Origin of the sequence: Paenibacillus sp. FSL P2-0089, assembly GCF_038595095.1 — a bacterium.
Lineage (GTDB): Bacteria > Bacillota > Bacilli > Paenibacillales > Paenibacillaceae > Paenibacillus_AQ > Paenibacillus_AQ silagei.
In genome coordinates, this window is sequence record NZ_CP152006.1 from 807,403 (window position 1) to 865,073 (window position 57,671).

Here is a 57,671-nt window from a genome sequence, read left to right on the forward strand (position 1 = left end):
TCCTGCGAATGACCTATTTCAATCCAAATTTTGTTGCTGTGCGGCGCAGGATCGCCGGGAGGAGCAGGCGTGTGGCCCGAATGTAATCGAAAAACCGACCACAATGGGACCGGGGGCGGCGCGTAGGCCAAATGTAATCGAAAAACCGACCACAATGGGACCCGGGGGCAGCGCGTAGGCTGAATGTAATCGAAAAACCGACCATATTGAGCCTGACGGAGGCGTGTGGCCCGAATGTATGCGGAAAAACATTCTTTCAAAATCTTTCTATATCACAAAAAAACCTCCCTTTGGGAAATGGAGCTTCTGCACAACCATTTCAAAGGAGAGGTTTCTATTGTACGTTCAAATATAAGAATTTATATGTTACACACAATAAATTATCCTTCTATTTCTCGCTGAAACGGTACCGTCCTTTAAAAGGATGGCAAAGCCGTTTCCACTTGTAGTGTGTTCTTCCGTAGTGTAATCTACCTAACTGCCTCTGCATCCAGCTTGGCGGCAAGTGCGGTATATTCCCCGCGCAGGCGGACCAGCTTCGAGACACTGCGCTCCAGGCCGCCCGGCCGGTTGCGCCGGGTCCAGAGCTGGCGGTACTGGTGGAGCAGCAGATCCAGGTCATGGATCTGCGCCTGTACCTGCGCTGCCTGGGGCTGCGAATCTGCGGCGGCGAGCTGCTGCTTAAGCCGGGTAAGCTGCACGGCATGCTTCACGAAGTGAATGCCGCTGCGCAGTTCTTCTATGACCAATCCGGCGTCGCTGCATTCCAGAACGGGCTGCTCAAGCCTGGCTTCAAGGGCAAGAATGTATTGCTCCAGCTGGTCGAGCTGTTCTACAGACAGCTTCACAGCCAGCTGCACATGCTCCAGATGGCTGCGCAGCAGCATAGACATCTCCGTGTCATTCGGGCGGACCGTGCCCGACTCCAGCTTATAGTAGTTGCCCAGATCCAGCAGCAATTGCCCGATGGTTCCTGAGCGGTCTTGGAAGACCGCCGTGTTCAGATAATGCGCCACATCCGCCTCCAGATTCCCCTCTACATTCCAGGCAAGCGCTGCCCCGTAGGCGAATCCGGCGTAGCTGACCGGCAGATGCTGCCAGTGGCCGAAATCTCCCCAGTCGGTAATCAGGTAGCCGACAGCGCCGTTTCTCTTGCCATGCACCGCAGCGCTGCGCAGATTGGCGAGCATGTTGTCGGTCCTGCCGGTGAGCGAGTTCCAGGAACTGGTTCCCGGACAGACATAGAACGGGATGCCTGCCTCCTTGAATTTGCGGGTATCCGCTTCAAAAGGATGAGCCGCGCTGTATCCCCACTCCATGGCGATGATATCCTTCGGCAGCCGTGGGATCAGCTCGGGATGCTGGATGATGATATCGCCCCAGAATTGCATGGTTTTGCCGCGCTGTTTGACCAGTCCGTGAATCTTCTGCAGGAAGGAGAGATACAGCTCGCCTTTGCCGGAAGACTCCGCCAGCGCCTGGCTTGCGCCAAGTCCCAGTTCATAAGTCTCATCACAGCCGACATTGAACATCTCTGAGCTGAAGTAGGGAAGGAGGTCATCGTACATCGTGCCCAGGAGCTGCAATACCTCAGGGTCCTCTGTATGGAAGGTTCCGGGATGCATAAATAATCCTTCCGGGTATAAATCGCTATCATACATCTGATCCGGGAGCATGAAGCCTGCGGGGATCTCTGCCAGATGGTTGAATTCCGGCCGGGTCAGCCAGCCTTCCATATGGCCGAAGCTGTTTTGATTAGGCACCAGCTCAATGTACCGCTCGCGGCAGTAGGCATCCAGCAGCAGGATTTCATCGCCGGTAACCGGAGTTTCCAGCTCCCATACCTGCGGGAAGGACTCATAAGCAAACGGAGCTCCTTCTATATATAGCTGCATCTGATTCAGCTTGAGGTCCGCCATGAGATCAATGATCCGGTACAGGGTATCCAGCGTGGGGATTTTGTTGCGGCTGATATCAAGCATGAGCCCTCTGGCCGCGAAATCCGGCTGATCGCGGATATGCAGATAAGGCAGTGTCCGGCCGTACTGCTGCAGGAGCTGCTTCAGCGTCGCGGCTGCATAATAAGCGCCTTGCGGGGAACCGTAAGCGGCAATTAGGCCTTCTTCGTTAATGTGCAGCTCATAAGCTCCTTCTGTAAGCTGTGCGTTATAGCGGAAGGTGCAAGCCGGAACTGTGGCAGACCGCTGCCCTATGGACAGAGGCAGACTGAGACGGACCACCTCGGAAGCGGTCTGCTGAAGCCTGCGGGCTGCGGGAAGGGCGGACAACTGGTCCTCACCGGTCAGCACAATGCTGCCCCGGGAAGGAAGGTGGAACTGTCCTGCGGATACCGTGATCTTCTGCGGCCGGGGAAAAAGCTGTAAGTGAACAACATCAGACATAGCGTGGACACCTCTTATTCATGTAGAATATGATCATCTTCATTATCAACATACCACTCCTGAACACATGGAGGAATGCAGTGTATGCCCAAGCTCATGGATTATATGATCAGCCCGTATCCAGTAAGAATTATTGATCCGAAGGTGGAGGCCGCCAGGCTGCGCCTGAAGTCGATTCGTGTCGGGCAAGCCGGCCATCTGCCGGGAAGAACGCTGTTTCGTTCGGGTGTCAGCTTTGAACACTGGGCACTTGTATATATAGTCGCAGGAGGCGGAACTTATACGGAGAACGGAGGACCAGAGCAGCAGGTCCATGAGGGAAGCTTGTTTTTTTTCAGACCTGGTTATAGCTACAGCTTCGGACCGCCCCCAGGCGGGTATTGGGATGAATATTATATTAATTTCAGCGGAAGCCGTGTCACAGAATGGCTGGAAGCCGGAATGATTGCGGGTGGAGAGGTAACCCGGGGGGATAAGGCGGAAGGGCTGCAAGCGTCCTTTGAAAAGGTTCTGGCGTACATGGCCGGAGATGTTCCCGGTGATGCGGACCGGGCTGCGCTGCTGCTGGAGGAGATGCTGCTGGAATGCTCGCTGCAGCTCCAGGGCAGCCGCCGCCCGTGGCAGCAGGAAGCCATGCCGCTGATCCGGGAGGCGCTGAATGCCTGCATCTATGAGCAGCCGGATCTGCCGGGGATGGCCGAGCGCCTGCACCTGTCCATGTCTACACTCCGCCGCACCGTGCGGCGGAGCAGCGGGTACCCGCTGCATGAATATATCCACCGGCTGAAGATGGCCGAGGCCAAGCATTTGCTGCTGAATACCTCCCTGCAGGTGCAGGAGATAGCGGGAATGCTTCATTATAGGGATAGTTTTTATTTTTCAAGGCTATTCAAGAAATATATGGGCCTCTCCCCGCAGACCTGCCGGAATCATCTGTGACATAATAAACGACATAATTCTACTTTTTATCTTAAAAGAGTCTCTGAATAATGTCGTTTTTTGCAGATTTTTGTTGACACGCAGAAAAAAACAGTGCTATGCTCTAGATAATATTAGCAGTTCTAGAATAGTTCTTCTAGACTATGCCGGAGATGAGACTATTGAGAGAGTATTACTGCATCAGTTGCCGCAGTCTCCATAAGGTGGTAGGACCTAATCATACCTTGCGTATTTTGTCCACCGGGTATCATATCGTTGGCGAACAGCGCTATCAAATTTGTATATGTAATAATGCCAAGCTGGAGCAAGCTGTGACGGCGGTGACTGAATAGACTGTGCCGGGTGTACTCACCGGATAACCGAAGACTTCTCTTTTGAAGAGCCTGTCCCTGGAGGGAGAGGCTCTTTGTCATGCCCGGAGCCGGATTGGATAATTTTGCATACGCTATCATTTGAGAAGCTGGATGGAGTTGGTTAATTTTTCATGAAAAAAGAATAATTATACCCATTTTATTTTCAAAGTAAACGCTATCATTAGAAATCGAAACTTGTTATTGTGATTTTTCTCATGTATGATGCTTTTAAACATAGCTTAGAATAAACTCGAATTTTCCACAAACTGGAGAATAGGGTGGTGGGATGAACATTAAATTAACAGTCGAAGACCGTACGATCGCCTTTTTCAGAATCTTTTCTTTGTCCCTCACATCGTTTATGTACCTCATGGTTCCTGCGGGGCCTTCCGTAATATACAAATCCCTACTAATCATTGTGCTATTCTTATTTGCCCAACTATTCCCGTATTATTACCGGAGGTTCCATGCAAAAGCCCGTACTCTAATGCTGATGGTCAGTATGGAGACGGCACTCATTGCGGTGTTGATGTTATTTACTGGAGGATACGATAGTCCTTTTAAGCTATATGTACTGAATCCGGTGCTGTTTGCGGCGGGTGCGCTGTCTTTGTATTGTGCCTGGAGTCTGATCCTGGGTTATATTGCCATGGTGGCGGTATCGGGCTACATGGATGCCGGTTCTCCGGGTCTTACGATTGCTGAAATTATGCTTGCCAATGGTAACCTGTTTCTAGCCCTGGCTCTCGCGGTTATAGTTATGCAGATGGTTAAGGGGATAAAGCGGCAGCGGGAGGAAGCGAACGCGCGGACCAACGATACCATGGAGCATATCAAATCGCTTTATCACATCGTGGAAACATCAAGCCAGCATGACTTCATGAATATTGGCCAAGTCATTACCGACTATGTGGTCAAGCTTACCAAGCTGGAAAAAGCACTGTTCTGGTTCGCCAAAAAAAGCGGTGAGCCTGCTCCGCAGAGCCGCCAGACGGGATGGCAGCATGAGGAGGAGCGCTTTCTATTCATGGAGCTTGAGAAGCATGAGCATGAATGGAGGCTGCAGCGTGAACCGGTATTCAAGAGTATGCCGGGGATCGGCGACTTCCTGCTGATGCCGGTAAGAATGAGCACCCGGTTCGTCGGAATGATTGGCGTGAAGCTGGAAGCCTCGGAAGGGCTGGAGGGCCGCCGGTGGTACATCCAGCAACTGATGTTCCTGTCGGAGCTGAGTGCGATTATTCTTGAGCGCCACGAGCTGGGCGTGATCGAGAACCGGCTGATCATCACGAACGAGCAGAACCGGATAGCCGATGAGATGCACGACAGTGTCTCCCAGAGTCTTTTCGGAATCGTCTATGCGACCCACTCCCTGAAGCAGACCTGGCGCAAAATGTCTGAGCGGGAGCTGGAGGAGCAGATTGAGCTTATCCATGATTCAGCTACCAAGGTAGCCAAGGAGCTGCGGATTACCATCTACAGCCTCAGCTCCAAGAAGAGCGGCGGCCCGAGCTGGCTTGGGATGGTGCGCTCGCATCTGAAAAGCCTCTCCCGGCTTAATGATGTTGAGATTGAACTGAAAATAACGGGGGATGATTTCAGTCTCCCTTATCCTTACCACAAGGCACTCTTCCGGATTATCTCCGAAGCGACCGGCAACGCCATAAGACATGGTGCTGCCAGCCGGGTGGATGTAGAACTGTCGCTTAAGCCGAAATGGATTAGACTATCGATTATCGACGATGGTGTCGGTTTCGATGCAGATCTAAGCTGGAACGAACCTGATGAGCACTCAGGCGGACTGGGAATGAAGAATATGCAATATCTGGCACAGTCCCTTGGAGGCGATTTCCAGTTAACCAGCAGTGAGAACGCTGGAACCAGAATTTTAATCTCTATACCTGTCGGTGTGGCTGAACTGAAAAATGCATAAACTTTAGGCAGGAGGTCGTTCAAGTGAAAATCGTCATTGTTGATGATCACCCTTTGGTGAGAAGAGGATTGGCATCTGTGATATCGATGCAGTCCAATCTGCAGTTTGCCGGCGAAGCAACGAATGGCCAAGAAGCTCTTCTCGTGATTGAGGAGATACAGCCTGATCTTGTGCTGATTGATCTGAAGCTTGCCGATGAATCGGGCCTGGATATTATCAAGGAAGCCCGCGTGCGCGGATTCTCATGCAAGTTCATCCTGCTAACATCCTCAGCCAGCCGGGAAGATTTCCTGAAGGCGGAGGAAGTGCTGGTAGACGGTTATGTACTGAAGGAAGCTCTGCCGGAGGAATTGCTGTTTGCCATTCAACTGGTCCACAAGGGCAGGAAGTATTACGATCCCGGGCTGATGGAAGATAAGATGCGCATGAGCGGCAGCAGTCCGACCGATGAGCTTACACCCAAAGAGAAGGAAGTTCTGATCGAGCTGGGACAGGGGGCCTGCAACCGTGAGATTGCTTCACGCCTGTTCATCAGCGAATTCACCGTCAAGAAGCATGTCAGCCAGATTCTGGCGAAGCTGCAGGTGGCGGACCGGACGCAGGCGGCCTTATACGCCAATGCTGTCGGGCTTACCAAATATGAGATGTCATACGATTAATAATCATCCCTGTGAATGATCGGGGACGGAGCACGGACCACGTTGTCCGTGTTTTTTTGCGTTCAGGGAAATCAAACCGAACACAATGGGCGGCTGTGAGGTCCATGGGCCGAATGTATGTGAAAAACAGCATACATTATGCTCGCAAGCAGGCACACGGCCCGAATGTATGCGAAAAACAGCATACATTATGCTCGCAAGCATGCCCACGGCCCGAATGTATGCGAAAAACAGCATACATTCGGTGCGACCCCCTTATCCCGGAGTCCTCCGTATAAAATCAGCACTTGTCGTAGATATGCTCTTTATTTCGCTTTTTCTCTCGGCCAGAAGAAGCGGGAGCGGTCTTCTAGGGTCAAGACCCATTCCGCAAAGGTAGCTGGCGGCATGTTCCGAAGGCTTGTATGCATTCTGCGATTGTTGTAGAAGTCCATGTACCGGTCCACGGCTTCATAGGCCTCTTCGAACGTCTCGAAGGCCTCTTTGCGGAACAAATCCCGATCGATATTACTGTGGAACGATTCAATAAAAGCATTTAAATCCGGCGTTCGAGGCGGAATGCGTTCATGGGTCATTTCCCAGCTTTCACACATGTCGCCAAACAGATGGCTGACGAACTGTGGACCATTGTCGGTGCGGATCACCGGGCGTGCGCTGTCAGGGGCGCAGTGTTGCTCCATGGCGCGTCCCAGCGTCTGGCAGGCGTGCTTGGCTTCACACGACGATCCGCGGTGGTAGCCGACGATGACACGGGTAAAGACATCGATAATACTCAGGACAAAGAAATGCCTGCCCTGGCCCGCCACGTAACCGTACTTAATGTCCATCTGCCAGAGCTGACCCGCCCCTGTAATGACCCGGTTCTCCGGCAGCTTCCGAGGATGCTTAAAACGCTTGTGACGCTGCGGCTGTAGGATATCCAGCGCCTGACACAGCCGGTAGCTTTTCTTGTGATTGAGCCTCAGCCCGTGCTGGTTCCACAAGCACTTGGCCAGCAGTTTGTACCCGTACACGTGCTCCTCTCCAGCGATTAATTCCAGCAGCCATTCCTGGATTTCCTCGTCGCTAATCTTCTCTCCAGACTCGGTCAGGGAATAGCCGGGTACGGGTCTTCCGCGCCCCTGGGGTACGGCCTGTACATCCTGCTTCTTGCGTTTCTTACGGTCGTAATACGTAGACTCTGCTAGCCCCACGAGACGTAGTACCAACGCTGCGGTATTCCCCTGCTTAATGAACATGTCGGCTACCTCGATTTTTTCGGATAAGCAGGGGTTGGCTTTTTTAGCAGTTCACGCAGAATCTCGATCTCTAACTCCTTTTCGCCGAGGATCTTGACGGCCTTCTCGTATTTCTGCTCCACGTCCAGGAGGCGCTTCAGTTCCTCCACCTGCTCCTGGGGATACGGATGATCTTGTTCCCCATGGGCCTCTCGGTAGTCCCTCACCCACTGATTCACCGTCGATGGGGTCACCCCATACTTGCGGGCAACCACCGCTGCCTTAATGCCAGACAACACCTCTTGCGCTGCCTTCTCTCTTGTTCCTGTTAAGTGTCCCATACCGTTCATCCTCCTCCTATATCTAGTCTACATTTTTGTGGGGGAGGACTCCAACTTCTTTAGGGGGCTGTGGAGCATTATGCTCGCAAACAGGCACACGGCCTGAATGTATGCGGAAAACAGCATACATTATGCTCGCAAGCAGGCCCACGGGCCGAATGTATGTGAAAAACAGCATACATTATGCTCGCAAGCATGCCTACGGGCCGAATGTATGCGAAAAACAGCATACATTATGCTGGCGCGGAGTGTTGACACGAAGGTGCGCCGGCATCCTTCACCCGGCTGGGTGATCTTGGCTCACTGCTGGTGTTAGCATTTTCCAGGGATATGGTACTAAAGTATACCATCCACCCCCTCTGGCGGACCAAACACAGTCACTCGAAAGTGAAGTGTAAAGTGATGCTAGGGGGCATGTGATAAATCCTGCGCGTTGTTAGAATAAAAGCAAGACATCTGAAACTTTCATGATTGCTTTCAAAACGAACATAAGCGGAAGGAGGGTTACTGTGGAAAAAACGATTCTGGATTACATTAACCTGATAAAGAAAAAATTATGGTTAATCATGGTATTTGTACTGATCTCCTGCGCCACCACCTTCTACGTCAGTAAAAACTTCGTTGCACCCGTCTACTCCGCCTCTGGACAGCTACTGGTCAACAACGTTGTGAATGTCCCCGAGAGCAATAATCTCAACGCACTTAACTTCAGTCTTAACCTCATCGAGAGCTATAAGGAAATCATGAAGTCGCCAACCATTATGAAGACTGTGATCGCGGAGCATCCCGAGTTCGGTCTGACGGCGGGCCAACTGGCTGCCAAGCTGCAGATCAAATCCTCGGAGAAAAGCCAGGTGATTAATCTGACCGTGGAGGATAAGGATTACGGCACTGCAGCTACGATTGTAAACGCGGTTTCGCAGACCTTCATCCGCAGCCTGCCGGCACTGATGAACCTGGATAATGTAACATTCCTGACTCCGGCTGATCCTGCAGCCCAGCCTCTGCCGGTCAATGGCGGGGTGACCATGAATATTCTGATCAGCTTCGTGGTGTCACTGATGGCAGCGGTCGGAATTATCCTGCTGATGGAGACGCTGAACGGTACGCTGAGAAACGAGAAGGAAGCGGAATTTGAGCTTGGCCTTCCGGTCATTGCCAGTATTCCAGCCATCCGCAAACGCGATTTCGGCAGTGCGGATAATGACAAGGCAAGAGTAGGGGAGGGCAAATATGTTACGGCTGAATAGAAGTCTAATCGCGGACATAAACCCGTCATCGCATGTCTCCGAATCCTTCCGCTCGCTGCGCACGTATATCCGCCAGCTCGGCTTGCTGAAGGGGCCAGGCGGACAGGTGCTGCTCTTCACTTCAGCGGAGAGCGGCGAAGGCAAGACCACGATTCTCTCCAATCTGGCCGTATCCTTCGTACAGGATGGCAAGAAGGTAGCGGTGGTGGATTGCAACCTGCGGAAGCCCGGCTTGCATAGCGTTTTCGATGTGGAAGGCAGCCAGGGGCTGGCAGCTTACTTGAGCGGCTACGAGGAAGCGAAGGACGTTCTGGTATACGGCAGCTTGGCGAATCTGGCGGTAATTCCTGCCGGGGTGAGTACAGTCAGTCCGCCGGATCTGCTCGGCAGCGAGAAGATGGCCGGGCTGCTTACAGAGCTGAAGGCAAGCTTCGATCTGATTCTGCTGGATTCGCCGCAGGCGGTCGATTACAGCGATGCACGGATTCTGGCCCCGCTCTCGGATGGGGTGGTCATTGTCGCCAGACACGGCCGGACGAAGCGCGAAGCGCTCCGCAAGCTGAAGGGTCTCATGGAACAGACGGGTGTAAGGATTCTCGGAATAGCAATGAACCAGACCAAGTAGAACACCGAAGCGGCAATGTGAACGAAACTATTGGGAGGTATGTGTGATGAAAAAGGTAAAAAAGGTAATTATCCCGGCGGCCGGGTTAGGCACACGTTTCCTTCCGGCGACCAAGGCAATGCCCAAGGAAATGCTGCCTATTATCAACAAACCGACGATCCAGTATATCGTGGAGGAGGCCATTGCCTCCGGGATTGAAGACATCATCATTGTTACCGGTAAGGGAAAGCGGGCGATCGAGGATCATTTCGACAATGCCTTTGAGCTTGAATCCCGGCTGCTGGAGGACGGTAAGCTGGAGCTGCTCAAAGAGGTACAGCGGTCCTCCAAGGTGGAAATTCACTACATCCGGCAAAAGGAACCCAAGGGTCTCGGGCATGCCGTATGGTGTGCCAGACGGTTCATCGGCGATGAGCCATTCGGCGTTATGCTCGGCGATGATATTGTAACCGGACAGGTCCCTTGCCTGAAGCAGCTGATCGACCAGTATGAGGAGACCCAGAACTCGGTGATCGGGGTACAGGTTATCCCGGATGAATTCACGAACCGCTACGGGATTATCGAGCCGGATCTGCAAGACGGGAAGCTCTACCGGGTGAACAACTTCGTGGAGAAGCCGGCACTTGGCACGGCGCCTTCCAATCTGGCCATCATGGGCCGCTATGTCTTTACCCCTAAGATCTTCAAGTATCTCGATCTACAGGAGAAGGGCGCGGGCGGTGAGATCCAGCTGACGGATGCCATTCAGAAGCTGAACCAGAGCGAACGTGTCTATGCTTATAACTTCGACGGTACCAGATATGATGTCGGCGAACGGCTCGGTTATATTTTGACCACACTGGAATTTGCCTTAGAGAGCGAGGATCTGCGTTATCAGGTCATGGATGCTATGGCGGAATGGTTGAAAAAAGCGGAACAGACCTCGGTCAGCAGCTAAAGACGGTTCCCCGAAAGCGAGCGACACAAGCCGGAGTCAAGAAGTAAGGCTGCATAAACCTTAACGAGAAATGAGGAGAGATGAGCATGCAAAAACTGCCGGAAGACTATGAGGCCGTCCTGCCGAAACTTTACATGCTGCATTCGGGTGAAGAAAGCAAGGGAATGGAGTCCTATCTGGTCATGAAGCGGATCATCGACATCTTGTTCTCTGCCCTGGGGCTGCTGTTCCTGCTCCCGCTCTTCGCAGTGGTGGCTGTCCTGATTAAGCTGGAAGATCCGAAGGGCAAGGTGTTCTTCCGCCAAATGAGGGTCGGCAAGGACGAGAAGCTGTTCCCCATGTACAAGTTCAGATCCATGGTCTCTAATGCCGAGGAGCTGAAGGAGAGTCTCATGGCCTATAACGAAGTAAGCGGCGCGATGTTCAAGATCAAGAATGATCCCCGTATTACACGGATTGGAAAATTCATGCGCAAGACCAGTATTGATGAACTGCCGCAGCTCTGGAACGTGCTGATGGGGCATATGAGTCTGGTGGGTCCCCGTCCTCCGCTCGTTGAAGAGGTGGAGCAGTACACGGAATACGACAAGCAGCGGCTGATGGTAACCCCCGGCTGCACCGGCTACTGGCAGGTAAATGCCAGAAACAGCGTCGGCTTCGACGAGATGGTTCAGCTGGACCTCACGTATATCCACATGCGCAGCACGATGCTGGATCTGAAGATTATTGTCAAGACCGGCCTGATGCTGCTAGGTTCCAAAAATGCTTATTAAAAATATGGGAATTAGGTGATGCCGATGTTCGTACACGGAGATGGACCTGAGATTTCCATTATCATATGCACCTATAACCGGTCGGCGCTGCTGGTGAAGACTCTTCATTCACTGCTGCCGCTGGAGAATTTGCACCAGGCCGAGATCATCGTCGTGGATAACCAGTCCACGGATGATACGGCGGCCGCCATTAAGGGGTTCATCGAAACCTATGGTGCGGATATGGATATCCGTTATCTGCTGGAGCCGGTTCAAGGGCTGTCAGCAGCCCGGAACACAGGAATTCTGGCTTCCAAATCGCAGCTCATCGCTTTCCTGGATGATGATGCGATCCCCTGCCGGACCTGGATTACAACCATTGTGAACACCTTTGCGGATAAGCCGGAGGTGATGGCTATGGGCGGCAGGATTGCTCCGATCTTCGAGAGCAAGCGCCCGGATTGGCTGATCAAGCCGTTCGAGCTTCCTTATACGATTGTCGATCTGGGGAGCCGGATTAAAGAGTATCCGAAGCGGCTTCACCCTTGCGGTGCCAATATGGCGATGCGCAAGCCGGTATTCGATATCAGCCTGTTCCCGCTGGAACTGGGCCGCAAGGGCGATTCGCTGCTCTCGGGTGAAGAGACCTGGCTGTTCAGCCAGCTGCAGCAGGAAGGGCATTCCATTCTATATCATCCCGAGATGGCCGTGGATCATTTCGTTCCGGCGAACCGGCTGACGGAGGACTGGATCATGAAGCGGTATTACAGCCAAGGCATATCGAACGCTATGAAGAGTGAAGGAATGAAAGGGCATCTGCTGCTCCTGGGCAAGACAGGCGCCAAAGTCATCTACATTCTGGCAGATTCCGTTCTATCCCGTAGTAAGGGAAGGAAGCTGCTGAATAAATGCCGGCTGGAGAGTATTCGCGGAACTCTTCATATGATTCTTAACCGGAAGAGGGAATCCGCAGCGGGGTGAGGGGAGGTACGCGCGATGACCCATTTTGAGTGGGGCTCCAAAATCAATAGTCTGCCATACGGAATGCTCTATCTCGTAACTGCACTGTTCCTGGGAACAGCTGTCATCTTCCAGCCGGTCATCGCAGTAGCGGCCGTATTCTTCATTCTGCTGCTGGTTGCCTCCCTATCACGCCCTGAACTGATCAGCTATTTCGTTCTGCTGACCACGGCGGTCTCGATTAACTTCTTGTACAGCGGGAGTATGTTCGGTATTGAGATCCTGTCGCTCTACAAGCTGGTTATTCTGATGCTGCTGGTGCCGTGTATCCTGGTCAATGGCCTCAGGTTCAAGCTCAGTCCTCCCTTATGGGCGATGCTGGCCCTGATTCTGCTCACCTTCAGCTTCTCCATCTGGCTGCCGGAGATGAGCACATCGATTGCGGTCAAAGCCTTCATCGGACTGTCTCTGCCCTTCGTGCTTCTGCTGATCAACTGGAAGAAGGAGGTCGCCGAGAAGCAGATTCGGATCATTACCCTGCTGCCGCTGGTCAGCATGCTGCTGGGCGTGGTGCTCCAGGCTGCGAATATACATTCACTGGTAGCCGTTGAGTTCACAGGCGCGGTTCGGGTGCAGGGGGCGAACATACCGCCTCACCTGGCGATGCTGGCCTTCATGGGAGTAGCGATCGCGTTCATCGAGATCAAGCGCAGTCCGCAGTATACCCGGTTCAATTACATCATGCTGGGGCTGAATTTCTTCATTCTGGTGATTACAGGCACGCGCGGGCCGATTCTCGCCCTGGTCCTGATGGTGCTCTATTACTTCTATGATATCTCCCGCGCCTTCTTGAAGGGCAAGAAGAGATTTCTGATCCCGCTGCTGTGTTCACTGCTGGTCATCACCTCGGCAGTATACATGCAGCTGGACAACATCAAGAAGCGCTCCTTCGAACGGACGACTGAGACGGGAATTGACCTGTCGGGGCGGGCGGAGGCCTGGGAGTACTTCCTGAACAAGGCGGCGGATTCGCCGGTGGCAGGACGGGGGCTTGGAGCCGTAACGGTGGCGAATGACGGAACGCTCTACGGAGGGTTCGTGGTTCCGCATAACGAATATATCCGCTTTTATTACGATGGGGGATACGTTGGTGCCATCCTGCTGCTGCTGTCCTTGCTCGCTGTGTTTCTAATGGTATACAGAGTTCTTTTGCCGGCGGTCAAACCTTATTATTCTCTCTTTATTGCAGCATTTCTGATCTATTCTTTCACGGATAACACGCTGTCGACGGTCCAATTCATCATTCCGTTCTGTTGGTACCTGAACTGCCTGTATCGATCTTCACAGCTGGCCGATTCCCCACAAAAAGAAGTGATACGATGAACCAAGTGAACATGTTCGATGTCAATTTCGATAACTATGATTTCATGGATCTGCTGGATTATATCGACAGAACCATTCAGGAGAGGAACCAATCCTACATCCTGACCTGTAACGTCGACCATGTGATCAAGCTGCGCAAGGATAAAGAGTTCCGGGAAGTGTACTCCGAAGCAGGTGCCGTAGTCGCGGACGGGATGCCGATTATCTGGGCGTCCAAGATGCTCGGCAAGCCGCTGAAGCAAAAGGTGTCCGGCGCAGACCTGTTCAGCCGCCTGGGCAATGCGTTCGAGCAAAGGCAATACCGGTTGTTCTTCCTCGGTGCCGCCGAGGGTGTGGCGGAGCAGGCTACGAAGAATCTGAAGGCCGCCTTCCCGGGCATTAACGTCGTGGGCTGTTACTCTCCTTCCTACGGCTTCGAGCACAACGAAGAAGAGAACCGGCATATTATCCGGCTGCTGACCGAGAGCCAGCCCGATATCGTGTTCGTAGGGGTAGGCGCACCGAAGCAGGAGAAGTGGATCTACCGTCACTATACCTCCTACCAGGCGCCGGTCTCCATCGGCGTAGGTGCAACCTTCGACTTCCTGTCCGGCTCGGTGAAGCGGGCACCGGATTTCATGCAGCGAACCGGCATGGAGTGGCTATGGAGACTTAGCCAGGAGCCGGGCCGGCTATGGAAAAGATACCTTGTCGACGATGCCCAGTTCCTGGTGCTGCTGCTCAAGGAGCTGCGCAAACGGGGCAAGGTGAAGAACAGCAGTACGGATTGAAGAAAGCGGCGAAGGACGGGAGGCAGGGAATGAAGATGCTAAGCAGAGATGAGAATAGTCTGAATCTTCCATCGGCACAAGCCGTGAAGTCGGCTGTAATGATGACCTTGATCTGCGCCTCGGCGCTTGCCCTGCCGCTTGCGATCGGCTTCGCCAGTGCGAACCTGAGCGCATCGAACAGCCTGCAGGGCATCATTCTGGCAGGCATCCTCTTTCCGGCCTTGCTGCTGGCCTTGCTGAATACACGGATGCTGATTCCGTACACGCTGCTGATCTGGGCAGTTGCCCCGGAGCTGCGGCGGATTGCAGACTGGTACGAAGGCGTGTATCATTCCGTCTCTCTGCTCAGTCTGGCCCCGCTGCTGACCGGAGCGACCTTAGCTATTCCGGTGCTGCGGGAAATTCACCGGATCCGCAAGTCCTCCACCCGGATCATGCTGCTGTTCTCCATCGCACTGGCCTACGGCGCATTGATTGGTCTGGCGAAGAACGGCATCGGCTCGGTATACGATCTGGCGAATTACATCGTACCGCTGCTGCTGATTCCCTTCTTCGCGGTGACGCCGTTTAAGCCGAAGGATATCGACCGGCTGCTGTACGCTTTTGCCAACATTGCGGTACTGGTTGCGGTGTACGGGATCGTGCAGTATCTGACCGTTCCGCCCTGGGATGCCTTCTGGATGCGCAATGCCGATATGATCTCCATCGGGACCCCGTATCCGCTGGAGATCCGTGTCTTCTCGACCCTGAACTCCCCAGGTCCGGCTGCAACCTTCCTGGTCTTCGCCCTGGTGCCGATGATTCTGGAGAAAAGATGGCAGGGTACCCTGCGCTGGCTCGGTGTTCTGCTCGTAGTAGTCTGCCTGCTGACTACGCTCGTCCGGTCCGCATGGCTGGTCCTGCTGGTGATGCTGCTGGTCTACATCGCCTCCTCTCCCTCCAAGGGCAAATGGAAGACGCTGCTCCAGCTCGCATTCGTGGCAGCCGCGCTGTTCTGGATTGTTCCGAAGCTGCCTGGAGCAGAGGGGCTGGTGGCCCGGATGGAGACCCTGACCTCCGTGCAGGAGGATCATTCCTACAATGAACGCCTCAGCCTCTGGACCAACATGCTGCCGATGGTGGCAGGCAATCCGGTAGGACAGGGGATCGGCAGTGTTGGCCAGGGCACCAAGCTTGGCAACGGCGGAGAGCTGGGGGAATACGGCAATATGGATAACGGCTTCATCGCGCTGCTGCTGACCTTCGGTGTACTAGGCGCATTGTTTTTCTTCGGAGCGCTCGGTGCGGTCATCAAGGAGATCGGCGCCAGAGTCACCCGCAGGAATGAACTTCAGCCTTACGCCAGACTGGCGCTGGCGGCGTGGATGGGAGCTGTAGCCAGCCTGATATCGGATAACGGCTTTCCCGGTCTTAAGGGGTATCTGATCTGGATGCTGATCGGACTTGGCCTCAGTGCCAAGGAGCTCAATCAAAGCAGAAAGAAGGGACTACCGCATGCAGCAGTCAAGCGCCAAATCACTACCCGCTAACCGGGTATGGTCCACCTTCCGGAGATTCACGAAGAGTAAGGACAATAGCTCGGCTGCTGTCAAAACGATGTTCGTCAGCGTGCTGATCCTGCTGGTCAATATGCTGACCGGCGTACTGACTGCCCGTTATCTCGGCCCGACCGGCCGGGGGGAGCAGACAGCGATGGTGAACTGGTCGCAGTTCCTGGCCTTCAGCATGAGCTTCGGCATTCCCTCGGCGCTGATCTACAACGCCAAGAAGAATCCGCAGGAAGCCGGGGTGCTGTACCGGATCGCCCTGCTGATCGGTCTGACGTTCGGAACCATCGCCATGACAGTCGGGATACTCGTGCTGCCTTATTGGCTGGGGTCGTTCAGTCATGAGGTAGTGGTCTTCGCCCAGTGGTCGATGATTCTCTGCCCGCTGATTGTGGTGTCGCAGATCAACAACGCGGCCTTCCAGTTCAGAGGGGATTACAAGACCTTCAACTGGATGCGGTATCTGGTGCCGCTGCTGACACTGGGGGCTATCGGGATTCTGATCCTGACCGGCTACATGAATCCTTATACAACTGCACTGGCCTATCTGGTGCCATCGGTTCCGCTGTTCATCGGGATGACCCTCCTGCTGCTGCGGACCTACAAGGTCAAGCTCCGGGATTCCTATCTTAATTTCAAAAGATTGTTCACCTACGGTCTGGGCTCCTACGGGAACGACCTGCTTGGACAATTCTCGGTATACATAGACCAGATCATCATTGCCGGATTGCTCAGACCGGCAGATCTGGGGCTCTATGCGGTAGCGGTCAGCCTGTCGCGTATGGTGAACTTCTTCGCGAATTCGATCACGGTGGTGCTCTTCCCGAAGGCCTCCGAGATGTCGAAGGACGAAGCGGTCGCCCTTACGTTCAAGGCTTTCCGGATCAGTACTACCTGTACTCTGCTAGGCGCAGTGTTCCTGATGCTGGTAGCGCCCTTTGTCATCCCGCTGCTCTACGGCAAGGATTTCAATACCGCGCTTACCGTGTTCCGCCTGCTGCTGCTGGAAGTAACCATCAGCGGCGGGACGCTGATTCTGGCTCAGGTGTTCATGGCGCTGGGCAAGCCGAAGTTCGTATCCATCCTGCAGGGGGTCGGCCTGATCCTCGTGATTCCGCTGCTCTTCCTGCTGGTGCCGAAGTTCGGATTGTTCGGAGCCGGGGTGGCTATGCTCTCATCGGCTGTGCTGCGGTTCCTGTTCATTATTCTCAATATCAGGTACAACCTGAAGGTTAAGCTTCCACGGCTGCTCATTAACGCCCAGGACCTTCAGTGGATGAAGACGACGATGAATTCGTATATTCGCAAGAAACCTATGGATGTGTAGGCAGTTAAGTAACTAGCGTTTCGGTGAGCCGAGAACACAAGGCGATCCACTTATCTGCTTAAAAAACCATGGGACGGTGCTTGGAGGAACGTAGAGAAAATTTGGAGCTGTAGGAGCGAATGCGTCCGCCTTTGTGTTTGGATTTCTACCGCGAAAAGCGGTTCTAATCAGGAAATGTAAACACAACAGCGGCCGTAAGCCCAAACTTTTCTCGGAGCGACGACACGCACCGGACCATCAGAAGGAGGATACCTATCATGGATTCAGTAACAAGCGTGCTTGGCGGCCGGGGCAGCTACCCGATCTCGGCGGTCATCATTGCCCAGGACGACGAAGTTCGGATATCCAAAGCCATTCAGTCCTGCCGGTTATTCGCCGATGAGGTGGTTGTAATCGACGGAGGAAGCAAAGACGGGACCGTAGGGCTATCCGAGAGCCTGGGATGCCGGGTGTATGTCAACCCATGGCCCGGATATGCGAAGCAAAGGGAATTCGGAGTGGAACGTGCCATCCATGATTGGGTCTTCCTGATTGATACCGACGAAGTGGTCAGCGAGGAGCTGGCCCGGGATATCCTGGAGCGCAAGCCGGGACTGACCGATGCTACGGTCGCGTTCTCGCTGTACCGGATCGGCGACTTCCTCGGCAAATGGCTGGATAAAGGCGAGTATCTGGTGCGGCTGTATAACCGCAAGGAATACGGTATCCGCAACTCTCTGGTACATGAGATGCCAGAGGTGTCCGAGGAACGGACCGTGAAGCTGAACGGAACGCTGTGGCATCAAGGCTTCCGCAGCATCAACGATCATGTCGCCCGGTTCAACAAATACACCGATCTGGAAGCAGAGAGTGCATTCGCCAGCGGCAAGCCGTTCAAGCTGAGCCACCTGCTGCTGCGTCCGCCGGCACGGTTCCTGCAGAAGTATTTCCTGCATGGCCTGTTCAAGAAAGGCATCTCGGGCTTCGCGGTATCCGTCTTCTGGGTGATGTATGAATTCATGGTCGGCTTCAAGCATTACGAATTGCACAGCGCAGGCAGGCTGGCCCGGCATAACGAAGCGGGTCAGGCCGAGAAGGAGAACAAGGGGGAGAGAAGCTATGTCGTACAATGACGGACTCAACATTATGACGACCGGCCTCAGCTGGCCCTCGTTACAGCCCGGAGGACTGAATACCTATTTCAAATCCGTGTGTGAACAGCTTTCTTCACGGAACCGGGTGCATGCCCTGATCTGCAGCCAAGAAACACCGGAGACGCCGAAGGAACTGATCATCCACAATGCCGGTGATCCGAAGGAGACGATCTGGAAGCGCAAGGATGCCTTCCAGCGCAAGGCGGCCTCCCTGATGGGGGATGGCAGCGGGCGGATTGATATCCTCTACACCCACTTCGCCCCTTACGGCATCGGGCCGGCGATTGAAGCGAAGAAGCGGGGGATTCCGGTCATCATGACCTTCCACGGCCCGTGGAACGAAGAGATGAAGATCGAAGGTCAAGGTATCAAGCATAAGGTCAAAACAACGATTGCCAAATCGATAGAACATAAGGCTTACAAGCTGGCGGACAAATTCATCGTCCTCAGCGATTACTTCCGTAACATGCTGCACGAACTGCACGGTGTACCGCTGCATAAGATTACTGTCATTCCGGGAGCGGCCAATGTCGAGCGGTTCACGCCCGCGACGAACCGGCTGGCGATCCGCCGAACGCTGAATCTGCCGGAAGGCGCAACAACGGTCCTGACCGTCCGCCGGCTGATGAACCGGATGGGGCTGCTGCAGCTGCTTGAAGCCTGGAAGCAGGTGGCAGAGCGGTTCCCGAACGCAATTCTGCTGATCGGGGGCAAGGGCCCGCTGCGCGGGGAGCTGGAAGAGCGGATCGCCGATTACGGGCTGGGCAACAAGGTCCGGCTGCTCGGGTACATTCCCGATCATGAGCTGGCCTCCTATTATCAGGCGGCAGATATGTTCGTTGTTCCTTCCCAGGCACTGGAAGGCTTCGGCCTGATCACCGTTGAAGCCTTGGCCTCGGGGCTGCCGGTGATGGCTACGCCGGTCGGCGGCAACAAGGAGATCCTCCAGGGCTTCCGGCCTGAGCTGCTGTTCAAGAGTGCAGCCAGCGAGGATATGGCGGAAGGCATGATTCATATGCTGAGCAACCGCAAGCTGCTGCCGGGCCGGGACGAATGCCGGAATCATGTGCTGGAGAAGTACACCTGGCAGCATGTGGGCGACAAGATTGAATCTGTATTCCTCGAAACCTTGGGAAAGGGTGTGAGCGTAGGATGATCAAAGTCGCTTATATCGACCACACCGCCAAATGGAGCGGGGGCGAGGTTGCCCTGTTCAACATCCTCACCAACATTGGTGAGCAGATTGAGCCGCTGGTGATCCTGGCGGAGGAAGGCACGCTTGCCGAACGTCTGCGGGAGAAGGGCATCGATGTCCGCATTATCCCGCTGGATGAGAGCATCCGCAGCCGCGGCCGCAATGCCGTGAATCTCGGGGCTCCGGCGGCTGCAATGAAGCTGCTTGCTTATGGCCGTAAGCTGGCTCCGCTGCTAAAGGAAGAGAAGGTGGATTGCGTGCATACCAATTCCCTGAAATCGGCCTTTTACGGAGCTGTTGCTGCCAAAAAAGCAGGTGTGCCGCTGATCTGGCACATCCGGGATCACATCGGGGCGCCTTATCTGAAGCCGGTTGTCGCCAAGGCGATCCGGCTGCTGTCACGCCTGCTGCCCAACGGGGTCATTGCCAATTCCCACTCCACGCTGAATGCGCTGGAGCTGCCGCGCTCGAAGAAGACGCTGGTCGTCTACTCGGCCTTCGCCAAGGCGATCGGTGAAGGGATCGGCCGGCGGGACCGGAAGGACTTCAACGTCCTGCTGGTCGGGCGGCTCGCCCACTGGAAAGGCCAGCATATTGTGCTGGAAGCGGCCAAAGCCTTCAAGCAGGACAGCCGCGTGAAATTCTGGCTGGCCGGTGACGCCCTGTTCGGGGAGGAAGAATACAAGCAGGAATTAATTGCGCAGATGCAGCAGGGGGACATCACCAATGTCAGCCTGCTGGGTCATGTAGATGATATACAAGGACTCATGAACCAAGCGGATTTACTGATTCATACGTCGATCACTCCTGAGCCGTTCGGCCAGGTCATCGTCGAAGGCATGGCAGCCGGACTGCCGGTGATTGCCTCCAATGAAGGCGGACCGGTGGAGATCGTGGTTCCTGGTGAGACAGGACTGCTGATCCAGCCGGGAGATGCTACTGTACTTGCAGACTCCATCACCTGGATGCTGAACCATCCCGAAGAGCGTAGACGGATGGCGGACAATGGAATGAGACGGGTGAAAGAGCATTTTGTCATCGAGAACACGGTCAAGGATATTGTCGCTTACTACAAAGGTCTGCTGGCAGTCACCTGACCTTCCCGCTCACTAATGCTTAAGGCTTGCATCATATCTGTCTCTAGCCATGCGTGTACTGCTTAATGATGCTGCTCCATAAAACTTTGAGGATGATTCACATGAAAATTGCGATCGCGCACGATTATTTAATCCAGATGGGCGGGGCGGAACGGGTGGTGGAGGTTTTCCATCACATGTACCCGGACGCTCCGATCTTCACAACGGTTTTTAACGGAAGCCGCCTGACCGATAACCTCAAAGATGCCGATATCCGGGCCTCCTGGCTGCAGAAGATTCCGGGAGTGAAGCGTAACTTCAAAGGGGTGCTCCCGCTCTACCCCATGGCTGTCCGCGATTTGGACTTCAGCGGGTATGATATCGTTCTTAGCTCCAGCAGTGCTTTTATGAAAAGCATTCAGGTGCCCGAATCCACCTTCCATCTGTGCTACTGTCATACGCCGATGCGTTTCGCCTGGGACTATGACACATACATGGAGCGGCAATCGAATTCCGGGTTATTCAAAAGACTGCTTAAGGTGTATATGCAGCGGCTCAAGAACTGGGATCAGCGCACCTCCAAAAATGTGAACCAGTTCGTCGCCAACTCCTCAGTCGTGAAGACGCGGATTCAGAATTATTACCACCGGGATTCCGATGTGATTTTCCCGCCGATCAATACGGCCCGCTTCACCAGCTCCCCGAGCATTGGCGATTATTATCTGATTGTCTCGCGGCTGGTCTCCTACAAGCGGATCGATCTGGCGGTGGAGGCGTTCAACCGTAACGGGCTTAAGCTGTATATTGTCGGGGACGGACCGGACAGGAAGCGTCTGGAAGGCATGGCCAAGGGGAATGTATCGTTTCTGGGCCGGCTGGAGGATCAGGAAGTCACAGGGCTGATGTCCCAGTGCCGGGCGTTTGTTTTTCCCGGGGAAGAGGATTTCGGTATTACGCCGCTGGAGGCGAATGCCGCAGGAAGGCCGGTCATCGCCTATCAGGCTGGTGGAGCGCTCGACACGATTATTCCTTACGTTAACGGCGTGTTTTTCCAGCATCAGGAAGTTGATGATTTGCTTAAGGCCATTGATGAGGTGGAGTCCTATGCGTGGGATATCGACCAGATTATGGGCCATGCACGCAAATTCGATGAGCAGGCGTTTATGGTTCAGTTCAAGCAGTATGTGGAACAGGCCTACGTCAATTTCCTAAAAGGAGGATGAAAGTATGAAACTCGCAGTGATTGGTACCGGCTATGTAGGACTTGTATCAGGCGTATGCTTTACCCTAAATGGAAATCATGTCATCTGTGTGGATAAGGATGAACAGAAGATCGAGAAGCTGAACCGGATGGAATCCCCTATCTATGAGCCGGGCATTGAGGCCCTGATTGAAATGAATCTGCGCGAGGGGCGGCTGAGCTTCTCGTCCGATCTTCAGGAGTCGGTCCGCCGCTCCGATATCGTCATTCTTGCCGTGGGTACGCCTTCTCTGCCGGGCGGCGAAGCCGACCTGAGATATATCGAAGGAGCCGCTGCCGAGATTGCGCAGGCGATGGAAGGCTACAAGATCATTATGACCAAGTCAACTGTTCCTGTCGGCACCAATGAGCGAATCCGCCAGCTGATCTCCTCCCTCACGAATCATCCCTTCGATATCGTCTCTGCGCCTGAATTCCTCCGTGAAGGCTCCGCGATCCGCGACACGCTTCATCCCGACCGGATCGTGATCGGACTGGATAATCAGGCGCTTGAGCCGACCATGCGCGAGCTGCATAAAGGCTTCACAGAGAATGTATTCGTCACGGATATCCGCAGCGCCGAGATGATCAAATATGCCTCGAATGCTTTTCTGGCGACGAAGATCTCCTTCATTAATGAGATTGCCAACATTTGCGAAAAGGTAGGAGCGGATGTCACCGAAGTCGCAGGCGGCATGGGGATGGACCAGAGAATCGGTGCGACCTTCCTGCAGGCCGGTATCGGCTATGGCGGCTCCTGCTTCCCGAAGGATACCAATGCGCTGATCCAGATTGCCGGGAATGTGGATTATGAGTTCAAGTTGCTCAAATCCGTCGTTGAAGTCAATAAAGGCCAGCGCTTCATGATTATCTCCAAGCTCCATGAATCGCTCGGCAGCCTGCGTGGCGCGGTCATTGGCATCTGGGGGCTTGCCTTCAAGCCCAATACCGATGATGTCCGCGAAGCCCCGGCCCGTGAGATCGTCGAGGCGCTGGTCGCCGAGGGCGCCATCGTGAAGCTGTACGATCCCATCGCTGCCGAGAACTTCCGCAAGGAATACGATCACCCGCAGCTCCGCTGGTGCGGACTGGCCGAAGAGGCAGCCGAAGGCAGCGATGCTGTCTGCCTGCTGACCGACTGGAGCCAGTTCAAGGAGATCAACCTGCACCAGCTTGCCGGAACCATGCGCCGCCAGGTGCTGATCGACGGCCGCAATGTCTATACCAAAGAGCAGATCGAGGGCACCGGCCTCGAATATATCTCCGTCGGCCGCCCGCAGATGGGCGGGCTTAGCGGATTCTCCGCCAGCGTGGCTGGCGCGGTGTAGACCGGCAATCCAATTGAAGCGTTACGGCGATAAATCCCATTGAATGCGCCGAAAGTGGGCTGGATGGCGAAATGAGAGGGATAAATCCCATTAAATGCGCCGAAAGTGGGCTGGACGGCGAAATGAGAGGGATAAATCCCATTAAATGCGCCGAAAGCGGGCTGGACGGCGAAATGAGAGGGATAAATCCCATTGAATGCGCCGAAAGTGGGCTGGATGGCGAAATGAGAGGGATAAATCCCATTAAAAGCGCCGAAAGTGGGCTGGATGGCGAAATGAGAGGGATAAATCCCATTAAAAGCGCCGAAAGTGGGCTGGACGGCGAAATGAGAGGGATAAATCCTATTAAATGCGCCGAAAGCGGGCTGGACGGCGAAATGAGAGGGATAAATCCTATTAAATGCGCCGAAAGCGGGCTGGACGGCGAAATGAGAGGGATAAATCCCATTAAATGCGCCGAAAGTGGGCTGAGCGATGAAATGAAGGAGATAAATCCCTCTGATGGTGCTTAAAGTTGCCTAAATGGAGCAAATGAGGAGCACAAGTGCCCCTGATTTCCCGGATGCGGGCCAAATGGAGCAAATGAAGAGCACAAGTGCCCCTGAATCCCGGGAAAGTTGGCTAAACGAGCAAATGAAGAGCATAAGTGCACCTGATTTCTCGGATATGGGCCAAATGGAGGAAATGAGGAGCACTAGTGCCTAGTACTTAACTAACTAGCTTCTGCCGCCGCGAACTTGTGCGGCGAGCCCTTGGCACAAGAGTCTTGAATCCAGGTCTTGAATTCCGGTCTTTAATTCCATTGTCTTGGATTTTGTTGCCCTATACTCTTGTTCTCTCCAGCCGCTAGGTCAGCGGCGACGCCTTGGAACAAGCGGCACTTAAGAGTCTTTGAGTCTCTGAGCCTTTGAATTTTTCTCCGCCGCAACAGTAGGCGGCAACCAGGGATTCAATTGTCGTGAAGGCAGGCTGCCGGCAACCAGGATTCAACTGCTGCCGCGCAAGCATAGCGGCGGCCCGGCTCCCCTTGCCGCTACAACAAGCGGCAATATCGGATCTTTAGCCGGGAGCTTCGCCAGCGGGCGAAGCGGATATAAAATCACAAGCCTGTTATGAAATGGAGCGGAGAGGAATTTTGGAGCTGTAGGAGCGTTAGCGTCCGCCTTTGTCTCCGGATGTTATCTGCTGCAAGCAATATAATCAACAACATCTGGAGACAACAGCGGCCGTAAGCCCAAAATTCCTTGCAGCGACCCTCATAACAGGCGGGATTTAACTCACAGCTCCGGCAACAAGAAATACCCAATAACAATACGATATGGAGGGTTCACTATGAAACTAGTACTTCTATCAGGCGGCTCCGGCAAGCGGCTCTGGCCGTTGTCCAATGATTCACGCTCCAAGCAATTTCTGAAGGTACTGGCAAGCCCGGCAGGTGAACCGGAATCAATGGTACAACGGGTATGGAGACAGCTGGAGGAGAACGGCATGGCCGGGTCCTCGTATCTGGCGACCGGGCGCAGCCAGGTGGAGATGATCCAGAGCCAGCTCGGCAGCGAGGTGCCGATCATTGTAGAGCCGGAGCGGCGGGATACCTTCCCGGCTATTGCGCTGACGGCGGCCTACCTGTATTCCATCGCGGGGGTGTCCCCAAGCGAGACCGTGGCGATTCTGCCGGTGGACCCATACGTGGAATCCTCCTTTTTCGAAACGGTGCTGCAGCTGGAGAACACCATGCTGGTGAGCGGGGCAAACCTGGCGCTGATGGGCGTAGTTCCCGAGCATGCTTCGGAGAAATACGGCTACATTATTCCAACGGGCGCAGATGCGGGAGCGAATGGTTACCTGCAGGTGAGCCACTTCCAGGAGAAGCCGGACCGTGTGCAGGCCGAGGAGCTGATCGGCAAGGGGGCGCTCTGGAACTGCGGAGTGTTCGCCTTCCGTCTGGGTTACCTGCTGGATATCCTGCAGCGCAAAGGGCTGCCGCTCAATTACGAGGAGCTGCAGAAGCAGTATAAGCTGCTGTCCTCGATTAGCTTCGATTACGAAGTGGTGGAGAAAGAAGAGAACATCGTCGTGCAGCCTTATGCCGGATTCTGGAAAGACCTGGGCACCTGGAATACGCTGACCGAGGAAATGACCAGTAACCATGTCGGCAAAGGCTTCATCACCGCTGACTCCGAAGGCACCTGCCTCATTAACGAGCTGGATATTCCAATCACGGTAATCGGGGCGAAGGATCTGATTATCGCCGCCAGCCCGGACGGCATTCTGGTGACGCACAAGGCCGAGAGTCCGCGGATCAAGGAAGTGCTGAAGACTTTTGAACAAAGACCGATGTACGAAGAGCGCCGCTGGGGCCACTACAAGGTAATCGATTATGTGAAATATGACGAAGGCAACGAGGTGCTGACCAAGCGGATTTTCATCAATGAGGGCAAAAATATCAGCTACCAGCTGCATCACAAACGCAGTGAAATCTGGACCTTCGTCAGCGGGGAAGCCAGCATTGTCATCAATGAGAAGATGCATAAGGTGAGGGCGGGAGATGTGGTGCGGATACCGGAAGGGACCAAGCATGCCATTCTTGCTCTTACCGATGTGGAATTCATTGAGGTGCAGACAGGGTCTGAGCTGGTAGAGGAGGACAATATCCGTATTACTCTGGACTGGGAGGATATCGCTCTACATCAGTTCATTTCGTAGGTCTAACTTATCTATTTAACCAATTGTTACAATTTTAAATCAGGCATTTAGAACTATTTTTCAGACAAAATTTGTTTTTACTCTACATTAAATTTGCATATCGACGATACTTACGGTAAGAGGGATTGATCCTTCCAAAACGACAATGGCAAACCTAATCGAAAGATAGGGACGCAAAGCTATAGGGCCTTCGCAAGAGTGGCAGCCTGGCTACCGAAAGGAAGAGAATATTGTGAAAACTTACCGTAAGTCTCGTTTGCTCTGCGCTGTGCTGTCGCTGGCCGTGGTATTGTCTGCTGTACCCGTGGGACTGGGAATCGCCCCGTCCACTGTCAAGGCTGCTTCCTCTACAGGAGCACCAGTGAATCCTAATGCTTCAGCCGAGGCGGTCAAGCTGCTGAACAGTCTCTATGAGATCTCCGGGAACGGAATCATTACAGGGCAGCATGACTATTTCGAAAGTCCGGATGAGCTGAGCAACAAGCTGAAGGGAACAAGCGGACAATACGCCGCACTGCATGGGTATGAGCTTGGAGCAATCGGTGGACAGAGCGAGAGCGGAGTAGCTGCACAACGCAAAAATATCGTCTGGAGTGCAACGAACTGGTCCAGAGCGGGCGGCATTGTCGCCATGACCTTCCACCAGAGTCTGCCGGGCACCAAGTACGAATGGTCCAATGTGCAGAAGCCAATTACTCAGGCGCAATTTAACAAATACGTAACCCCCGGCACGCCAGAGTATAATGCTCTGATCACTGATCTGGATAAAGTAGCTGTCTCTCTGAAAAGTCTGCGGGATGCTAAGGTTCCGATCCTCTGGAGACCGTACCATGAAATGAACGGCGGCTGGTTCTGGTGGGGCAAGAAAGACAACTTCACTGCACTATGGAATATTATGTATGACCGGTTCGTGAACGTTCATCAGTTAAATAATCTGATTTGGGTATGGAACCCGAATGCGCCGAATGCCAACTCTGATCCCTATGCACGGACCTATCCGGGCGCGGACAGAGTGGATGTACTGGCAGCAGATATATATAATAACGACTACTCGAATAAATATCATGACGATCTGACCAGCCTGGCTGGCGGCAAACCGATCGGCATCGGCGAGAACGGCGAAATGCCGAACATCTCGAAGCTGAAGCTAACTCAGCAGAATTACGTGTTCATGATGAACTGGGGCAAGATGCTCTATGAGAATAACAGCACGGCGACAATCAAGAATTTCATGAATGACAGCTACACACTGACCCGTGACCAATATAAGGCCTGGTCTGCTCCGGCGGCGGCTCCTAAGCCAACGGTAACGCCAACGCCTACCGCAACGCCGACTGCAACACCGACACCAACGCCGACTGTAACACCAACGCCGACTGCAACACCGACACCAACGCCGACTGCAACACCAACCGTTGCGCCGATTCCGAAGCCGGTCCCAACCTCCGGTGATACGGACAGTAAGCCTGCCCAGAATGGCTTGCTTGGAGAATACTTCAAGAACATGACGCTCTCGGGGACACCGGTTATGGTGCGTAACGATGATGTCATCAGCTTCAATTGGCGCCAGGGTACTCCTAATGCTGCACTCGGTGTAGACTACTTCTCGATCCGCTGGACCGGCCAGATTAAGCCCGCTTACAGCGAGACCTATCAGTTCTATACTACATCGGATGATGGTATCCGCCTGTGGGTGAACGGCACAGCAGTCATCGACAGCTGGGTCAAGCAGAGCGGAACTGCCCGCACAGGAAGTATAGCCTTGACTGCGGGGCAACTGTACGATATTAAGGTAGAGTATTATGAGAATGCAGGCGATGCGAATGTCCATCTGATGTGGCAGAGCCCCAGCCAGGTGAAGGGAACCGTACCTGCAAGTGCGCTTTTCTCCAGAGCAGGCAACACATCCATACCTGCTCCAGCTGCAACAGCAGTACCGACAACGGTACCAGCAGCGACAGCAGCACCAGCACAGACAGCAACGCCGGCACCAGTAACGACACCAATGCCAACACCAGCACCAACACTGACGCCAGTACCGACACCAACGCCAACACCGGTGCCTACGCCGACAGCGGTTCCCGTTCCTTCTCCTACAGCAACACCGGCGGATCTGCCGGTAGAAGTTCCTGCTGCCAATGGGCTGTACGCGGAATACTTCAATAATATGACTCTATCGGGCGAACCCGCTGTAGTGCGTACCGATGCTGTGCTTGATTTCAACTGGCGCCAAGGCACGCCGGATGCCGCTATCGGCATAGACTTCTTCTCTGTCCGCTGGAGCGGGAAGATGAAGCCGCTCTACACGGAGACTTATCAGATCTACACCACTTCCGATGACGGTATCCGCGTACGGGTGAACGGTGAGCTTGTGATTGACAGCTGGGTGAAGCAGAGCGGCACCGAACGCATGGGCAGCATCAGCCTGAACGCAGGCGAGCTGTATGATATTCAGGTAGAGTATTATGAGAATCAAGGGGATGCAAAAGCGCGGCTGATGTGGCAGAGTCCAAGCCAGGCCAAAGGAACCATTCCGGCAAGCGCGTTGTTCCTCCCGTCCGCTTCGTAAGCTCATAAGGTCCGCAGCTGTGTTCAACATTGGCGCTGTTACTGGTTAAGACGTTACAATTATAAATCCTGTAAGCCACTCTTAATGGCCCTGCTTACCAGCAGGGCTACTAAGCTATAGAAAGGCAGACAATCCGGCAGGCGTAACCTCCGGGGCCCTGCCGGAGAGTGTGGCTGGAGAAAGGAGATTACATTGAACACTTACCGTAAGTACAGGCTATATACAACTATTTTTCCTCTAATCCTTATCCTTTCATTGCTTCCATGGGGGGAAGGGCGCAGTCTGCCCGCAGCCGCCAAGGTTACAGCACCTGCCGCCCCCGCTCCCATACAGCCCATTAATCCTTCGGCCTCCAAGGAGGCTTCCGCACTGTTAAGCTATCTCAGTAATCTCAGCGGCAAGGGGATGATATCCGGCCAGCATGATTACCTGGAGAGCCCCGATGAATTTAATAATAAGCTCCGCACCACAACCGGCCGCTATGCCGTTCTGCATGGCTATGAGCTGGGAGCCATAGGCAACCAGTCCAAGGAGACCATTGCCAAGCAGCGTCAGGCTGTCGTGGACAGCGCCATCCGTTGGCATGAGGGCGGCGGTATTGTCGCCATGACCTTCCATCAGAATCTGCCGGGAACCGCGCCGGTATGGACCAATGTGCAGAAGCCGCTGAGCCAGAGTCAATTCAAGCTGTATGTCACTCCCGGAACGCCGCAGTACAAAGCCCTGGTCGCTGAGCTGGATGAAGTGGCCAAGTATCTGGGCGAGCTGCGCGATGCCGGAGTTCCGGTGTTATGGCGGCCCTATCATGAGATGAACGGCGGCTGGTTCTGGTGGGGGCAGAAGGATGACTTCGCGAAGCTCTGGGACCTGGTCTATGACCGCATGGTGAATACGCATAAGCTGAATAATCTGCTGTGGGTATGGAATCCGAATGCTCCCAACAAGTCGTCTGAGCCGTACGCCGCCTATTTTCCCGGCATCGCCAAGGTGGATATTCTGGCCGCCGACATTTATGACAATGATTTCAAGCAGTCTTATTATGACAGCCTCCTGAAGCTGGCGGGCGGCAAACCGATCGGAATCGGGGAGAGCGGAGAGCTTCCAGACCCTGTCATCATGTCTCAAAAACAAAGCAAATGGGTATATACGATGACATGGGGCAAGATGCTGGTTGAGAATAACCCGACCGTGAAAATTCAAAGCTTCATGAACCATAAATACACGGTATCACGGGAGGATTACAAGCTCGCGGCGGGTGCCAAAACGCATGCGGCGGCTGTAAGCTCAAGGAACGGCCTGAGAGGCCAGTATTATGGCAATATGGACCTGTCCGGCACACCGCTGCATACCCGTAACGACAGCACCCTTCAATTCAACTGGCATGGCAATTCACCAGCTCCAGGCCTTCCCAAGGATGCATTCTCGGTACGCTGGACCGGGACCCTTAAGCCTCTCTACAGTGAAAAGTATACGTTCACCGCTTCTTCGGATGACGGCATCCGCGTATGGATCGGCGGCAAGCTCCTGATCGACAGCTGGAAGAACCAGAGCAGTGCGAGCAAGGAGGGCAGCATCACGCTCTCTGCGGGTACCCCCTACGCCATCAAGGTGGAGTATTACGAGAACCGCGGGGATGCCAGCGTCAGTCTGATGTGGAGGAGCCAGAGCCAGAAGCAGATGATTATTCCCCAGAGCGCGCTGACGCTTCCTTAAGGAAGCTCCGCGGAAGACGAAGTGTGACGTAAACCAGGTACAGCATAGAATTCCGGAAGAAAGCGAGGACAAGGGAATGAGGACTAGAGTTCAAAAGAAACCCAGTAAATATCTCCACAGGCTACTAAAATTTGCAGCACTGATCATCTTGATTCTGTTGTCCGTCTCTGTCTTCGGAGATTACGGGACGAAGGACGGTGAAGATGATGTGGATCTGTCTTCATTGTCGGCGGCCAAGGATGCCGGTCCTGAGATGCCGGAAGGAACTGTTCTATGGAAGCTTGGCAAGCATGACGGCTCTGCCGGTGAGTTCAAGGCGGCAGGGTCAAGCGGGGTGAAGAAGACACTCAGCATAGCTTCAACCACTGCCAGGTCGGCAGAGCTGAAGTCACTGCCCTCCGGCCTGCACGGGGAGACCAACCCGGAGCTGCGGATTCAGTATGAGCTGGATAAGATCCCGGAGCACGGGGTCTTATTTCGCGTGAGCATTATCGATGCTTACAAATCCGTTCCCCAGATGAGCGTGTTCTCCAACCGTCAGCTCTCAGGCATCATTCAGATCGCCGGGATTGCCGGAACAGGCAGCAAATACGACTTCCGCAAAACCTATGAGCTGTACATTCCCAAAGAGCAGCTCATCAGCGGCACCAACGAGCTGACGCTGCGGACGGCCAGAGGAATCTATTCCTCAGAGGCTGAGGATAAGTACAACTGGTGGACATGGGATAATCTCAGTCTGGAGGCGCTGAAGTCTCCGATTAAGGAGCCGATTCACGGCAGCTATACGCTGACGGGGACGGTGGTGAATAACAAGCAGTTTTATTTTGACGAGGGGGCGGTTACCCATCTGCCCTATATTATGAAGTGGCTGGGTGTAGCCTATAGCGGCAATATCATGCGGACCAGCTGTGCCAGCGATGTAGGCCGCTCGTGTGAGAATATGGAGGAGTACTACAAGGTCCTGAAGGATTACAATATGCAGGCCGTAGCGCTCTATCTGTACACAGGCGATATCAAGCTGAAGGCGGACGGAACGCTGCCAGAGGATGCGGAGAAGAAGCTGACGGATTATTTCCAGAAGTACAGCCCGTACTTCCAGTATTACGAGGTGGATAACGAACCGGGCCTGTTCAACCGTTCCAAAGCGGTCAATCTGGCCATAGCCGAGTGGCTGAACAGCAAGGGTAAGACGATCGCCCCGCATCTGCAGACGGTTGCACCCGGATGGGCCTACTGGCCGGGCTACAGCGAAGACTCGTGCGGCAACCAGAAGGGTCCGGTGAAGCAGTGCGGAGACCCGGACGGCTGGGAACGCGATCCGAAGCAGCGCGATGAGCTTGAAGCGGTAACGGATCTGACGAATGGCCATTCTTATGGGGATTCCTATATTTTCGGACAGGGCGGGAGCTTCACGGAGAACCTGAAGACCTTCGGGGGCTCGGTAGACGGCCTTAGCAAAAAAATGCTCGCCACCGAGTTCGGCACCTCGGACTCCCATGTGGACGCGTATCAATATGGGGCCAAGGAGCGGACCTCAGCGGTGTTCGACCGGATTATGCGGGCACATATCGGCTATGCCGAGATGTTCGTGCAGCATGCCGCCTTCTTCAAGAATTTCAGCCTGTTCAAATACGGCTTCAATCTGGAGGATCATGATCCGGCGGCTACAGAGATCTACTACACCAAGGAAGGGGAAGAATCCCGCGTCAGTATCATGCGCAGGCTGGATCTGGCTTATGCTACACACGGCACTCCGCTGACCTACCAGATCAGCAATAAGGAGGAGCTGAAGGATAAGCTGGTCTACGTAAGAGCAGTGGACACCTCCACGCTTGAGCCGCTGGCGGGCAGCAAGGCGACCTCCAACAAGGTGCTGGTGAACTTCGTCAATTTCGAGAAGACGGAGCAGACCGTTAAGGTCAAGGTCACTATGCCGAAGAAAACGGAGTACGAAGGAGAACGGTTCGGCAAGGGCGATACTTATGAGGAGGCCCGCAGCTATGTAACCGGCAGGGCTGCTTCGCCGGAGCTGGAATTCACGGAGACGCTGGCTCCGGGAGAAGGCGTGCAGTACATTCTGGAGCCTTCCTCTGAGGTGGCGGATATGGCGCCTCAGGGCCTGAAGGCGACTGCTGTCAAAGGATTATCGATGCATCTGAACTGGCTGGAAGCCCCCGGAGCAAGCTATGAAGTGCTCCGGGCGGACGGCCCGGACGAGAAGCTGAAGGTCATCGCTACAGCAGTGAAGGGAACCGAGTACAACGACAGCAAGCTGAAGGAAGGCACACTTTATACTTATGCTGTAAGAGTGTCCGGCTCTGGTGTGATGTCAGAGAAGACACAGATTACAGCAACCGGACTTGTCCCGCTGGACCGGGCAGGCTGGAAGGTGACGTCCAGTGTGAGTAAGGAGGCTTCCAATCCGGCAGGTGCCATTGACGGAGACCGGCGGACCCGCTGGGATACGGTCAAGCATCAGGCTTCGGGGGAGTACTTCCAGATTGATCTGGGCGCAGAACATACGGTAGAAGCTATAGATATGGATTACCCTTTATCGCCATATGACTATCCGCGCGGCTACACTGTCCACGTATCGGAGGATGCCAAGAGCTGGAGACAGGTCGCAGTGGGCAAAGGCCAGCTGGAGAAGACCAAGATTACGTTTGCCCCGGTCAAGACCCGGCATATCAAGATTACCCAGACAGGCTCCGGCGGCAACTACTGGTCCATTCAGGAGCTGCAGGTGTATTCAAGAGAATGAAGGACGGCATAATAACCTCCGTGGAATTCAGCCCACCGGGGTTTTTTTCTGTCTCAGAATCATACACATACTATAAAATACATGGGGCTAAGGCGGATACCCGGCTCCGGGGAAGGTGTGAACCGGTTCATGACTCATCTTGCAGATCAAATCATCCTGCTGCTGGCGGCTTTGCTGCTGATCGCCGTGCTCTCCACCAAATTCTCCACCCGTTTTGGCATGCCTGCTCTGGTCCTGTTTATTGCAGCCGGCATGGTACTCAGCCATTTCATTTATTTCAACAATGCTTCGCTCACGCAGATTGCCGGCATTTTTGCCCTGGTGGTGATTCTGTTTGAGGGCGGGATGCAGACGAGCATGAAGGATATTCGCCCGATTCTGAAGCCGGCGTTGTCGCTGGCTACTCTCGGAGTGCTGCTGACTGCGGTGATCGTCGGTGTTTTTGCCAAATTTATACTTGGAGTGCCCTGGGCGGAGAGCTTCCTGTTCGGGGCCATTGTCGGCTCCACAGATGCAGCGGCGGTATTCTCCGTGCTGGGCGGCAAAAATATCGACAAACGGCTAACCTCGACGCTTGAAGCCGAATCCGGCAGCAATGATCCGATGGCTGTATTCCTTACTGTGTCACTGATTGAATGGGTGCAGCACCCGGATACCGCAGTCTTGCGTCTGGTGCTGTCGTTCTTCTGGGAGATGGGGGTAGGGCTGCTGGTCGGGATCATCATCGGCAAGCTGGCGGTGTACCTGATTAACCGGATTAATCTGGACTCCACCGGATTGTATCCAGTCATGGCGGTCGGCTTCGCAGTTCTGACTTACGGGGTTTCGGCTATGGTACACAGCAGCGGATTGCTAGCTGTCTATGTCATGGGGCTGGTGCTGGGGAATTCCGAGCTGATGTACCACCGCACCATTATGAATTTCAGTCATGGCTTTGCCTGGATGATGCAGATTGCCATGTTCATTCTGCTCGGGATGCTGGTTTTCCCGCAGGAGCTGGCGGCTGTGGCCTGGCAGGGGCTGCTGCTGTCCGTGATTCTGATGGCCCTAGCTAGGCCGCTCGGCGTATTCCTCAGCCTGCTATTGTCCCGGTTCTCCTTCCGTGAAAAGACACTGATCTCCTGGGCCGGGCTCCGGGGAGCCGTCCCGATTGTCCTGGCGACCTACCCGCTGCTCGCGGGGCTGCCGCATGGCAGGCTGTTCTTCAATGTCGTATTCTTCGTTGTTCTGACCTCGGCAGTGATTCAGGGAACAACCATTTCACCCCTGGCCTCGCGGCTGAGGCTGGTGGGCCGGGAGCATGCGTCCCAGCCATCCTTGATGGAGCTTGTCGCGCTAGGGAAGACTGATTCCGAATTCAATCATATCGGAATCGACCGGCAGATGGCGATATCCGGCATGCAGATAGCAGAGATCGGTCTGCCGGACGATATTCTGTTCACGGCCATTATACGGAACAAGACCATCGTGACGCCGCATGGCAGCACGGTGATTGAGCCCGGAGATACGGTATATGTGCTTAGCCCCAAGAGTAAGCGGGAGGAGATGCGTGCCATCTTCCGCAGCGGACTGGGACGGGCGGCAGAGACGGATATCCCTACGGTATAAGGGACATCCTACGGGAGGATGTAAGCTTCTCTTCCGGTTCGGGTGATTTATGTCAATCCATATGCTTTTGCAGAATTGTGATTCAAATTATAGGATAGCCTCCCGGAGGAGTGCTAGAATGTGCAGTACATCAAGGATGCGGGACATTAGATTGCAATACAGTAAAAAGTGTGTTAAATTGTATATAGATTTAGAACGAGTCTAAATACAATGTATTGTAGAATACACATTCCGGGAGGTTATTTAAATGAGTACACAAGTTAACAGCCACACTGCATTGCATGCTGTTCTGAACCGTCAGACCGCGAACTGGACGTTGCTGGGAGTGAAGCTGCATCACTACCACTGGTATGTCAGCGGAACCCAATTCTTCACCCTGCATGCGAAATTCGAAGAGCTGTACAATGAAGCTGCGGGTTATGTGGATGAGCTGGCTGAGCGGCTGCTTGCCATCGGCGGACGTCCTGCTTCTACGATGGCAGAGTACCTGAAGCTCTCCAGCTTGAAGGAAGCTGCCGGCGGTGAGAGCGCCAAGGAAATGGTGGCACAGCTGGTTCAAGACTTCGCTGCCGTAGCTGAAGAGCTGAAGCAGGGCATTACTAGCGCAGAGGAGGCCAGCGACCAGCCTACCGCCGATCTGCTGATTGGCATCCGGACAAGTGTAGAGAAGACAGCCTGGATGCTGAACGCTTACCTTGCGTAATTCCGGCATAGGACATATAGAAGAGCGCCCGCGTTATACCTGCGGGCGCTCTTTACTTACTTAATAAATACACCGCCGAAGGGCAGGGCTTCCCGCAGGAAGCGTTTGATAATACCGTCTTCATTATTGTCGCGCTCGAAGCGTCTGCTCTGGCGTCCGGCCTGGAACAGCACAGGCCCGTGGCCGGTCATCTTCCAGTGATAGCTCATATGCTGGCTGGCGAGATGGTTGCCGTACACCGTCAGCTCAAGCTTGGCATTCTCGGGATAAGCGATAATACTGCCGGCATCGACATAGAGCGGATCGAAGGGATGCAGCTCGGCTTCGCAGACCGTGCCCTCCGTCAGAATGCCGATGCTGCCGCGGCCGGAGAATTTGACCTTGACGATATCCCGGGTAATCAGCATATTCTTCATGCTCAGCACTCTCGTCTGCATCGTGACGCCCTTGCTGTAGAAGAAGAGGTGCCTGAAGTCGTAGAGCAGATCGCTTTTGCTGTCGAGCTGGATGGTCTTGACCCGGTAGCCGGGCGGCAGCGCGGCTGTGAACCGGCAAGGGCCGGTCAGATCCGCCCGGATCAGCTTGCGCTTGCGGTACATGCCCTTCACATCCATGAACCGGTCGGCCCGTCCCGCCGAAGGGCCCTGGTAAGCAATAATCTGCTGCGGATGCAGCACATGGACCTCCTCGTTCTCCTGAACAGTAAAAGCAACCGCCTGTCCGCTGCCGCTGTCGCCTTCATCCTGAATGTCAATGTTCATTCTTCATCCTCCTTAACGCAGCCGGTCGCTTCTTCTAGAGCGGTACCGCATCGTGAAGCGCAGCACCCGGATCAACAGGAAGTAGCCCAGCAGAAGAGCAATCCCGGAGATGACCGTCACCTTGATCCGGTTGAAGTAGTTCTCTCTCGCCGTGCGGTCATTCTTCAGTTCGTCCACGACCTGGCTGAGCTGGCGGTTCTGCTCCTGCAGGGCAGCATTCTGGGACTGATACGTCTGCATTTGCTGCAGGCTGTCCGTCAGCTGCTCCTTGGCTTCACCGAGATCCTCCTTCGTCTGCTGAAGCTCTTCTGCAGTCTTCTGGTAACTCTCCTGCAGCTTGGTGACTTCTCCGGGAAGCTCCGAGAAGCTCTGTATTCCATTGTATATATCATTCAGATAATTGGCCTTGGCCTGGGGGGCAGGCCAAGTGAGAGTAAGGCCAAGCATAAGCAGGGAAGAACCCAGCAGCCTCAGCATCACTCCTGTTACCCGTCTTTTCATAAGCTGATCACCACCTGTTAGAGCTAATTGTCCTCCTATTTTATCATAGCTGCTTGCTGTTTGAACAACCCGGGCGACTGTAGGCATAATTACCCTTTGTGTCTATGGAGAGAACCAAGAGGTAATACAGCGTTAAGGCAGGGATGGTTTCCATAATATTGAGTGTAACTGCAAATTAACGTATACTGTGAACGGAAAGGGGCTGTATTCAATGAATAGATGGCTCAAAACACTGTTGTTCCTGGCGGGCTCCGCCCTGTTGACCCGGTTTATTCCGTTCTCCTCCTTATTCCGTAATCTGGATACCATGTTCCATGAATTCGGCCACGCGCTGATGACTCTGCTGCTCTCCGGCAATGTGCTGCGCATTGAGCTGTATTCTGATCACAGCGGTGTGACCTATTCGGCGATTGCTGCCGGAGGCAAGGCGATCCTGGTGTCGCTGGCGGGTTATCCTCTGGCTTCACTGTTCGCGTTGCTGCTCTTCTATTTCTATAGTAGAGATAAGCGGGAATGGGGGCTTGTTCTGACCAGCCTGGTCGCGCTGATTATGCTTGTGCTGTATGTACGGGGCGGCTTCGGGATGATCTGGCTGAGCGGCTTCATTCTGCTGAATGCTGCGATGCTGTTCCTCTGGCCGAAGGTCAGCAAGGTGTACTATCTGTTTCTTGCGTTCCTGACCCTGGAGGAGTCTGTGATGGGGACCTTATTCCTGGTCTATGCTTCCGTCGTGACGCCTTCCCGGGCAGGGGACGCGGCGAATCTGGCCAGATTGACCATTTTACCGGCCCCAGTGTGGTCACTCCTGTTCTTCCTCTTCGCATTGCTGTGTGCAACCTGGGCCCTTGGGCTGTTCTTCCGGCATGAGAAGGCGGGCAGACGGGTCCGATTGATGTAATGCGTAAAACTTTGTTCGTCATATTTTGACAAAAGAATAGACTTTCATAAAGAGGCAATCACCTTTTGGGGTAGGTTGGCTCTTTTTTTGTCGATATTATAGGACCGAACATACATTCCATGACAAGGAGTTGTCCGCCAATATTGGTACATTAATAGAAGACCCAAATTAAGAAAGAGGTGGAAATATGCAAGCAAGTATTCAGACGTTGTTTACATGGAGCCAGGAGCGTATTTTGGCAGGCGGTGCCAAGAAAATAGTGCTGCTCGTGGAGTGGAAGGGAGCGCTACAAGGGGAGGATTCCCGCAAGAAGAGCCGCAAGGTGGTAGCCCGGGATATTGAGCTGCGTGTCTGGCTCGAAAGTCATGTCAAGGTAACAGGATGTTACGGCTGTAGTGCAGAAGAAGGAGAGGGGAGGTCACTGCTCCTGAAGCTTGGCAAAATCCATTCCGGGCAGCGCAGGTACATCGCCCTGGAATTCATGATGGCTGGTATGCCTGCAGGCATACATGAAGCCCTCTGGCTGCAATGGCAATACAAGCAGCCTACGGTGGAACGTATCCGCGAGCTGCCGCTCAAGAAGCTGGGAATCGAATATTCCCATCATACCGGCCTGCTGGGGGCAGGCTCCTGCTTCCATGTGGAGAAGCATCTGGTGCTGCTGCAGACAGAGTCGCTAATCGCGGAAGCCCAGGAGGCCCGGATGAAGAACAAGCCTGAGGTACCCGCAGATATTCTTCGCAGGCAGGCCGATCAACTACTCCTGATGGCTGCCCGTTCCGGGGATATGCAGCTGCTCAGAGAAGCGGAAGCGCTGTATAAAAGACTGGAGGCAGAGCATCTGCCGCTCAGCAGGATAGGAATGAGATAATTGCTGGGAAGCTGCGTAGATAGAATAGGAATTACCCATACATAGGGCTCAAATATAGAATCACACCGGGCGGAGCAGATTAAGAAATGCGTAATATCTAAATGTGGTAACATAGTAAAATAGTTCTATTATATTTTCTTATCTCGGTTATTACATCCTTGGTTATAGATATATATAACTAGTTTATTTAAAAATAATGGGTCTATTTTACCATAAGTCAAGGAGAACTGAATATGACAGACCGATTGATCCGGCTGATGCGCATCATTACGCTAGTTCAAGCCAAACCGGGAATTCTGGCCCGTGAGCTGGCGGAACGATGCGGCAACAGCGAGAGAACGATTTATCGGGATATGGATGCGCTCAGTGCCATGCATATCCCCATTACTCATATGGGACATGGCAAGGGGTATGCTTTTATCGGTAATTTCGCGCTGTACCCCTTGGATTGGTCAGAAGAGGAAGAAGAGGCTTTTTCACAGTTGCGCAGTATTATGGCGGAGATCAAACCTTTGCTGCCCCCGGGCTTTGAAGACGCATACGAGAAAGTGATGGCGGCAGGTTATAAGCAAAAGGCAGAAAGGGAAGAAACAATGGAGCGTACGAAAAAGGAAGCCGGACCAAACTGGACGGAAAGTAGCAGATCTCAGGGAGACCAGCCCCTCTTTCTGACCGACATTCTGGATGCCGTAATGAAGCAGAGAAGCATACAGGCTGACTATAGTGAGAATGCCTACGAAGAAAAAGGTATCCGGATTGATCCCTATTGCCTGGTCCCGCTAGAGAATCGTTTTCACCTGATTGGTTTCTGTCACCGCTTCGGGATCATCCGTACCTTTCATATTAACGGCTTCTCCAGTGTCAATCCGCTGGACAGGTGGTTCTCCAAAGACCAGTTCGATCTGCAGTCCTTCATGGAGCAGAAGTGGTCCCTGGAACAGGACAGCCTGCAGGTTGAATTCAGAGTCAAATTCTCGCAGCGGATGATGGAACGGCTGAAGCAGGAGGAGATGTTTGTGAAGCCGAGCAGGGTGGACCGCCAGAACCGCAGCCTGCATTTCAAGGTCGCTGTGGAGCAGGATATCGGCTTCGTTCATTGGATTATGAAATACAAGGAAGAGGCTGAGATTATGGAGCCGCTATATTACCGGGATGTGCTGAAGCAACAACTGGAGAAGTGGCTGTCGCTGTACAAATAACTGCAGGTATATTTTCCTCACACTTTTATGCTCTAATATATTCATATAAAATTCATAGGGTTAGTTATATGTACAAATTTTCCTTGCCTAGATAGGACATCCATAGTAAAGTTATACATTAAATAACAGTAATATGTATTTAAAGTTAATTATATTACTTATTATGTTAGGTATTGGTTAATATATCTAACTTTTTAAATAGTTTTCCTGAGCAGTCATTTGACCTTCGTTCAATTTTTAACAGAAAAGAGGGAGAGACTTGATCCAGCCGATTCTGAGCATTGAAAACCTGCATACCCACTTTTTAACGGACCGCGGTGAGGTTCCGGCAGTGGATGGTGCTCTACGCGATTGTCATCGTCAACATTCCCACCTATGGCCGGCTGGTCCGGGCCAAGGGTTGACCGTCCTCGGCTCCAACCTGATGGGCGACGGCCTGCGGGATGTGCTGGACCCGCGGATGAAGAATTGAATCTGAATAGAAGGTATTAGCAAGGGCTGTCCCAAGCCATATCAATGGCTGCTTGGGGCAGCTCTTTATTTTAACAGAAGGTGGTTTCCTGTGTTAGTTGCAGAATGTACACTTAAAAGCAGCCAAAAGGCATAGTTTCATCTTCTAACTGTATTCTGTACAACTAAAGCTGCCCAATTAGCTGATAAACGGGAGAAGGCTGCCTTTTAAATGTACGAAATACAACTAAACGTGGAAAGGTTTATGAACAGGATATTTTAGTTGTACAAAATACAATTAAGCCAACCCCCTCCTGTCCTCGGGTCAGGGCTAAACCTTAGTTCAAAATTAGCCCAACGTGGTTCCCGAATGGGAGATTCGTTTCTCAGCGTTCTGTGAAACGAAGCCCTATTTTTCCCAAAAATAACTTTGTGAATTTTCGAACAATATCTGAAACGCTTCGTAATGTAGGTTGAAAGGGTGGGCGGAGAACAGATGATGACCGACAAACAGCTCGTTGAAGGATGCAAGTCCGGTCAACAGGAGCATCTTGAGCTTCTCATTGTCAGGTATAGGGATGATTTATACCGGTTCTGCCGCCATCTTACCTTGAACCGGCAGGATGCGGAGGATTTGTTTCAGGAGGTATGGGTACGTGTGCTCCGCAAGCTGGAGAAGTATGATGCGGAGCGTCCCTTTAAGCCTTGGCTGTTCCAGGTGGCCTTCAACATGTACCGTGACCGCTACCGGAAGTGGAAAAGCGTGTATTCCCTTTGGACCTGGTTGTCCTCGGATGCGGAGCTTATACATATTAGAGACCCGGCTCCACTGGCAGAAGAGGATCTGCTGCGGCATGAGGAGCACCGGTTCCTGGAGGAATGCCTGCGGAGTCTGCCCAAACGCTACCTTGCCCCTCTCGTGCTGTATTACTATGAGGAGTTCAGCTATGAGGGCATAGCGGAGGTGCTGGGAGTTCCCCTCGGAACTGTCAAATCCCGATTAAATCATGGCAAGAAGCTGCTGCACAAGCTAATGAAGGAGATGAACTAAATGAAGGAGTCCGGAGACGAAGACCGGCTGCTGACGGAATATTTCAATCTGCCGCTCACGCCATCACCAGAGCTTGTCTCTAATACGATTCGGCGGATACAAGGGCACAGGACCATGGGTGTACTGTCCATTTTAATGGTCCTGCAATGGCTGGTATTCCTGGTGCTGGGATTGTATTTCCTGGCCGGTCCGGCTGCCATGCAATGGAAGATCAGCATGGGACTGCTGTTCATCCTGTCTCCAATGGTCGCCGGAACATTGCTGTTGTACAGTACTATGGGAGGCGGGAGAGGGTCTTATGAAAGCTCACTTAACCGTTGAGAAATTTGTTTTTTGGGCGCTTACAGCAACCATCCTGGTAAGCTGTATTGCGCTGGGGTACGCTATAAGCCCCTATATGGGCGAGTTTATGGAGGAGAATCTGACCTGGCTCATCGTGATAAGCCTGTTGGCCCTGCTGTTCCTGGGGCTGAATGTGCTAATCGCGGTATTCATTTATAAAGATGCCTCGCGGCGGCGGATGAATGCCTGGCTGTGGGTGACTGCGGTCATCTATATCCCTAATTTCATCGGTCTGATTCTGTATCTCCTGGCAAGGAAACAGCATCACATTCACATAGCATCTAATGCAGGCAATGAGGGTATCCGTTGTCCGCACTGCGGCCTTCTAATCTAAACCTGGGAGTGTTAGGGATATGAAGAATAAATGGATGAAACTGGGTATTTTGATCGTCATGGCGTCGGTGCTGCTGACTTCCTGTGACAAGAAAATAATGTACGTCGGGTCCAGCACGAAGAGCAAAATAAGCGGCTCCTACAAGCTTTTTACGGGCACAGAGGAGAAGAAGCTGAGCATGAAAAGCGGCGAAACGATCAGCATCGATTACAAATCCAAGGTGGAAAAGGGCCAGCTGTCCATAAAGTTATACGGGCCGGATAATGAGGTGCTTACTGAACTGGTAACCAATGAATCAGGTACCGAGAAGGTGGAAGCCGGGAAGGACGGGAAATACCGGATTGAAATCAAGGGGGAAGATGCCAAGGGAAGCTTCAAGGTTGCTTTCAAGGTCGAATAACTGGAACTGGTGAGAAGTTTAGTGCGAATAGACTTAGAACAGGCCTCTTCCCTATACATAGGGCGGGGTTTTTTTGTTGTATGGATTAGGGGAGTCCCTATTTTGTTAGGATTTATATGTTTTGGGGTCCCCGCAAAGTACCTGAGTCATCATCGAAGCTAAAGCTGCACTTTGTGGGGGTGTTTTGATACTAATTATAACTAAACATATACAAACATAATCAAATGCATTGTATAATTCGATTTAACTTGCTAGAATATGATCAAAATAAAGAATAGGGATTGGGAGGTATGGAGTGTGCTGAAGAAGTGGTTAGCGGGATTGTTGGTGCTGCTTATGGTGGCGGGCGTGTCGGCGGGTTCAGCAGGAGAGGTTGAGGCGGCAGTGAAGAAGACGGAGATTATTGTCTCCGCAGCAGCGAGTCTGCAGGATAGTCTGGACAAGATTGCTGTGCAGTATGAGAAGCAGCATCCTGAGATTAAGCTGGTGTTCAATTATGGCGCCTCAGGTACGCTACAGAAGCAGATTGAGCAGGGAGCACCGGCCGACTTGTTCTTCTCGGCAGGCGATAAGCAGATGAACGCGTTGGTGGATAAAGGGCTGATTGCAGACCACAAGGCGCTGCTGAAGAATCAATTGGTCGCCGTTGTGCCTTCCGATTCGAACACGAAGCTTACAACCATTACTGACCTTACCGCTCCAGCCTTCAAAAAGGTAGCCGTAGGCCAGCCGGAATCGGTACCGGCCGGACAATACGCTCAGCAGTCCTTGACCGCGAAGAAGGTATGGGATACGCTGCAAAGCAAGCTGGTCTTCGCCAAGGATGTCCGCCAGGTGCTGTCTTATGTGGAGACAGGCAATGCAGATGCCGGGTTTGTCTACAAGACGGATGCGTTAACCTCGAAGAAGGTGAAGATCGCCCTGACGGTGGGCGGCCATGTACACAAGGCGATTAACTATCCGGTGGGCATTGTTAAGGATTCGAAGCATCAGGCGGAGGCCAAAGCGTTCTACAGTTATGTGCAGACTGCTGCTGCAAGTTCCGTCTTCACCGGCTACGGCTTTCAATTGGCTAAATAACTAACTACCATTAAGATGGGGTGAAGATAGATGGAGATCAATTGGACCGACTTTTTCGCCCCGGTCTGGTTATCAATCAAGATTGCGGTATTAACCAGTATGATCGTGTTCCTGCTGGCCACACTGGCTGCCCGGAAGATGGCGGGAAGCCGGTTCTTCGGACACAGCCTGGTCGAAACGGTCCTGCTGCTGCCGCTGGTGCTGCCGCCAACCGTGGTCGGCTTCGTCCTGCTGGTGATCCTCGGCCGGCGAAGCTGGATCGGAAGGCTGTATGAACAGTTCACGGAGCAAACGATTCTGTTCACCTGGGGGGCGGCAGTCATTGCCGCTGTTGTGGTTGCTTTTCCGCTGGTATACCGCACGGTCAAGGCAGGCTTCGAAGGGGTAGAGAAGGACCTTGAGGATGCAGCGAGGGCGCAGGGAGCCAGCGAGCTTCAGGTGCTGCGCTATGTGACCCTGCCGCTGGCCGGGCGTTCGCTGGCTGCCGGTTATGTCCTCGGCTTCGCCCGCGGGCTGGGCGAGTTCGGGGCAACGATTATGGTGGCGGGCAATATTCCGGGACGCACCCAGACCGTGCCTACCGCGATCTATGTAGCAGTGGATGGCGGCAATATGACGCTGGCCTGGATGTGGGTCGGCTCGATCATTGTCATCTCCGCACTTATGCTGATGTTCGTGAACCGCCGTTCCTGACGGATGATTACAGGTTAACAAGAGCAACCCCCGTCCTCACCGGATTTCCGGTGAAGGCGGGGGTTGTTTACGGTAAACCGGACACAATCAGACAGCCGCTGGCCCATGGACCAAATGTAATCGAAAAACCGACTACAATCGGCGTGCCGACCGCCTATGAACCAAATGTAATCGAAAAACCGACTACAATAGGACCGGGAGCGGCGCGTAGGCCAAATGTAATCGAAAAACCGACTACAATGGGACGGAAGGCGGCGCGTAAGCCAAATGTAATCGAAAAACCGACTACAATTGGACGGAAGGCGGCGCGTAGGCCAAATGTAATCGAAAAACCGACCACAATCGCCCAGCCGATGGCCCCATAGTCCAATTTATATGCTGTGTGTTCCCTGCCGGCGGTAGTCGGAGGGGGAGACGCCGGTCTCCTTCTTGAAGATCCGGTTGAAGGACCGGTAATTCTCGAAGCCGATGGATTCGGAGATTTCGAAGGTTTTGTGGTCGGTGGTGAGCAGCAGCAGCTTGGCCTGTTCGATTCGCAGGCGGGTCAGGTATTGGACAAAGCTCTCGCCGACGGCCTTCTTGAACATGGAGCTGAAGTAGGGCACGCTGTAATTGATCGAAGCGGCCAGCTCCTCCAGCTTGTAGGGATAGCTGAGATCTTCGCGCATTTGTTGAATGATACGTGTGATGGAGGCATCGATCTTCCGGCCGCCCTCCTGAAGCTGCTGAAGCTTACGGAAATGATCGCAGGTGATCTCATGTACAGCGTTGAATGTCTGGCACAGCTCGATTTGTACACGCAGCTCTGCTTCGAGATCCGCCCCGCCTTCCGCCCCAATAACGTTATGGCTCATATCCAGAAAGACTCGCAGATATAGGGACTTGATCTGCTCCGGGTCCCAGGCTTGCTCCATCGCCTGACGGTGCAGGGATTGGCGCTCCTGCTCCAGAGCTGCCGTGCTGAGATGCGGCTCCAGCAGCGCTTTCTTCAGCACCTTGCTCCAGAAGCGGCTCTGCGGCTCAGGAATCCGCTGGAAGCTGGAGAGCTGCCCCCACTCCCCAATGCCGATAAGCTCATTGCAGCGGTAAAAGAACGGATACGGCGCCGAAGCCAGCCGCTTCAGTGCCTCCGGCCGGTCCTCCAGTCCCTGTTCGAAGCTGCACAGCAGGGCGATGCAGCTCATCCGGAGATTCGCGGCCAAGGATTCCAGCACCTGCTCCAGGAAGCGGGGTCTCTCCGTCTTGAAGCTGTCGGTATACAGGGCAAGGAACCGCCCTTTGTCGAGGGCGATAACCTTATGCGGGCCTATGCTGCCGAGCAGCTCCTTCAGCACGTTCACCCCGGCGAATTGCCACAGCTTCAGCTCCTCCAGCTGGTCGATCGGGAAGCGCAGGGAGTTGCGGTCCAGCTCCAGCAGCAGGGTCATGAAGCCCTGGCCGTGAAGCGGGAGCTGCGAGTCCGCAAGACTGCGCAGCCACTTGGCTTCAGCCGCCGGGCTGCGCAGCATGTCGAGGAACAGGCTCTGCTCGATCTCGACTTCGCTCAGGCGAACCTGCTGCTCCAGCTGCAGATAATTGTCTCTCGTCTCGCCGCGTGAATCCGCCAGGACTGCCAGCTCCTCCATCGTCCGGGTCAGCAGGCCCGGATCGGAGAGGCAGTCATCCTTAATCAGGTAGGAAGCCGCCTTCAGATGAATGGCCTGCTGGGCATAGTGGAAATCCTGATGACAAGTCAGGATAATGATCTGCGGGGCAGGTGCCCCGCTCCGTTCGATCTCGCGCAGCATCTCCAGCCCGTTCATGCCCGGCATTGTAATGTCGGTAACAATCAGCTCCGGCTTATGCTTCAGGAACAGCTCCAGCCCGTCCCGGCCATCCTCAGCTTCGCCGACAAGGGTGAACAGGTCAGCGCGCTCTTCAATGAAATGCCGGAAGACCGTTCTTGCCGGAATCTCGTCCTCCACAAGGACAACTCTATAGTGATTCATGATGTTCCTCCTTAATCAGAACGTTCCCGGACGGCAGCAGCATGCGGATGGTCAAGCCTTCGCCCGGAGCGCTGGTGAGCAGGATCTGTGTCTCCGCCCCGAACAGCAGCTTCATACGCATCCATACATTCTGCAGTCCGATGTTCTCGGCAGACTCTTCCTGCTGGAGATGGAGCTGCAGCTTCCTCAGCTCAGCCTCTTCCAGACCGTTCCCGTCGTCCTCGACTTGTACAATAATATGGCTCCCGCCGGGACTTCTGTATACGCGCACACGGATATGCCCTTCCGGTGCCTTGCGCGGGAGAATGCCGTGGAACACGGAGTTCTCAATCAGCGGCTGCAGACCCAGCTTCGGAATCATCATGCCCCGCAGCGGCTCCTCAATCTCAGCCTCCAGATGAATCTGGCATTTGTAGCGCATATTCAGCAGCCCGACATAATCCGCCAGATAATCAAGCTCCTGCTGGAGCTGCACCGTCTGCTCGAAATTCTCCATCGAATACCGCAGCAAGGCCACCAGCCGTCCCATCAGGGAGTTGATCTTCTCATAATCCTTCATCATGGCGAACATACGGATCGTATTGAGGGTATTGTACATGAAATGGGGGTTGATCTGCGACTGCAGCGCCCGGATCTCCAGCTTGCGCTTCAGATCCTCCGAATCATGCAGGTCTGCCAGCAGATCCTGTATGCGGACAGCCATGGTATTGAGCATCCGGCCCAGATCCCCAATTTCATTATTGGCGAAATGGGTGACCCGGGCATCGAAATTCCCTTTTTTCAGAGCATCGACCTGCCGCTTCACAGCCTGTAGAGGCCGGTAGAGCTGATACCCGAAGCCGACCACACAGAGCGCCCCCAGACAGACCAGAATCAGCAGAAAATAAGTAACCGTCCGGCGGATAATCTCGGCGCTGGCCGTCAGCTCCTTGGACGGAATCTCCGAGAGCACGATCCACTTGTCGTAGGTGGAGGTCTGCTTGACAGAGACAATAGAGGAGCCTGCCGCGAACTGATCCGGGCGCTTCAGCTCCTTCCAGCGCCCCAGAATCTCCTGAACCCGCTGCTTATCCGCCTGCTTATCCAGCTTGCTGGTCGTGGCAATGGTCAGGCCGTCTTCCGTCAGCAGGGAGATAGAGCCCTCGCTTCCAAGCTGGATATTCTCAATCTGCTGCTGGTATTGGCTATTATTCATGGAGATCAGCAGCACGCCCTTCAGGTCCTTATATAAGTCGAAGGGAACGCGTGAGATATAATAGGTAGACGAATTCAGAATAGCCAGCTCAGGCAGCGAATGCTTGTCCAGAAAAAGATTCGGCCGTCCCGAAGCCAGATACGCTTCAATCAGCGGCCGGTACGGGGACTCCTCCAGCATGGCCGGGGCTTCCGTGGAGGAGAGAACCTCTCCTGTAACGGCGGAATAGACCTGTAGGCCCTCCACATTCCCGATGATGGCGGACGCGCCGCTGAGCACGGAGATCAGATCCTTTTTGCGGACCACCTCTTCAAAATATTGGGCAGAAGGCGATACCAGCGCGCTCTGAATGGACGAGATCCGCGAGTATTGCTCGCTGAGCTCCCGCAGCCGGGTCATGGTTAATTCAATCCGGTCCACGACCTGATTGACGAGCTGGGCATTCAGGCGGTTCACCTGCTGCTCCACCGTCGTGCTGGATACGCTTACAGAGATGAAGGACAGCACAATCAGCGGAACCACCGAGATGGCGAACATGACCACAATCATCTTAATATAGAAGCTCCGCCGCAAAAAGCTGAAAAACGGTGAATTCATAGCGTCACATCCGTTAAGGGTTTTGGACTACGGATACCGGGCAGGCTATCCTAAACAGATTATAGTACATTGGCGGACATGGAGATACCTGCGGCCCGGCAAATCTTAAAAATGGTGACACTTTGGCTGGAATCCGGCATGTTCTTAAGCTCCGGCGTCTTCTATAATCCAAAGTGTAAGCACGATGTAAACGCAATCAATACAAGCAAATGGGGGATGACAATGAATATTACAAAAAAGCTTGTACCGCTTGTAGCTTCGGCGGCGTTGATGGTAACTGCACTGGCGGGCTGCGGCAGCGGTAATAATTCAGCGGCAGGCAGCACAGCGGCACCGGAAGGCAGTACACCAAGCGGTGCGGCTAGCAAGCCGGCCAGCATCAAGGCCATGACCATTCTTTTCGGCAATCCGCCGGAGATGACGAACAACAAGGCACTGGAGGATCTGGAGAAGCGCGGCAATGTAGATCTGAACGTAACCTTCGTACCATCCGAAGCCTATACGGATAAGCTCTCTGTGGCAGTATCGGCCGGAGATTCCTATGATCTGCTGCTGATGGATGGCGGCAAGGATGATAAATTCAACAACCTCGTGAAAATGGGCGCTTTTCATGACCTGACGCCTTACCTTGCGAAGACCAAGAATATCAGCCAGATTGATGAGGTGGTCTGGAATGGTGCCAAGATTGACGGCAAGTCCTACGGGATTCCCCGGCCGCGCGGTCTGTACGGCGGAGGCGAAGCCAATATCCTGATCCGCAAGGACTGGCTGGATAAATATAATCTGCCGGTTCCGAAGACCATGGATGAGCTGACGAATGCGCTTGCGGTGTTCAAGGAGAAGGACCCGGCAGGCGGCGGCAAAACCATCCCGTTCACGATCTACGGTTCAGACGGTGTGAACAGCCCCGGGCCGTTCTCGGGTGTCCTCCCGATCCAGTATGCCTTTGGCATTCCTAATGTGTGGAAGCTGGACGGCGACAACGTGGTCCGTGATTTCCAGACGCCTGAATACAAGGCATTCCTGGAATGGCTGAGAGATTCGTGGAGCAAGGGCCTGATCGACAAGGATGCGCCGGTACTGAAGAACCAGGGGCAGGCGCGGAGTAAGTTCCTTGCGGGCACAGCGGGTGCTTTTGTCGGGAATGTCAGTGATATTGTAGAGACCAACGTAGAAAAGCTGAAGCAGACAGACCCGAAGGCCGAAATCGCGATTGTCGATGTGCTTGAAGGCGCGAACGGACAGAAGGGCGCTTCTGTACTATCCGGGTACTACGGACTGTGGGCGGTTCCAAGCTCCGTGCCGGAGGATAAGGTGCAGCAGATTGTAGACTTCCTTGACTTCACGGCCTCTGAAGAGAATGTAGCGTTCTCCAAAGCGGGAGTCACCAGCATCCATTCCAGCGATTTCAAGAATGGGGTTGCGGTGCAGACCGAGGAGCAGAAGAAGCAGTATGAGCTGGATAAGCCGAACAATTTCATCCTGGAGAACCGCGCAGATCCATATGTATACGCCAACTCCAAGGAGCCGGACATCCTGGCGCTGCAAAAGACAACTCTCGATACGATCAGCAAAATCGGGGTGGAGAATCCGTTCCTCAGCTACAACTCACAGTACGCCAGCAAGAATCCGGACAGCTATAAGAAGATGAGTGCGGTCATGACGAAGTATGTGCTGGGCGAGGGAGCCTGGGAGGATGTGCAGAAGGAGATTGATACCTGGACGGAGGGTCCGGGCGTGCAGATCACCAAGGAACTGCAGGACCAGTATAACGCAGAGCATTCCGCGAAGTAATACAACAACACTATATACAGAGGCAAAGGAGGGGGCTTTCCCCTTTCTTTTGCCCATTTGGATAAGGAGGTTTAGCCTGTGCAGAGAGCTTTACGACCCAAACGGTTTCATCAGCTATGGCCTTTTTACTTACTGGCAGCACCGGGTATTCTCTACTTTCTCACCTTTCATTACATTCCGATGACAGGACTCATTCTGGCCTTCAAGGAATACAGCCCGTTTAAGGGCATGATGGACAGTCCCTGGGTGGGGCTGGATAATTTCAGACAATTTTTCGGAACCTCCGATTTCTATATGTTGCTGAAAAATACGCTGCTGATCAGTCTGCTGAATCTGATCATTTATTTCCCCTTCACGATCCTCCTGTCGCTGCTCCTGAATGAAGTGCGGCTCAAGGTGTTCAAGCGTGTCTCGCAGACCATCGTGTATCTGCCTCATTTTCTCTCCTGGGTCGTGATTTACGGGATTACGATTTCCTTCTTCGGGCCTTCGGGCGTCATTAACCATTACCTCGGCCAGTGGTTCGACGGCAGCGCCAACTTCCTGGTTAGCAATGAATGGTTCCGGCCGCTGGTCATCTTCCAGTCCATCTGGAAGGATGCGGGCTGGGGCACGATTATCTTCCTGGCGGCACTGGCGGGAATTAACCCTGAGCAGTATGAAGCAGCCAAGGTGGATGGAGCGAGCCGTCTGCAGAGCATCTGGCATATCACCCTCCCCGGCATCAAAGGGACCATCGTGATTCTGCTGTTGCTCCGTCTGGGCTCCTCGATGGACTCCAACTTCATGCAGATCTTCCTGATGACCAATAGCCTTAACCTGGATGTCTCCAATGTCTTCGATCTGTTCGTCTACCATGTCGGTCTGGAGCAATTCAATTACAGCTTCGCGATTACCGTAGGCATGTTCAAATCCGTTGCCAGTCTGATCCTGGTCCTCGGGGCCAATTATGCGGCGAAGCTGCTGGGTGAGGAAGGCATATTCTAGAACAAGAACAGGAGTGGAGAGGTTATGAAGCTTAAGGCAACCTGGTTTGACACCATTATTGTAGTCATGATTTGCTTAATCAGCTTGCTGGTTATTCTGCCTTTTCTATATATTATCGCGGTCTCGTTCAGTCCGCCGGGAGATTCGATGGCCGGGAATTTCTTCATCTGGCCCAAGCACTGGACACTGGACGCCTACAGCTATCTGCTGAATGCGAATACGTTCCTGACCTCCGTCAAGAACTCTGTAATTATCACGGCGATGGGCACGGTGCTCAGCCTGTTTGTCTCGATTACACTGGCTTATGCCCTGTCGAAGAAATTTCTGCCCGGACGCCGGATCATGCTCCTGGTTATTTTCTTCACGATGATCTTTCACGGGGGCATGATTCCGAACTATCTGGTCGTCAAAAATCTGGGTCTGATCGATTCTTACTGGGCGGTAGTGCTTCCGGCAGCCTCCAGTGCCTTCAATATCATGGTCATCCGCTCGTTCTTCCAGAGCCTGCCTGAGAGTCTGGACGAAGCGGCAAGAATAGACGGGGCGGGGGAATTCAGGATTCTCTACTCGATCGTGCTGCCGCTGTCCAAGCCGATTATCGCCACGTTCACCCTGTTCTTCATGGTGCAGTTCTGGAATGAATTCTTCTCGGCGGTTATCTATCTGAATGATACGACACGCTGGCCGATTCAACCGCTCCTACGGCAGATGGTGGCGATCAGCGCCTCCAATATCTCGGCAGAGGCAGCGGTGGATGCTTCGCTTGCGGCCAACCTTGGACCCAATGTCCAGAATGCGGCCATTTTGCTGGCGATGCTGCCTATCGTCATAGTGTACCCGTTCCTGCAGAAGTATTTTGCCAAGGGAGCAATGCTTGGTTCGATTAAGGAATAGACTCAGGCGGAGAGATCCGCGAAGATAAAGGTGATGATAGAATTGACTATGGGGTATAAAGATCTGCGGCACAATCCCGCATACACTAAGCCGCAGTTATCTGCTGAAGAATTCTTAAGCACGAGGCTGGACTTGACCAGACTGGAGCTTGCCGGAGTAGCGGCTAAGCTGGATATAGGCGATGTCCCCGGTGCACGGGATGCTTATTTAGAAGTCATTGCAGCGGGTAACAACGGAAGATACTACTTTGATGTGAAGGATGTTCCCAAGCTGAAGGCGTACGCTGCCAGCCATTACAGCGGAGAGGAGGAGGCGCAGCAGGATATTACCGAGGCGGACCGGATTGTGGAGGGAGATATCCCCCTGTTCAAAGGGAAAAGAGTGGTCTTCCGGAACGGAAGCTACGACTGGAACAGCTGGCTGTTCGACAGCTCGCAGTATCAGCTGCATCTGACCCGGTTCGTCTATGTGAAGCGTCTGTCCAGAGCCTACGCGCTGACCGGGGATGATAAATACGCCAAATGCTTCAATGATATGATCAGTCATTTCATTGACGATAACCCTATGCCGGTGGATGGTACGTTCCGGGCGGAGCATTGTAGCTGGGACCCCCTCTCGGCCGGTGTGCGGATGTTCATGCTGCCGGAAGCCTTCATTACCTTCTTCGGCTCTCCGGCCTTCGAGCCTGAGGTGAAGCTGAAGCTGATTCAGTCCTTCCAGCAGCACGGCGAATATGTGCGCAAATACCATGCGAGCGGCGGCAATCATGTCTGCATGCAGCTCCGGGGGCTGACTCAGACGGCGCTGCTTCTGCCTGAGCTGAAGGATTCCGCCGAGTGGCTGGAATACGCCGGGCGTAAGCTGCCGGGATACATCCTTGAGAACGTCTACCCCGACGGGGTACAGTTCGAGGGCAGCCCGAATTACCACCTGATCGTCATGCGCGAGCTGTATGAACTGGTGGTTCTGTACCAGAAGCTCGGCATCGATGCCGGAGAATACCGGGAGACGCTGGAGAAGATGTATGTCGTCACGATGCATCTGCTGGCACCGGACGGGCAGCTGGTCAAGTTCGGCGATACCGATGTTCAGGTGCTCAGCGAGCTGCGTAATGTCATGAGCCTGGGCGCTTACCTGTACCAGCGGGGGGACTTCAAGGCATTGGGTCATGAGCGGCTGCCGTTCTCCCTGCTGTGGAGAGTGGGGCCGGAGGCTGCGGCGGAGTATGATCAGCTCAAGGCTGTTGAGCCGGCGGAGACGGCAGCCTGCTTCCCGGCAGGCGGTTATGTAACCTCGCGCCAGGGCTGGAGTCCTGACGATATGTACATGGCGATGCGGGCAGGTGTCGGGATCGGCGGGCATGCGCATTCCGATGCGCTCAGCCTGGTGCTTTACGCCGGAGGACGTGAGCTGCTGGCGGATTCGGGTATGGGCTTGTTCGAGTGGAACAAAGAACGTAAATATACAGTCTCGACCCGTGCCCATAACACTGTAGTTGTCGACGGTCAGGACCAGCATGTCCGCAGCTTCCACTGGAATACGCCGCCTACGGCGAGCTGCAGAATCTGGGACACGCAATTTAGTGAAGTCTATGATTATGCTTTTGCAAGCCAGTACGGATATACCCGGTACGAAGATCCGGTGGTTCACTCCCGTAAGGTGCTGTTCGTCAAGAACAGCTATTGGCTGATCGTGGACCTGTTCCAAGCAGAAGGGCAGCACCGCTATGAGCAGTATTTCCACCTGCCGCCGGGTGCAGCAACCTACGATTCTCTCAGCGGGGAAGTGGTCTCGCAGCTTGAGGGGGCCAATCTGCTGCTGAAGCCGCTGCCCTCCGGGCTGGCGGAGGACCGGCTGACGCTGGAGCAGGGCCTGATCTTCAAGCAGGGGCACTATCACGAGAGTCCGGTCATGAAGCGTTCCCTTACCCTAACCGGCAGTGCAGCCATCGTAACCCTTGCCGTTCCGTTCGGGGCAGCGAAGCCGCAGGTGCATGCCGAACGGCTGCCTGTGCGGCAGCAAGGGGAATTACTCTCCGTGCAGGAGGCAACCGCGCTGCGTATCGATATGGAGGAGCGGGTGGATGACATCTGCCTCTATCATAAGAGTGTCGATGTCACGAGCTACCTCGACCATACCGGCAATATTATCTCTGAAGCGCTGCTGCCCCGCAAGACGGAGCCGGAAGGCATCGCGTTTGCCGGGGGCAGCTATAACCGGGATGTTATTGTTATTAGTGGTCCTAGAGGATAGCAGAACAGAACTAAGCAACGCCCATCCTGAACCGGGGATGGGCGTTGCTTAGTTGTCTAATATATTCCATCTGTCTTCCGGTGATAGCTTGGGGCAAGTGCTGCAATACTCTCCGGCATCAGGCCCAATCCTGATCCGGTAGGCCAGACAGCAATGCCTGCGCAGATATAATGAGCGGCCGCGCAGCTTCGGATGCTCAACCTTGCGGAACCGCATGGATAATTCATCCGGCTTCTCCGGCTGAAGCAGGGTATTATAATCCTGGCCGATGATCCGGCCCCGATCCTCAGAGTCCCAGAGGCCCCTGTCCGTGCGCAGCCTTCCATACAGGTTATGCAAATTATGCGAAACCAACGACCACATGACTCGTTCCTTGGCTCCCGTATAACTTGATACCGCTGCGAACACCTGCCGCAAATGTTTCAGCAGGTGTTCCAGATATTTGGCAAGGCAGGCTTGGCGGACTTCCGAAGAGTTATCAAACCATCTGTCCGTGGCTGCGGTCTCCGCTTCATACTGCATCATTCCTGCATCCGTTAGCCTGAACCGTAAAGCGCCGGGCAGCAGGGAGAGCGGGGTATCGAAGAGAGTGATGGAGGCGGCCAGTCCCATAATCAACACCGAGTACCTTTTGGCAAACAAAGTTCCTACTACAATTCCCGGAGGCTGCCCAAGCTGGAGTGATTGCTGCCCGATAATTAGCGGAAGCTTCGCTTCGTCCAATAGATCTTCTGTACTGAACGGAAAAGAATTACTCCGGTTCTCCGTGACCGTCAAGGCAAAATGCTGCTGCATAAAACCTTGTATCCACTGGCTCCCAAAAGGTTCAGCGCTGCTCATGGCTCCATCCATGCCACTATTTCATCAATAATCTCGCCCCGGCCGATAACCCCCCAGCCCTTGAAAAGCCAGAAGGAATCGGTCTCATGAACCTTTCCTCCCTGTACGGCAGGGATGTTCTTCCAGAGTGCGCTCTTCTGCATGTTGTCCAGGAAATCGCGGGCATTCGGGTCCATCTCAAGGACGATGAAATCTGCTCCCAGCTCCGGCGTTTTCTCCAAGGATAAATCCTCTCTCTGCTCTGACGGCGTAAGTGCGGCGGGTTCAAATCCGAGATCCTGGTAAAGGAGTGCATTGGTTGGATGACCTTGCTGTGCGTACACTTGGAGTGTCTTCTCCCGTACACGGAGGTAGGCGAGTTTTTTGTTCTCCAGCACTTTGATTTTCTCGCTGGCCTGGACCGTTTTCTGTTCTAGTTCAGCAATTTTTTCCTTCGCCAGGTCCGTCTTGTCGTACATCTCCGCAATGGTTAGCAGATCCTTGGTCCAAAAGGAAGTATCGTCGCCATAATCAAGCCATTCATTTCCAAGAACGATGGTAGGGGCGATTTTGTTCAGTTGCTCATACTTATTCTCGGCCGTCCGGCTCTCAATAAGAATCACATCCGGATCAAGCAAGGTAATGGCCTCAAGGTTGGGATTATCCGCCGAACCTACGGTTTGTACCCCCTGCAGCTTGTCAGCCAGATAGGGAAGATAGTCTCCTCCGTACCGGACCTCAGTGTTCACACCGGAGGGCTTCTCTCCGATAGTCAACAGATGATCTATGTACTCTGCCGAGAGAACAACGATTTTTTCGATTTTGGCCGGAATCACAGCTTCTCCCTTAAGGTGGGCAATCGTGCGTGTGCCCGGTTCCGCAGCCCCCTGATCGCTGGTTTGGGAGGCGGAGGGACGCGGTTCTTCAGAAGCCGGTTGTCTTGCTCCATTGCTGCACGCAGCCAGTATCAGCAGCAGCACGGCAAGGAGCATGATCTGGAGGGATTTCAATCGCTTCATTTATTTCTAGTCTCCTTTGTGCAATAGATAATAATAATCATTATCATTATGATAGGAGAAAGATACTTACTTTTCAATGGATTATAACCCTGTGTTGGCGTGGATAATTCTATCGTCCCGCCTGCCAATCCGGGATGCAACATAGGACATGGCCCACTTTCTGCCTGAGGGTCCAAGTGTTTTGAACAACAGGTCTCCGGCATCGAATACCCGGGACTGCTTCACTGCATCCAGTGAAGACCATTCTTTGGACGAGAGCAGTGCTTCCAGCCGTTGTCTCGATTCCAGGGTAGGGTCCGCAGCTAAAAAGATGGTTCCCGGGTTATACCGGGGAAGCTCATGAATCTCAAAATCCACTGCTCCCGTCTGCTCACGGGTTGAGGGGGGCGGGCGTAGTCCAAGATCTTGGTATAGGAGAGTTCCTGTCTGATTGGAGGCACCGTACAGGCGGTAGAATTCAGAGCTGACTCTGATAAAAGAAACTGTAGGCCGCACCTCCTGTGCCTCCAGCTGTGATCTAAGGAGGTGCTTCTGCTCTGCGTAGCGGTTCATCCAGTCGTCAGCCTGCTGCTCTCTGCCCAGAATACGGGACAATCGGGACAACTGCTGCTCCACATTATCGGTGTGCTTAAGAACAACCGTGGGTGCGATGGACTCCAGCAACTCGCCTGGTAACAGGCGGTCGCTCCCAATAATCAGATCAGGCTTCACCCGTGCCAGCTCTTCATAATTCAACCGGGAACCGTTCATGCGGACAATTTCCTGCTCCAGCACACCCGGGTGGGGGAGGCTGTAATTTCTTGACACCCGTTCCCGGTAAGACAGTGCAGCCACCGGCGTCAGTCCAAGTGTCATCAGGTAATCATCCAGACCATAGTAGAGAACAGCAATACGGATATGATTGTTTTTGAGGTAGCTGGCCGGTGCCACGCCTTCCGATTTTTTGAACACCCGGCTGAAATAATGCTCGTCCTTATAGCCCACTTCCTTGGCAATCTGCTTGACCCGTTCGGAAGAGAAGAGCAGCTGCTTAGCTCTTTTTATCCGTTCTTCCAGCAAATAGGCCATAGGTGTCTTTTCTGTAAGCTGCTTGAACGCTCTGATGAAATGATTGGTGCTCAGCCCTGCCATTAGAGCCAGTTGCCCAACTTTAAACTCTTGGTTGTAGTTGTTCTTCATGTGGGCAAGCACAATATCCATCCCTACAGCCTTGTCCTGATCAATACGCTTACTTGGTTGAAGCAGTAATGCGAGCAGCCGCTGCAGCCGATACTTGGCGTGCATGATATCCTCCGGGTTACGGGTGCGGTGAGAGGCGGTCATTTGCCGGGTGATCTCTGCAGCCTGTGGATGGCCGGAAGCTTCAAGCTTCCCGCTAGTTGGAAATTCCGGAGGATGGAGCTCCTGGTGCATTTGATCTTTACGAAGCTGTATACAGGAGAAGAAAACGATCATATAACGTAGCGGTTCTGCCGTCAGCGCTTTGCCTTCCACTGAAGTTTCGGGCAACAACAAAAAGAAGTCTCCTTTATTCGCCGAAAGCAGCCCCCCATTTAGGATAATCTGTCCTTTACCTTCTGTGACATAACACAAGGCATGGTGGTGAAGGGTCCTTCGGGGCAAAGCTTCCCCTTCTGCCAATCTTCCGTAATAGCTGTGTACGCTTGAAAAAAACAAGCGCTCCAGCCTGAACGCTGCCTGCGGTATTGTGGATAACATGCGTTCCTCCTCGTTCGGCCGGGAAAATAGCAACTGCTAGATTCGGCAGCAAGATAGCAGCCCAAGAGACTACCGGATGGCAAGGCTCGCAACCGGACATCCCTTGGGCTGGTTTCTATTGGTCTCAAGTCTCGTAAATAATATTGCCCGTCTCGCTCAGATCATAGCTGTGAATCGAGCTTAGCTCACTGCGGAAGGCCTCCGAGCGCAGAATATCCAGAATGGCGTTAATCCAGGCTTCATTCTCCGGCTTCTTCACCATGACCAGATCGTAGCGCTCCCGGATCAGCGGAATGAAGTCGATGCCGTCAATGATTCTGGCGGCTTTCTCAGTGCCGATGCCCACATCCGCCCCGCCTCTTGCCACCAGGCTGGCTACTGCCAGATGGCTGTTCTCTT

The 57,671-nt window shown here is 53.7% G+C and carries 48 protein-coding genes, 1 pseudogene and 1 riboswitch (1 of these 50 running past the window's edge); of the genes and pseudogenes, 38 read left to right on the forward strand and 11 right to left on the reverse strand.

The window, feature by feature from the left end; translation table 11 throughout:
* Window positions 1-470: 470 nt before the first annotated feature.
* Entirely contained in the window at window positions 471-2,402 is a 1,932-nt protein-coding gene (locus NST69_RS03280; protein WP_342548480.1) for a family 20 glycosylhydrolase, read from the reverse strand.
* Between the two features lie 84 nt (window positions 2,403-2,486).
* On the opposite strand from NST69_RS03280, the gene NST69_RS03285 reads away from it, so the two are divergent.
* From NST69_RS03285 to NST69_RS03295, 3 genes are all read left to right on the forward strand, one after another.
* A complete protein-coding gene (locus tag NST69_RS03285; RefSeq protein ID WP_342548481.1) occupies window positions 2,487-3,341 on the forward strand; it encodes a helix-turn-helix domain-containing protein in 855 nt (284 codons plus the stop codon).
* 840 nt (window positions 3,342-4,181) lie between these two features.
* On the forward strand, window positions 4,182-5,627 hold the full coding sequence (locus tag NST69_RS03290) for an ATP-binding protein (RefSeq protein ID WP_339253871.1): 1,446 nt from the start codon (window positions 4,182-4,184) through the stop codon (window positions 5,625-5,627).
* Window positions 5,628-5,650: 23 nt separating this feature from the next.
* On the forward strand, window positions 5,651-6,286 hold the full coding sequence (locus NST69_RS03295; protein ID WP_036693598.1) for a response regulator transcription factor: 636 nt from the start codon (window positions 5,651-5,653) through the stop codon (window positions 6,284-6,286).
* Window positions 6,287-6,591: 305 nt separating this feature from the next.
* Here NST69_RS03295 and NST69_RS03300 read toward each other — a convergent pair whose 3' ends face one another.
* A complete protein-coding gene (locus NST69_RS03300; protein ID WP_340957263.1) occupies window positions 6,592-7,524 on the reverse strand; it encodes an IS3 family transposase in 933 nt (310 codons plus the stop codon).
* Between the two features lie 5 nt (window positions 7,525-7,529).
* Window positions 7,530-7,844, reverse strand: coding sequence for a helix-turn-helix domain-containing protein (locus NST69_RS03305; protein WP_339313306.1), 315 nt, complete (start codon window positions 7,842-7,844; stop codon window positions 7,530-7,532).
* Window positions 7,845-8,353: 509 nt separating this feature from the next.
* Between NST69_RS03305 and NST69_RS03310 the strand changes: the two genes are divergently transcribed.
* The 21 genes from NST69_RS03310 (at window position 8,354) to NST69_RS03410 (ending at window position 35,427) form a co-directional block, all read left to right on the forward strand.
* On the forward strand, window positions 8,354-9,094 hold the full coding sequence (locus tag NST69_RS03310) for a Wzz/FepE/Etk N-terminal domain-containing protein (protein ID WP_342548482.1): 741 nt from the start codon (window positions 8,354-8,356) through the stop codon (window positions 9,092-9,094).
* Window positions 9,078-9,719: a CpsD/CapB family tyrosine-protein kinase gene (locus NST69_RS03315; RefSeq protein WP_036723430.1), complete on the forward strand. Its 642-nt coding sequence runs from the start codon at window positions 9,078-9,080 to the stop codon at window positions 9,717-9,719. The genes NST69_RS03310 and NST69_RS03315 overlap by 17 nt, the downstream gene beginning before the upstream one ends.
* Window positions 9,720-9,765: 46 nt before the next feature.
* Complete coding sequence (gene galU, locus NST69_RS03320; protein WP_036723429.1) at window positions 9,766-10,656, forward strand: UTP--glucose-1-phosphate uridylyltransferase GalU; 891 nt, start codon at window positions 9,766-9,768, stop codon at window positions 10,654-10,656.
* Window positions 10,657-10,736: 80 nt separating this feature from the next.
* A complete protein-coding gene (locus NST69_RS03325; RefSeq protein WP_339312934.1) occupies window positions 10,737-11,429 on the forward strand; it encodes a sugar transferase in 693 nt (230 codons plus the stop codon).
* A gap of 24 nt (window positions 11,430-11,453) precedes the next feature.
* On the forward strand, window positions 11,454-12,389 hold the full coding sequence (locus NST69_RS03330) for a glycosyltransferase (RefSeq protein ID WP_209879411.1): 936 nt from the start codon (window positions 11,454-11,456) through the stop codon (window positions 12,387-12,389).
* Between the two features lie 15 nt (window positions 12,390-12,404).
* Window positions 12,405-13,751 (forward strand): O-antigen ligase family protein, encoded by a 1,347-nt coding sequence (locus NST69_RS03335; RefSeq protein WP_342548483.1) that lies wholly within the window; start codon window positions 12,405-12,407, stop codon window positions 13,749-13,751.
* Window positions 13,748-14,521, forward strand: coding sequence for a WecB/TagA/CpsF family glycosyltransferase (locus NST69_RS03340; RefSeq protein ID WP_076078985.1), 774 nt, complete (start codon window positions 13,748-13,750; stop codon window positions 14,519-14,521). Before NST69_RS03335 ends, NST69_RS03340 begins: the two co-directional genes overlap by 4 nt.
* A gap of 98 nt (window positions 14,522-14,619) precedes the next feature.
* On the forward strand, window positions 14,620-16,050 hold the full coding sequence (locus NST69_RS03345) for an O-antigen ligase family protein (protein ID WP_155991315.1): 1,431 nt from the start codon (window positions 14,620-14,622) through the stop codon (window positions 16,048-16,050).
* Complete coding sequence (locus tag NST69_RS03350) at window positions 16,016-17,395, forward strand: oligosaccharide flippase family protein (protein WP_339312937.1); 1,380 nt, start codon at window positions 16,016-16,018, stop codon at window positions 17,393-17,395. The genes NST69_RS03345 and NST69_RS03350 overlap by 35 nt, the downstream gene beginning before the upstream one ends.
* A gap of 257 nt (window positions 17,396-17,652) precedes the next feature.
* Window positions 17,653-18,507: a glycosyltransferase family 2 protein gene (locus NST69_RS03355; RefSeq protein ID WP_036693614.1), complete on the forward strand. Its 855-nt coding sequence runs from the start codon at window positions 17,653-17,655 to the stop codon at window positions 18,505-18,507.
* Window positions 18,494-19,684, forward strand: coding sequence for a glycosyltransferase family 4 protein (locus tag NST69_RS03360; RefSeq protein WP_209879419.1), 1,191 nt, complete (start codon window positions 18,494-18,496; stop codon window positions 19,682-19,684). Before NST69_RS03355 ends, NST69_RS03360 begins: the two co-directional genes overlap by 14 nt.
* The gene (locus NST69_RS03365; RefSeq protein WP_209879422.1) at window positions 19,681-20,820 is read left to right on the forward strand and encodes a glycosyltransferase family 4 protein; all 1,140 of its coding nucleotides are present in this window, start codon (window positions 19,681-19,683) and stop codon (window positions 20,818-20,820) included. The genes NST69_RS03360 and NST69_RS03365 overlap by 4 nt, the downstream gene beginning before the upstream one ends.
* 101 nt (window positions 20,821-20,921) lie before the next feature.
* Window positions 20,922-22,022, forward strand: coding sequence for a glycosyltransferase (locus NST69_RS03370; RefSeq protein WP_342548484.1), 1,101 nt, complete (start codon window positions 20,922-20,924; stop codon window positions 22,020-22,022).
* A 4-nt stretch (window positions 22,023-22,026) separates the two neighbouring features.
* Complete coding sequence (locus NST69_RS03375) at window positions 22,027-23,367, forward strand: UDP-glucose/GDP-mannose dehydrogenase family protein (protein ID WP_036723416.1); 1,341 nt, start codon at window positions 22,027-22,029, stop codon at window positions 23,365-23,367.
* 71 nt (window positions 23,368-23,438) lie between these two features.
* Window positions 23,439-23,879 (forward strand): hypothetical protein, encoded by a 441-nt coding sequence (locus NST69_RS03380; protein ID WP_342548485.1) that lies wholly within the window; start codon window positions 23,439-23,441, stop codon window positions 23,877-23,879.
* An 820-nt stretch (window positions 23,880-24,699) separates the two neighbouring features.
* The gene (locus NST69_RS03385) at window positions 24,700-26,073 is read left to right on the forward strand and encodes a sugar phosphate nucleotidyltransferase (protein ID WP_342548486.1); all 1,374 of its coding nucleotides are present in this window, start codon (window positions 24,700-24,702) and stop codon (window positions 26,071-26,073) included.
* Window positions 26,074-26,210: 137 nt separating this feature from the next.
* Window positions 26,211-26,291: riboswitch (cyclic di-GMP riboswitch) on the forward strand.
* 14 nt (window positions 26,292-26,305) lie between these two features.
* The gene (locus NST69_RS03390; RefSeq protein ID WP_342548487.1) at window positions 26,306-28,642 is read left to right on the forward strand and encodes a PA14 domain-containing protein; all 2,337 of its coding nucleotides are present in this window, start codon (window positions 26,306-26,308) and stop codon (window positions 28,640-28,642) included.
* Window positions 28,643-28,834: 192 nt separating this feature from the next.
* Window positions 28,835-30,355, forward strand: a complete 1,521-nt coding sequence (locus NST69_RS03395) for a glycosyl hydrolase (protein WP_342548488.1) — start codon at window positions 28,835-28,837, stop codon at window positions 30,353-30,355.
* A 208-nt stretch (window positions 30,356-30,563) separates the two neighbouring features.
* Window positions 30,564-33,116, forward strand: a complete 2,553-nt coding sequence (locus NST69_RS03400; protein WP_342550067.1) for a discoidin domain-containing protein — start codon at window positions 30,564-30,566, stop codon at window positions 33,114-33,116.
* 129 nt (window positions 33,117-33,245) lie between these two features.
* Window positions 33,246-34,724, forward strand: a complete 1,479-nt coding sequence (locus tag NST69_RS03405; RefSeq protein ID WP_339312941.1) for a potassium/proton antiporter — start codon at window positions 33,246-33,248, stop codon at window positions 34,722-34,724.
* A gap of 247 nt (window positions 34,725-34,971) precedes the next feature.
* A complete protein-coding gene (locus tag NST69_RS03410; RefSeq protein WP_342548489.1) occupies window positions 34,972-35,427 on the forward strand; it encodes a Dps family protein in 456 nt (151 codons plus the stop codon).
* A gap of 56 nt (window positions 35,428-35,483) precedes the next feature.
* Here the strand turns inward: NST69_RS03410 and NST69_RS03415 are convergent, their stop codons facing one another.
* Both NST69_RS03415 and NST69_RS03420 read right to left on the reverse strand, forming a co-directional pair.
* Window positions 35,484-36,188 carry an AIM24 family protein gene (locus NST69_RS03415; protein ID WP_036723116.1) on the reverse strand — a complete coding sequence of 235 codons (705 nt, stop codon included), beginning with the start codon at window positions 36,186-36,188 and terminating at the stop codon, window positions 35,484-35,486.
* A 12-nt stretch (window positions 36,189-36,200) separates the two neighbouring features.
* Entirely contained in the window at window positions 36,201-36,689 is a 489-nt protein-coding gene (locus NST69_RS03420; protein ID WP_036723118.1) for a hypothetical protein, read from the reverse strand.
* A gap of 211 nt (window positions 36,690-36,900) precedes the next feature.
* Between NST69_RS03420 and NST69_RS03425 the strand changes: the two genes are divergently transcribed.
* The 10 genes and pseudogenes from NST69_RS03425 (at window position 36,901) to modB (ending at window position 44,007) form a co-directional block, all read left to right on the forward strand.
* Window positions 36,901-37,587, forward strand: coding sequence for a M50 family metallopeptidase (locus NST69_RS03425; RefSeq protein WP_209879442.1), 687 nt, complete (start codon window positions 36,901-36,903; stop codon window positions 37,585-37,587).
* A 187-nt stretch (window positions 37,588-37,774) separates the two neighbouring features.
* A complete protein-coding gene (locus NST69_RS03430) occupies window positions 37,775-38,458 on the forward strand; it encodes a hypothetical protein (RefSeq protein WP_342548490.1) in 684 nt (227 codons plus the stop codon).
* Between the two features lie 233 nt (window positions 38,459-38,691).
* The gene (locus tag NST69_RS03435; RefSeq protein WP_342548491.1) at window positions 38,692-39,657 is read left to right on the forward strand and encodes a WYL domain-containing protein; all 966 of its coding nucleotides are present in this window, start codon (window positions 38,692-38,694) and stop codon (window positions 39,655-39,657) included.
* Between the two features lie 400 nt (window positions 39,658-40,057).
* Window positions 40,058-40,129, forward strand: a pseudogene (locus NST69_RS03440) (oligopeptide transporter permease oppC); the annotation flags it as partial.
* A 474-nt stretch (window positions 40,130-40,603) separates the two neighbouring features.
* On the forward strand, window positions 40,604-41,158 hold the full coding sequence (locus NST69_RS03445) for an RNA polymerase sigma factor (protein ID WP_342548492.1): 555 nt from the start codon (window positions 40,604-40,606) through the stop codon (window positions 41,156-41,158).
* Window positions 41,159-41,479 carry a hypothetical protein gene (locus NST69_RS03450; RefSeq protein ID WP_342548493.1) on the forward strand — a complete coding sequence of 107 codons (321 nt, stop codon included), beginning with the start codon at window positions 41,159-41,161 and terminating at the stop codon, window positions 41,477-41,479. It begins immediately after the preceding gene.
* Window positions 41,457-41,834, forward strand: a complete 378-nt coding sequence (locus NST69_RS03455; RefSeq protein ID WP_342548494.1) for a PLDc N-terminal domain-containing protein — start codon at window positions 41,457-41,459, stop codon at window positions 41,832-41,834. Before NST69_RS03450 ends, NST69_RS03455 begins: the two co-directional genes overlap by 23 nt.
* Before the next feature lie 19 nt (window positions 41,835-41,853).
* The gene (locus NST69_RS03460; RefSeq protein ID WP_342548495.1) at window positions 41,854-42,234 is read left to right on the forward strand and encodes a hypothetical protein; all 381 of its coding nucleotides are present in this window, start codon (window positions 41,854-41,856) and stop codon (window positions 42,232-42,234) included.
* 336 nt (window positions 42,235-42,570) lie between these two features.
* The gene (modA, locus tag NST69_RS03465) at window positions 42,571-43,314 is read left to right on the forward strand and encodes a molybdate ABC transporter substrate-binding protein (RefSeq protein WP_342550069.1); all 744 of its coding nucleotides are present in this window, start codon (window positions 42,571-42,573) and stop codon (window positions 43,312-43,314) included.
* A 30-nt stretch (window positions 43,315-43,344) separates the two neighbouring features.
* Window positions 43,345-44,007, forward strand: coding sequence for a molybdate ABC transporter permease subunit (modB, locus tag NST69_RS03470; protein WP_342548496.1), 663 nt, complete (start codon window positions 43,345-43,347; stop codon window positions 44,005-44,007).
* A 371-nt stretch (window positions 44,008-44,378) separates the two neighbouring features.
* On the opposite strand, the gene NST69_RS03475 is transcribed toward modB, so the two are convergent.
* Together NST69_RS03475 and NST69_RS03480 are read right to left on the reverse strand one after the other, a co-directional pair.
* Window positions 44,379-45,995 carry a helix-turn-helix domain-containing protein gene (locus NST69_RS03475; protein WP_342548497.1) on the reverse strand — a complete coding sequence of 539 codons (1,617 nt, stop codon included), beginning with the start codon at window positions 45,993-45,995 and terminating at the stop codon, window positions 44,379-44,381.
* A complete protein-coding gene (locus NST69_RS03480) occupies window positions 45,982-47,787 on the reverse strand; it encodes a histidine kinase (RefSeq protein WP_342548498.1) in 1,806 nt (601 codons plus the stop codon). Before NST69_RS03480 ends, NST69_RS03475 begins: the two co-directional genes overlap by 14 nt.
* 222 nt (window positions 47,788-48,009) lie before the next feature.
* Here NST69_RS03480 and NST69_RS03485 point away from each other — a divergent pair, with 222 nt between their 5' ends.
* The 4 genes from NST69_RS03485 to NST69_RS03500 all read left to right on the forward strand — a co-directional run bounded on the left by NST69_RS03485 (window position 48,010) and on the right by NST69_RS03500 (window position 53,715).
* Window positions 48,010-49,581 carry an extracellular solute-binding protein gene (locus NST69_RS03485; protein WP_342548499.1) on the forward strand — a complete coding sequence of 524 codons (1,572 nt, stop codon included), beginning with the start codon at window positions 48,010-48,012 and terminating at the stop codon, window positions 49,579-49,581.
* Between the two features lie 78 nt (window positions 49,582-49,659).
* On the forward strand, window positions 49,660-50,568 hold the full coding sequence (locus NST69_RS03490; protein WP_036723142.1) for an ABC transporter permease subunit: 909 nt from the start codon (window positions 49,660-49,662) through the stop codon (window positions 50,566-50,568).
* 24 nt (window positions 50,569-50,592) lie between these two features.
* A complete protein-coding gene (locus NST69_RS03495) occupies window positions 50,593-51,462 on the forward strand; it encodes a carbohydrate ABC transporter permease (protein WP_036723143.1) in 870 nt (289 codons plus the stop codon).
* 48 nt (window positions 51,463-51,510) lie between these two features.
* The gene (locus NST69_RS03500) at window positions 51,511-53,715 is read left to right on the forward strand and encodes an alginate lyase family protein (RefSeq protein WP_342550071.1); all 2,205 of its coding nucleotides are present in this window, start codon (window positions 51,511-51,513) and stop codon (window positions 53,713-53,715) included.
* A 48-nt stretch (window positions 53,716-53,763) separates the two neighbouring features.
* Here the strand turns inward: NST69_RS03500 and NST69_RS03505 are convergent, their stop codons facing one another.
* The 4 genes from NST69_RS03505 to NST69_RS03520 all read right to left on the reverse strand — a co-directional run.
* Window positions 53,764-54,555 carry a hypothetical protein gene (locus NST69_RS03505; RefSeq protein WP_340978668.1) on the reverse strand — a complete coding sequence of 264 codons (792 nt, stop codon included), beginning with the start codon at window positions 54,553-54,555 and terminating at the stop codon, window positions 53,764-53,766.
* Window positions 54,552-55,553 (reverse strand): ABC transporter substrate-binding protein, encoded by a 1,002-nt coding sequence (locus NST69_RS03510; RefSeq protein WP_342548500.1) that lies wholly within the window; start codon window positions 55,551-55,553, stop codon window positions 54,552-54,554. The genes NST69_RS03505 and NST69_RS03510 overlap by 4 nt, the downstream gene beginning before the upstream one ends.
* An 81-nt stretch (window positions 55,554-55,634) precedes the next feature.
* The gene (locus NST69_RS03515) at window positions 55,635-57,272 is read right to left on the reverse strand and encodes an AraC family transcriptional regulator (protein WP_342548501.1); all 1,638 of its coding nucleotides are present in this window, start codon (window positions 57,270-57,272) and stop codon (window positions 55,635-55,637) included.
* A gap of 124 nt (window positions 57,273-57,396) precedes the next feature.
* A protein-coding gene (locus tag NST69_RS03520; protein ID WP_036723150.1) for a helix-turn-helix transcriptional regulator crosses the window boundary here: on the reverse strand, window positions 57,397-57,671 show its 3' portion. Its footprint extends 751 nt past the window's final position; the window shows 275 of its 1,026 coding nt (coding positions 752-1,026); the start codon falls outside the window, past its right edge — the gene reads right to left on this strand; its stop codon occupies window positions 57,397-57,399.

Coding starts and splice junctions, on each gene's coding strand:
- NST69_RS03280 (WP_342548480.1), bottom strand. CDS start 2,402: ATGTCTGATGTTGTTCACTTACAGCTTTTTCCCCGGCCGCAGAAGATC.
- NST69_RS03285 (WP_342548481.1), top strand. CDS start 2,487: ATGCCCAAGCTCATGGATTATATGATCAGCCCGTATCCAGTAAGAATT.
- NST69_RS03290 (WP_339253871.1), top strand. CDS start 4,182: ATGCTGATGGTCAGTATGGAGACGGCACTCATTGCGGTGTTGATGTTA.
- NST69_RS03300 (WP_340957263.1), bottom strand. CDS start 7,524: ATGTTCATTAAGCAGGGGAATACCGCAGCGTTGGTACTACGTCTCGTG.
- NST69_RS03305 (WP_339313306.1), bottom strand. CDS start 7,844: ATGGGACACTTAACAGGAACAAGAGAGAAGGCAGCGCAAGAGGTGTTG.
- NST69_RS03315 (WP_036723430.1), top strand. CDS start 9,078: ATGTTACGGCTGAATAGAAGTCTAATCGCGGACATAAACCCGTCATCG.
- galU (WP_036723429.1), top strand. CDS start 9,766: ATGAAAAAGGTAAAAAAGGTAATTATCCCGGCGGCCGGGTTAGGCACA.
- NST69_RS03325 (WP_339312934.1), top strand. CDS start 10,737: ATGAGCATGCAAAAACTGCCGGAAGACTATGAGGCCGTCCTGCCGAAA.
- NST69_RS03330 (WP_209879411.1), top strand. CDS start 11,454: ATGTTCGTACACGGAGATGGACCTGAGATTTCCATTATCATATGCACC.
- NST69_RS03335 (WP_342548483.1), top strand. CDS start 12,405: ATGACCCATTTTGAGTGGGGCTCCAAAATCAATAGTCTGCCATACGGA.
- NST69_RS03340 (WP_076078985.1), top strand. CDS start 13,748: ATGAACCAAGTGAACATGTTCGATGTCAATTTCGATAACTATGATTTC.
- NST69_RS03345 (WP_155991315.1), top strand. CDS start 14,620: ATGATGACCTTGATCTGCGCCTCGGCGCTTGCCCTGCCGCTTGCGATC.
- NST69_RS03350 (WP_339312937.1), top strand. CDS start 16,016: ATGCAGCAGTCAAGCGCCAAATCACTACCCGCTAACCGGGTATGGTCC.
- NST69_RS03355 (WP_036693614.1), top strand. CDS start 17,653: ATGGATTCAGTAACAAGCGTGCTTGGCGGCCGGGGCAGCTACCCGATC.
- NST69_RS03360 (WP_209879419.1), top strand. CDS start 18,494: ATGTCGTACAATGACGGACTCAACATTATGACGACCGGCCTCAGCTGG.
- NST69_RS03365 (WP_209879422.1), top strand. CDS start 19,681: ATGATCAAAGTCGCTTATATCGACCACACCGCCAAATGGAGCGGGGGC.
- NST69_RS03370 (WP_342548484.1), top strand. CDS start 20,922: ATGAAAATTGCGATCGCGCACGATTATTTAATCCAGATGGGCGGGGCG.
- NST69_RS03375 (WP_036723416.1), top strand. CDS start 22,027: ATGAAACTCGCAGTGATTGGTACCGGCTATGTAGGACTTGTATCAGGC.
- NST69_RS03380 (WP_342548485.1), top strand. CDS start 23,439: ATGAGAGGGATAAATCCCATTAAATGCGCCGAAAGTGGGCTGGACGGC.
- NST69_RS03385 (WP_342548486.1), top strand. CDS start 24,700: ATGAAACTAGTACTTCTATCAGGCGGCTCCGGCAAGCGGCTCTGGCCG.
- NST69_RS03405 (WP_339312941.1), top strand. CDS start 33,246: ATGACTCATCTTGCAGATCAAATCATCCTGCTGCTGGCGGCTTTGCTG.
- NST69_RS03410 (WP_342548489.1), top strand. CDS start 34,972: ATGAGTACACAAGTTAACAGCCACACTGCATTGCATGCTGTTCTGAAC.
- NST69_RS03415 (WP_036723116.1), bottom strand. CDS start 36,188: ATGAACATTGACATTCAGGATGAAGGCGACAGCGGCAGCGGACAGGCG.
- NST69_RS03420 (WP_036723118.1), bottom strand. CDS start 36,689: ATGAAAAGACGGGTAACAGGAGTGATGCTGAGGCTGCTGGGTTCTTCC.
- NST69_RS03425 (WP_209879442.1), top strand. CDS start 36,901: ATGAATAGATGGCTCAAAACACTGTTGTTCCTGGCGGGCTCCGCCCTG.
- NST69_RS03430 (WP_342548490.1), top strand. CDS start 37,775: ATGCAAGCAAGTATTCAGACGTTGTTTACATGGAGCCAGGAGCGTATT.
- NST69_RS03435 (WP_342548491.1), top strand. CDS start 38,692: ATGACAGACCGATTGATCCGGCTGATGCGCATCATTACGCTAGTTCAA.
- NST69_RS03445 (WP_342548492.1), top strand. CDS start 40,604: ATGATGACCGACAAACAGCTCGTTGAAGGATGCAAGTCCGGTCAACAG.
- NST69_RS03450 (WP_342548493.1), top strand. CDS start 41,159: ATGAAGGAGTCCGGAGACGAAGACCGGCTGCTGACGGAATATTTCAAT.
- NST69_RS03455 (WP_342548494.1), top strand. CDS start 41,457: ATGAAAGCTCACTTAACCGTTGAGAAATTTGTTTTTTGGGCGCTTACA.
- NST69_RS03460 (WP_342548495.1), top strand. CDS start 41,854: ATGAAGAATAAATGGATGAAACTGGGTATTTTGATCGTCATGGCGTCG.
- modA (WP_342550069.1), top strand. CDS start 42,571: ATGGTGGCGGGCGTGTCGGCGGGTTCAGCAGGAGAGGTTGAGGCGGCA.
- modB (WP_342548496.1), top strand. CDS start 43,345: ATGGAGATCAATTGGACCGACTTTTTCGCCCCGGTCTGGTTATCAATC.
- NST69_RS03475 (WP_342548497.1), bottom strand. CDS start 45,995: ATGAATCACTATAGAGTTGTCCTTGTGGAGGACGAGATTCCGGCAAGA.
- NST69_RS03480 (WP_342548498.1), bottom strand. CDS start 47,787: ATGAATTCACCGTTTTTCAGCTTTTTGCGGCGGAGCTTCTATATTAAG.
- NST69_RS03485 (WP_342548499.1), top strand. CDS start 48,010: ATGAATATTACAAAAAAGCTTGTACCGCTTGTAGCTTCGGCGGCGTTG.
- NST69_RS03495 (WP_036723143.1), top strand. CDS start 50,593: ATGAAGCTTAAGGCAACCTGGTTTGACACCATTATTGTAGTCATGATT.
- NST69_RS03500 (WP_342550071.1), top strand. CDS start 51,511: ATGGGGTATAAAGATCTGCGGCACAATCCCGCATACACTAAGCCGCAG.
- NST69_RS03505 (WP_340978668.1), bottom strand. CDS start 54,555: ATGAGCAGCGCTGAACCTTTTGGGAGCCAGTGGATACAAGGTTTTATG.
- NST69_RS03510 (WP_342548500.1), bottom strand. CDS start 55,553: ATGAAGCGATTGAAATCCCTCCAGATCATGCTCCTTGCCGTGCTGCTG.
- NST69_RS03515 (WP_342548501.1), bottom strand. CDS start 57,272: ATGTTATCCACAATACCGCAGGCAGCGTTCAGGCTGGAGCGCTTGTTT.